The following is a 57,671-nucleotide window of genomic DNA, read 5'->3' as shown; positions in this document are numbered from 1 at the left end:
TTACCTTTCAGGTGGTGATGCTAATTAACTTATTATGCGCTATTTTTCGCTAAAAAGTGTAAAAAACTAATATATCAGTAAAAATCATTGTAGCAACTCACTTTCTATCGGTAAATGTGAATTAACTAAAAGTAATGCTTTTCACCTGTTCATGTTTATCCGTCTTAGCGACCGCGTTTAATGCTCTTGTAATTTAATTGTTGTTATTGGCAATTAGAGCAGTAACCATGAGCTTCAACAATTTGGTGCTTTATTTTAAACCCACTTGCATCCGCCATTGATCTGATGGCCAGATCAAGGTTTTCAGATTGAATCTCTTCTACATTGCCACACTCATCACAAATAAGTAGCTGAACTGGGTGATTGCACTCACTGAAGTGATCACACATAACAAATGCATTAATGGATTCAATTTTATGAACGAATCCTTGCTGATTCAGAAAGTCTAATGCACGGTATATTGTTGCAGGCTTTGCAGAAGGATCGATCGCTTGCAGTTCTGATAAAAGATCATATGCGCCAACGGCACTCTTGTGTTTAGCAAGTAGAATGAATACTTGTTCGCGTAATGCGGTAAAACGAGCACCTCGTTTGTCGCAAACTTGTTTTGCTTGTGCAACTTGTTGTTCGATATTCATTTGGACACTTTATTTGTTTAGTTATCGTCAGTTTAACATACCTAAATCAAGGGTCTAGCTTTTGTAGCGACTTGTGTTATGTGCCAATTGCGCTATGAACAATGTAGTAAATAGTCGCTTTTTAGTTATCTTATAAGTGGTATAATCACACTATTATATCTGGCTTGTCTTTTGACGAACAAACAAAAGACCATGCAAAATTAACAAGGTAAAGAATACTTTGAGTGAACAAGCTATCTCTCACAAACTGTCAGTTGCACCTATGCTCGATTGGACTGATTTTGTTTTTAACTAATTGAAATTAAAAGATAAAATATTTTTATTTTTGAAATGGGATCACCAGTGGGATCACGGAAAGGTCAAAATGTGCAGAAAAGAGGGTGCAAACTCCATCAAATTGACGAAGCCGCACCGCAATTAAATATAAAAGCAGCACTAACAATACTGATACGTTTTCCATAACGATCTAGCCTCATTCGTGCGTTGATCTATGTACTTCACTAATTCACTCAGATGAACCACGTAAGGCGATTTCTGAGATAGTCCGACCCTAAAGCAAGGGAAAGGCAATTCATTGCACTTAGCCTTTCTTTTAGCCGTATTCACAGCAACCCCCAAATATGGTTCAGCCAATTCTTCAACTGGGATCAGTGTTCGATTACCGAACTGAGCCAAAAGAAGGTGGTGAGTCATAGTTAAAGTAGTATCGTGCTTATTTTTCATAGTTGGCCTCAGCATTGAAGTGAGGCTAGGTGTGTTAAGTAAAACTCAACACGTGAAAGCCAAGTCCTTATACTTTCAAATAAGACTCTGTTCTTTTTGAGCGTTATTAGCTTTACAGTATCTAATAACGTGTAGGTTTCTTCTTGCTCTAACCTTATGGCAAAACCAAAGAGCTAAAGCGTGACATTTGAAGTTACCCACTTCTCAAAGAACATAGCCGACAACTAAATCCTACCAATACAATCTAAAACAGTCTATTCGTTAGTTCTCAAACGCTGATCTAGCAGTGACTAGAGGTTCTTATTAGATCGGTATAATAAAAAATAATCTAACGACAAGCCTTGTGGAAAAAGGGTTGGGAGGTGAAAAATCCCTAGATGTCAAGAAAAACATAAAATAAAGCTTGCCTTGGTCGTTTTATTTTGATATCCTATGAGAACACTAAATCTTGCGGAGAAAATTTAAAGCTAAGTGTTGCAAATGGAGTGCAGCGATTTTAGCAAGGTCAACGGAAAATGACTTAATTGTAGCGAAACCTTTCGCAATATATGGCTAATCTACGGGCATCGCCGCTTCGTGTTAGCCGCCAAAGATAGTCGAACTGACCAGTGCGTGTCACTCGACAAAAGACAAAAGCAGCCCCGTGAGGGCAGCTCTAAAAAATGATTGTAAGTGCCACTTGAACAGGAGTGACGTTTAACAGAAATAAACAGTAAATAAACGCTGATGACAGGCTTAATAGGCTGTCGGAACGATATCTTGGGATCTGTGTATTCTCGCTTTGTGTGAAGAGAAACATAAACAAGTTTCGTTTATTGCTATCACGTTTGTTGAGTTTCAGTGTGTTTATCACTGAAAGGTGCTGTGGTATTTCGTTAAAACGCCATTTTTGGACTATCGATCTTTTTTGCTTTGGCGACTAATTTACAGGAGAAATGCTATGCCACTATTAACATCTACTCATACTAATCACACCATTCACTCGTCTGTGCCTAGCACTTACGGGCTTTTGTCGTGCCTATCATTTAACCTCTTTTTAGGTCTTTGTTTCTTCTTTCTTATGACGCACTTTCCTTAGTGCTCTCCACCTGAGTTCTGAACAGAACGCTAACGCTTAAATAAATCAAAACATTTGAAATTTAAACACTCTATCGGGTGGGGCTTTTTACACCCTAAAAAACTTAAATCTATAAGGAAAACAATATGAAACATTTAAACAAAGATCATCAAGACATTAAAAACTCAACCATCTATACACCGAAAGAGGTGACGGATTTTCTAGCGAAAGAGATCTACTCAAAGTTGAATGTCAGTAAGGTTTTTGACCCTGCTATTGGGACGGGAAACCTTGTTAAGGGCTTCAAAGAGAATGGGGCTTATGTCGTAGGTAACGATGTTGACGCCGTACCGAACTGTGCCGATGAGTTTTACAACGAAGACTTCGAGCACTTTAACCAACCGATTGATGGTGTGGATTTAGTTGTGATGAATCCTCCGTTCAATGGACACCCAAAACGCAAGCTCTATCCAGAGATATTCATCGACAAAGTGTTTGAGCTATTTGGTTCAGCAATGCCTTTAATCGCCATTGTGCCGACTGGATGGCGCACTAACCAAGCTGTTGGAAGCAAGCGTTGGCGCAAGATCCGTGACACGCAAAAAATCAGTTCGATTGTCACGCTACCGCTGGATGTTTTTGATGGCATTAAGTTTCACACAGAAATTGTGATTTTTAATGTCGATGGATTAAAGCCGCATTACTTTTTAGATATTTAACAAGCAATTAAGAGGAAATTGATATGACAAATTTAAACAAAAAACGCACGCAAACTAACCAGAAGGAAAGCACTATGAAATATGAAATGTATGAAACGAAACTGGACACCAACTTGAAAAAGGCGAGTGGAAGAAGAGCACTGAAACGAGTTTTTGGTAAGGGGTCTATCGCTTACTCTGACTTCGCAGACTTAATCGCTATGGATATGCTGCACTCTTCAACTGATTTTGACAATGTGATTGAAAATCTAACGGTTCTAGGCTTGGAAAAACGCTGGATTGAAAGTAGTTCGCCAGTTGTTTTTTTAGAAAATCGTGAGTTAGCCCAGACCCTCTTTGAGGCAAAAATTGATGTATCAGGGGCAGTAGCCCTAGAGCCTCCTTTCAAACAATTTGCCGTAGCCTTTCCAACAGAAACGCTGGTGAATGGGTATGAAATTAAAAGTTGCTTGGTCTCAATAATGACCTGTAGGGAGATTTTTGAAACTCATCATTATATTGGCGATGTAGAGGATTTATGCGATGAAAATCGAGATCTGGATGACGTTTGTTTTGTCGTCAATTTTAAAGATAGCGCTGGACGTGGGGCAATAGCAATACGAACCTTACCTGATTTAGATGATTCTTCGTTTGTTACTGGTGAAAGTGCCGATGTGATAGACACAGTGCTGAAAATAGCTTTCACGTTGTGTATTTACAATTCAGCGACAGAGGGAGAAAAGCTGGTTCAAGGATACCCTGATTCGGCTGTGAAACTGCCAAAAGGCAAAACCAAAATGAGTTATCAAGGTGCAACGTTGAAAGCGACTACCGCTAAAAAGTCTGCTTCTGGTGCGGCCTCACCTCGAAAAATTAAACATCGTATTCCGTACTTTCGAAATCTAAAAGCTCCACGATTTTACCAAGGCAAACATAAAGATGCGTTGCCAGGTTCTCGCTGGGTATGGGTTCGAGAAGTAGACATTAACAACAGTATGAATACCTTGCTTCACTGATAAGCAAGGTGCTGAAAATAAACAACTTAATTCAAAAGTCTGAAATATGACAAATCAATGCACATAAAATAGGAGAAAACATATGAGTGTATTAAATATAGCAAAAAACCTAACCGCCCTAAGCCCAAACTATGAAAATGATAGAAGGCTACTTCTTACATCTTTGAGGTACTGTTCTGAGGTCGGTATGTTCCCTCAACACGAAGCAGAGATCGAAGCAGTTCAAGGCTTTTTTATGCTTGAGCAAGATCTTGATGTAGAAGAAATCGAGTATTGCGCTGAAGAGCTTAATGATCTTGCTGATTATATTCAGTTGCTGGTTGAAGGAAATAAAATTGATGATTTGACTTGCCTTGGTCAAACTATCACGGCAATAACGAGTTTACGAGCGGCATCTAACTTGTTGATCTTTATACTCGATTATTATGATGGTGATGTCACTATTCACTAATCATTACCTTAACGGAAATACACGCTACTGGGAGGAAAAAACAAAGTAGACTTCAAATGGATGAGAACACGACAAGAAAGCCCGATTTGGGCTTTTTGTGTTTTTAATCTTTCACTAAAGAGACAATCGAGATCCATTTCTCGGTTTTTGCATTGTGAGATTATCTGGCTCAATATCCAATATCGAATCACAGAACAGCTCTTGCTTCACCTCTAGTTCTTGCAGCTTATGCTCTATAGATTTTGCGGCTGGGCCATACACATTGACTTTCTTTTCATCGGTGTAAATTTCTAACCCTTTAGCTAAATGGTTAAAACCAACGATTCGTTGATTTTTAAGCGGAATCAATAAACCAAATGAGCGTGATTGTGTGTCAATGAACTGGCTGAGTTCGTCACTATAGGCACTGTTAAGCGCCACTCGTTGGGCTAGCTGGTTAGGAACAGAATAAGCAGCTTGTTGTTGTAGCTTTAACTTGTGCTCTGCGACTTTATCACTGATGTACTGTTGCGCCTCTTTCGCCTGTTTACATACGCTGAGTAGCACTTTTTTATTATCTGAAAATTGGCTCGACCATCCTTCTAAGTAGCGAGCGTGGGAATGAAACGTTTCTAAGCCCTCATCTAAGCACATAAACATTGTTGCTGTCTCAGCGATTAATTCTTCTTTTGAGTATGATGCACTGCCAAATGTGCCTGAGATATCTCGCCCCAAATGCTTCGAAGTCGAGTGAGAAATTTCGTGCAAAATCACTGCAAAATAGGCTTTATCAGAGCGGAACTTATGCCTAGGAGGGATCACAATCTCGTGTTTGCTAGGCGAATAATAAGCTCTATCCTCGTTCTTCTCTATTACGGGTACTCCCATCGCATCAATGATGAGCTGGGCTTTCTCAACAAACTCCTGATCTCGCATTTCTTCACTCATTTGCTGTGATTCAAGTTCGGCCTGTTTGGCAAAATAACTGCGCTCGTCAATGTATGACTGAGGAAGAAGGTGTTTGATGCGCTCAATAGGAAATACTTTGTAGGGTTTAAGCCCTTTGCGTTTGAGGTAGCCCTTATCGTGCATCTCCTTAAAACTCATTCCTTGAGTTTCATTCTCAAATTTAGCCTTGCTGATCACCTCACCGTCTTTCTTGTAAGTTTCAAGGTATTTTACGACTTGAGCATCCAGTTTTAGCCCTTTCAGTGGTTTATCAGGATCAAATGTTTCTGACTTAGGGGGGAGTTGATCTTTGTGCTGTTCTAATAGTGCAGCGGCTTGCTTGAATGTGGCGTAAATTGGCACTTTGGTAGCGGATTCTTCCTGAGCTTGTAGCAACATTATGATGTTAACCCCGTTGTAGTTATTGTCGTGAAAGTTTCGGGGAAGAGCGTTTAATGCGGATCGATAAAAGCTCACATTGATGTCATTTTCTAAAGATGGTTTTTCGCCTTTCGGTTTTGAAAAGTAATCGAATAGACGGTTTAGTATTTCGTTCTGTTGGTCTGTTTTTGCTGTAGTGCGTCCTGCACTCGATCTTGGCTTTTTCATAAGTAACTCCTTTTCTTCGGCCGTTTACTTATGTCGTATCACTGATTTTGAATTATCCAAGTTATTGAAAATATAGCGTTAATTTTATCCCTAGATTTCGGCTTTTTGAGGAAATAGTAGAAGCGAAATTTCTAGTGCCAATTTAGTTAAAAGTGATGTCTATCAACTTGATATGAGTGTGATTTCAATAGAAAAATCAGGGTGTTTCTGATAGTATTTGGCCCAAAATTTAACCAATAAAATATTCTTAACAGAATCCTATAGGGTGTGCGTAAGTGGCTAAACAGTCTCCAAAAAAAGCAGCAGCAAAAAAGAAAGAAAAATCATTTGAAGAAACACTCTGGGATGCGGCAAATAAGCTGCGTGGTAGTGTTGAATCGTCAGAGTACAAACACATCGTATTGAGTCTGATTTTCCTCAAATTCATCAGCGATACATTTGAGAAACAGCGCCAAAAGCTGATTGATTCAGGGCTGGAAAAGCACGTTGATATGGTTCCAGCCTACACCAAAGACAATGTGTTTTATCTACCAGAAAACAGTCGTTGGAGCTTTGTTCAGCAAAACGCTAAACAAGAAGATATTGCTCTAAAGATCGATACCGCTTTAAGCACCATCGAGAAAACTAACAAAGCACTACAGGGTGCATTGCCTGATAACTACTTCTCTCGTCTTGGTTTGGATGTCAGCAAGCTATCTGCATTGATTGATGTGATTAACAACATCGACACCCTAGCGAATCCGCACGAAGATGTAGTAGGTCGAGTCTACGAATATTTCTTGTCTAAATTTGCGATTGCAGAGGGTAAGGGTAAGGGTGAGTTCTACACACCAAAGAGCATCGTTAACCTAATCGCAGAGCTGATTGAACCATACAAAGGTAAAATCTATGACCCTTGTTGTGGTTCAGGTGGTATGTTTGTTCAGTCAATGAAGTTCATTGAGAACCACAAGGGCAACAAGAAAGACATTTCTGTGTATGGTCAAGAGTACACAGGCGCAACCTACAAACTAGCGAAAATGAACCTCGCTATTCGTGGTATCTCTGCCAACCTTGGTACAGCAGCAAAAGATACCTTTGCCAGTGACCAGCACGAAACTCTAAAAGCTGATTTTATTATGGCAAACCCTCCATTTAACCAAAAAGACTGGCGAGCTTCTGATGAGCTGGTTGATGATCATCGTTGGGATGGTTACGAAACGCCACAAACAGGCAATGCCAACTATGGTTGGATTCTGCATATGGTGTCTAAGCTATCTGAAAACGGTGTGGCTGGATTTATTCTAGCTAACGGTGCGTTATCAGGTGATGGGACAGAAAAGGCTATTCGTCAGAAACTTGTCGAGAATGGTTTAGTAGAAGCGATCATCATTTTGCCGATGAAAATGTTCTATACCACCGATATCAGTGTGACACTTTGGGTTATTAATAAGAACAAGAAAGAGCGAACTGTTCCACACGAAGATCTGACTCGTCATTACCGTAACCGTGAAGACAAAGTTCTGTTTATGGATTTACGTAAACACGGTGAACCATTCGAGAAAAAATACGTTCAATTCTCTCCAGAGAAAATCTCTGAAATTGCTGAAACGCTTCACACTTGGCAAGAAGTACGTGCCGAGACGGAATACAAAGATATTGCTGAGTATTGTTACTCTGCGACTAAAGAAGAGATCGCAGCAAAAGACTACTCATTAGTGCCAAGTAAATATATCGAGTTTAAAAATCACGATGAAGATGTCGATTTTGACCAGAAAATGAGTCAAATGCGAGACGACTTTACAACGCTATTGAAGCAAGAAGAAACGTCTAAATCGGAACTTTTGTCTGTATTTAAAGAGTTGGGTTATGAGATCACACTATAAGCGTATTGGTGATTACGTCACCCTAGTCAAGCTAAAAAATTCTGATGGAGCTATCTCTTCACTTAAAGGCATAAACATAAACAAACACTTTATGCCATCGGTTGCCAACGTGAATGGTACTGACCTTAGTACCTACCGAGTGGTTAAGAAAAATCAATTTGCATTTAACCCAATGCACGTTGGCCGAGATGAAGTGTTGCCCATTTCAATGCTTGAAGATGATGAACCAATCATTGTATCGCCAGCATATGTGGTTTTTGAGGTCAAGGATAAAGAAGAGCTTTTACCTGCATATCTGATGATGTGGTGCAGGCGCTCAGAGTTCGACCGAAACGCTTGGTTTATGACTGACAATAGTGTCCGTGGTGGTTTTAGTTGGACTGACTTCTGCGATATGGAACTACCAATCCCATCTATCGAAAAGCAGCGTGAAATCGTGCGTGAATACAATGTGGTGAATGACCGCATTGCACTTAACGAGCAACTTACTCAAAAGCTAGAAGATACCGCTCAAGCTCTTTACAAACAGTGGTTTGTTGATTTTGAGTTCCCGATCTCGAAAGAATACGCAGAATCCATCGGTAAGCCTGAGTTAGAAGGGAAGCCTTACAAGTCTTCAGGTGGTGAGATGGTATTTTGCGAGGAAAGTTTAAGCGAGATTCCTGTTAGCTGGAGTGTTTATGCGATGGATGATGTAGCTGACGTAATAGATTCAATGCACAAGACACCAACCTACTCATCTTCGGGAAAGTCAATGGTGAGAGTAACTGACGTTGATGGTAGCTACCTTGATTTAACGGGGACACTTAAAGTTGATAATAAAGTATTTAGTGAGTTTACTTCGAAGTATGCCCCAAAAAGAGGAGACGTAGTTCTAACAAGAGTTGGTACTTATGGGGTTTGTTCATATGTTGGTACTGATACGCCTTTTTGCCTAGGACAAAATACTGTCGTTATAAATCCAATAAAGTTAGATGGGTCGCTGCTATTTTTTATGCTTAAAAGTGGTGCCATTAAAGAGCAAATTGAAGAAGGTGTAACTGGTTCTACACAGAAAACGATTAGTTTGAAGTTAATTAGGCAATTGAGGCTAGTTCTCCCTAGTAACTTCGAGAGTTTTTCATATTTACAGAACCCATTTTCAGCTATTACGAGTAAAGGTGAACTCTTAGTTGAAGAAAACTCCAAGTTGCGACAGATGAAGGAAGTTCTTCTTTCTAGTTTAAGTAAGGCATAGAGACAAAACCAATGAAATTCACAGAAGAACGGCTAGAACAAGCCATTATTGAAATGCTAGGGAAAGAAGGCTATCCACATACTCGTGGTGAGGCGATTGAGCGAGCACCTGAAGATGTGCTGATTAAGTCCGATCTTCGTGAATTTCTAGCTAAACGTTATCAAGCGGAAGGTATTACAGCCTATGAGATAGAGCAAATTATCCATAAGCTTGAGTATCTTCCAGCTTCTGATCTCTACGATACCAACAAAGCCATAATGAAGTTTGTCTCTGATGGTTTTCTCCTCAAGCGTGAAGATGCAAGCCAGAAAGATTTATACATTCAGCTTATTAACTTTGAGAGTGTTGTTGCTGCTCTTGAATCAGAGGCTAGTGACCAGCAAAAAGTAGCAGAATCGAGTTTGAGTTACTTACCAAAGCAAGACGGTAATATCTATCGCATTGTTAACCAAATGGAAATACAAGGCTATGAGCTGCGTATCCCTGATGGGATTCTTTACATCAATGGCTTACCTCTTGTGGTGTTTGAATTTAAGAGTGCCATTCGTGAAGAAGCAACTATCTATGATGCGTATAAACAGCTAACCACTCGTTATGATCGAGATATCCCTGAGCTATTCAAATACAACGCTCTATGCGTGATCAGTGATGGTGTGAACAGCAAAATGGGGTCGTACTTTGCCCCATACGAGTTCTTTTACTCTTGGCGTAAAATTACGGGTGAAGAAAAGCTAGACAAAGATGGTATTGATTCACTGTTTACGATGATCAGTGGCTTGTTCAATAAGAAACGACTTACTGATGTGATTCGTCACTTTATCTACCTACCTGATACTTCGAGCAAACAAGAGAAGATTGTTTGTCGTTATCCTCAGTATTACGCAGCAACAAAGCTTTTTGCCAATATCAAACAGCATATGAAGTGCTTTGATGAGCACGGAAAGTTGATGAGCGGTGATGGTAAGGGTGGTACGTATTTCGGTGCGACTGGTTGTGGTAAGAGCTACACAATGTTGTTCTTATCTCGACTACTGATGAAAGATGTCGAGTTGGGCAGCCCAACTCTTATTCTCATCACTGATCGTACCGATCTGGATGATCAGCTTTCAGGTCAATTTACTAATGCAAAAGGTTACGTGGGCGATCAAAACATCATTAGCGTTGAGAGCCGTGCTGAACTTCGTGAACACCTGAAAGGGCGTAAAAGTGGCGGTGTATTCCTGACTACCATCCATAAATTTACTGAAGATTTAGAGCTGCTGACGGAGCGAACCAACGTCATTTGTATTTCGGATGAAGCGCACCGCAGCCAAACCAATTTAGAACAGAAAATTACCGTTACTGAAGACGGAGTGAAAAAGACTTACGGCTTTGCCAAGTATCTTCACGACTCTTTACCACACGCTACTTATGTCGGCTTTACTGGCACACCGATTGACGCAACGCTGGATGTATTTGGTGCGGTTGTCGATAGCTACACAATGACAGAATCGGTTTACGATGAAATTACTGTTCGTATTGTGTATGAAGGTCGAGCTGCAAAAGTGTTACTTGATGGTCGCCAGCTTGATGAAGTCGAAAAATACTATAAAGAGTGTGAAGACGCTGGAACAAACGAATATCAAATAGATAAAAGCAAAACGGCTATGGCGAGTATGTCTACCATACTAGGCGACCCAGATCGTATCAAAGCCATAGCGAGAGACTTTGTTGAGCATTATGAGAATCGTATTGAAGAAGGCACGACTCAAAAAGGCAAAGCAATGTTCGTTTGTAGTAGTCGTGAAATCGCTTATCAGTTCTATAAAGAACTGCTTGAGCTTCGCCCTGAGTGGGATGAAGTAAAAGTCTGTGAAGACGGTGCAACTCTATCAGAAAGTGATAAGAAGAAAGTGAAGCCGATGGAACGAGTCAAGATGATTATGACTCGTAACAAAGACGATGATAAAGCTCTCTGGAACAAACTCGGCAATAAAGAGTACCGTAAAGAGCTGGATCGTCAGTTTAAAAATGGTAAATCGAACTTCAAAATCGCTATTGTGGTAGATATGTGGCTAACAGGCTTTGATGTGCCGTTCCTCGATACCATCTACATTGATAAGCCTTTGCAAAAACATAATCTGATCCAAACTATTTCGAGAGTAAACCGTAAATTTGAAGGTAAAGAGAATGGTTTGGTAGTCGATTACATCGGCATAAAAAAACAGATGAACCTTGCACTTTCCCAATACACAGCAGGGCAAGATCAGAACTTAGAAGACATTAAACAGTCGGTCATTATCGTTAAGGATCACCTGAGCCTGTTGGATGGGCTGTTCCATAAGTTCGACTCTAAGCCTTACTTCAGTGGTACGCCATTAGAGCAGTTACATTGCTTGAATGCCTCGGCTGATTTTGCACTTAGAACCAAGAAGTTTGAAAAGACGTTTATGGATCTGACCAAACGCCTTAAATCAGCCTATGACATTTGTGTGGGTAGTAGTGAGCTGACCAAAGAGCATAAGGACAAGATTCACTATTATCTAGCGGTTCGAACCATCGTATTTAAGATCACTACGGGTGGTGCGCCAGATGTTGACCAAATGAACCGCAAGGTGCGTGATTTGGTCAAAGACGCACTAATGAGTGATGGTGTTGAAGAGATCTTTAAACTGGGCGAGAAAGACGGTGGCGAGATTGATATTTTTGATGATGATTATCTTGCTAAGTTGGAGATGGTGAAACAGCCAAACACCAAACTTCAACTGCTTCAGCAAATGCTTGCAAAAGCGATTGGTGAGTTTAAAAAGACCAATAAAGTGAAAGGTGTCGATTTCACTAAGAAAATGAATATGTTGGTTGAAAAGTACAATGAGCGTGATGAAAAGGATGTACTTCGTTCGGAAGTCATTAATGATTTTTCTGATGAAATTATCAACCTTTACAATGAACTACGTGCTGAAATGGCCTCGTTTGGTGAAATGGGGATAGATTTTGAAGAAAAAGCCTTTTACGACATTCTCATTTCACTGGCTCACAAGTATGACTTTACCTATCCCGAAGAGAAGCTGCTTGACCTATCTAAAGAGGTGAAGAAGGTCATTGATGATAAAGCGAAATACACCGATTGGAACAAGCGAGACGATATCAAAGCTGAGTTGCACTTTGACCTGATCATTTTGCTCGATGAGTGGGGCTACCCACCGATTGATCGTGATGAAGTATATAAAGAGATTTTTGAGCAGGCTGAGAACTTTAAGCGCAATGCGGCATAGGTAAAGAATTATGACAATCCCCAAGCACAATGAGATTCGATTTGTAGTTTTAACTCACTTACTTGATGGTGAAGTAAAGAAACTCAAAGAGCTGGTTAAACCGTTGGCGCAACATTTCCAACTCTCTGATGAAGAGATTGAGCAAATGTATGATTCTGGTAATGGTCCCGTTTTTTTAGATCGGATCTCGTGGGCAATGAGCTTTTTAAATTTAGCAGGGTATATCGATAAGCCTAAGCGTGGTATGTATCAAATCAATGATGCTGGTCGATTGGTATTGCAACGAGAAGACGCTCAAATATACCTCTATAAAGCACATACAAAGAGAAAATCAAAGCCTTTGGCGGTAGATGAATCGGCTGATATTGAAGCGGAAGATAAAACGCCACTTCAGCTCTTTTCTGAATCATTCGATGAAATTAAAAAATCCATCTACGATGAGATTTTAGAGACGGTTCTGAGAAAATCACCACGAGAGTTTGAACATCTTGTCGTGTCTCTGCTTGAACGAATGGGTTATGGTGGACAAGTTAAAAACGCTGGTGAAGTGACTCAAGCCTCTAACGATGGTGGAATTGACGGGATTATCAAAGAAGATTTGTTGGGGTTAGGGCGAATCCACATCCAAGCAAAACGTTATGATATTGGTAATACGGTTGGTCGAGACGAGATTCAGAAGTTTGTTGGTGCGTTAGCTGTCGCACAATCGAACAAAGGGATTTTCATTACCACTTCATCTTATACGAAAGGTGCTCAAGAATACGCTAATAACTTGAATGGCACTACCGCACTGGTTTTGATCGATGGTCAGCAACTCGCTCAATACATTTATGATTTTAACTTGGGAATGCAAGTTGAAAAGGTCATTGAAATTAAAAAGTTAGACAGTGAGTTTTGGGACTTGATGCAAGACGCATAACTCAATAATTTTCACTCAGAGGCAGAAAAATCTCTGATTTTTCATTTCTGTGAATCTCTGATTCATCAGCCTTATGCTCATATAGCGATAGTAGCTCTTTAAATGGCGTTTTTAGCCTGATTTAGCATTGTTGTAGCTAATGGATGGGCTAATCCTAAAAGTTAGCTTAAAACACCTTTCTATGCACTTTTGTTATATTAAAGAAAGATTTTATTATCATTCCATTATTGAATTACCCCAGATGTAAGGGGGTGAACAATTAGGGGGGAGCAATAGAGCGTATTGGTGTGTGTAATAATCTTTGGTGTGTACAACTAGGAAGGTGTGTACAATAAGGTTTTTGCTCTTGCAATTTGTTTTTTTTGAGGTTTACTGATTGAAGAACGAAAAAAAAGAACTCGGCAAAAGTTCTTTAGTTTCGGAAAATCTCGATGCAGCGAGATATAATCATTGTTAGCATATTTTTACTTTTTATCAATAGCTTAACCATAAATTATATTTTTTCTCACGAGATAGCATAATCAACCAAGGAGAAAAAATATGCTATCAAACAACCTTTTTTTAAGATTACCTCGTGATTGTGTGGTCAACAACTCTGACGCTCAATCCGCACTTTACCCAGAAAATTTAACCCCATTTCAAATGAAATTGGTGTTGTCCTTTCTTGCTCAAGCTGGAATGAAAGACGATATCGTTAATCACGTTGAAATCTTCCTTAAAGATTTTAAATCAGAAGAGTCTCTATTTGGTTGGGTGAAGCTTTCAAAGAGTAAAATCGAGCAAGCTGTTATAAATATTCAGCATCCCTTTATTGCCAAAATTTCCTGTGATGATGATCGTATCAACGTCACTTTTAGTCGCCAGTTCCTAAACCTCCAAGCAAAAGAACTGCTAGATCCAAAAGCGGTAAATGTGGGGTTAAGTGCGCTTATGTCATACAAGCAAGTCTCATCTATCAAACTGCATATTCAAACGTTGGCGTATTACCCATATAGAGCTAATTTTTACTTCTTAGTCGATTTTCTGGGCGTGTCTACTAATCAAGCTCGAAAAGAGCAGATCCGTTCTATCAAGAACAAAATCCGTACAGTCGGTATCGTTAAAGATTTTGATTATCAGCATCCACCTCAAATTTCTGCGCCTCGTAGAGAAGGGGATTACGATTTTTCCATCTATCGCCTGAAAGACGGTCAATTTCAAAGCGAGAAAATGAATAAGAGAAAACCGGGTAAGAGGACATAGATAGTTTAGCGTGTTTGGTCTTGTGGCTTTGCTGTGATTTTTCGTCCAAGTGACAGATTAATTTTTATATCGGTTCTTTGCCTCTTGTCTATCAAACTCCTTTTTATAACGTCTAAGCTGATCTTGTTGTAGAGCTAGTTCAACCTCATCCATTAAGAGTTTTCCAGCGTCTTCACGTTCTTGAGTAAGGGACAGATGAAGCTCGACAGGTTGGATCAGATCTCGGTTAAGGTTGGATTTTTTGAACGTCAATAAGCCGTTAAACCATTGCTCAAATTTTTCTTCAAACCACTGAGTCAGGTTCGCTTTAGTACGTTGTAATAGTGCCTTTTGCTGCTTGGCTTTTTTGTTCCAGTTGATAGCCGTTTTTCGCTCCTGAATGGCTTTATCTTTCCAGCGTTGCTCTTGATGTTTAAGGTCGCTTACCGCTTCTATTAGCTCGGTTTTATCGTCATTGAGTTGATTGACTCCGTTATGAACTCGATGCCTAATCTTGAGGTTTGAATATTCGTGTGCGTCTTGTTTTACTTCTTGCGGTGTGCGTTTCACTGCATTGATGTTGTAGCCCAGTTTTTGTAATTGGGTATTACAGTATTTAAACATAATGTTTTGATAAAGTTGGCCGAACTGCTCTACTTCGTCAGGGCTTAACTTACTCCACTTTTTACCACTAAAGAGATCAGGCTTGTTATACAGCTTACGTACTAAGTTTAACTCGTGATCAGGTAAGTCAAACTGTCTAGTTGTGTTGTTATAACCACTCAAACGATGGTGAGCGTGTGGATTTTCTGCTTTTTCGTCTAGATGGACGGCGGTGTAATAAGCATCATAGTCACTGTAAAATTTGTTGTGGAATAGCTCGATTAACTTGTTCCAATCTTCAGCGGAGATGCTAACACCGTGCTTATCAGGAATTTTAAAAATTTTTTCTGAAGATATGACTTTCAATGACATAGAGCCATTGTCGTTGACTGTTAGGAGTTTATTGCACTCTTCTAACTTGTGAATGGTTTTTTTCTTGTTGTTGTAGCGTTTGATCTTGCCAAAGCTAGACAGCCTTTTAAGCTCTGTCTTAGCGTGAATTTTATCAATTCCCACCTTTGCCAGTAGCTCATTGAAAAAGTCCCTTTCTAGCGGATTTGAGGCATTCTCCACCCACTTTTTTAGTTTGGACTTGCTCTTAGAACGAGCAAGGTTTAGCTCTCCAACATATTTGTCAGACATTCCGCCTTTGACCTGCTTGAGTTTGTTCTGTTGGTCGGCTTCGATCTCTGCTAATAGGTCGGTCAATTGTGAAGGTTCGACAGGCTCACCTTGTCGATATATCACATTGTTATGGCTTAGTTCTAGGCTGTAATTACGCTCTTCTGGCGCTAATTCATCCAATCTAAAGTTATGCTTATCAAATCCTGTTTTGTTCTTGTGGAAGCCGTATGTATGTGCGGTACGGCATAATAATCTTATCTGCTTCACTGCTGTTTTTTCTCCTTTTTATTTACTCAACTTTTCAAAAGTTGACCAGCATCTATACAAACTTTACTCAAACGTAGAGCAGAGAAAGTGGGTATAGATACAAGCTGGTTGTATGAATGCTTACTTTTAGTAGTCCACAGATATTAAGATTTGCAAATTTTAAGCGGTTAAGGTGCTGAATAGATTGCGGTTTTTATCTTTAGTTATGGCGATTTTATGGTTGAAACGGGTTCATCTTTTAGCCATAAAATTGTCTACCACTTTTGTTATTAGTATTAGGGTACTGATGATCTTTTTACTACTAACCTATTGTCATTGCTTGTTTTTGTGGTAGTTCAATAAGTATGGATAGGAGAAATTATGAGTGGAAAGAAACAAGAAAGCCGATTGGAATCCGCAGCAAAAAATGAGCTGAAAAAAACACAAGAGTTGGCGAACTCTGACTTCATCAAAGGTCAGCTTAAAGAGCTTATGAGCAACAAGCTACGCAAAGACATAGTTCTGCGTGATGATTTAATCAAAAGCGGTTCTGCACCGTCTGAAAAGCTGATCAGCCGAATAGAGGGAAGACAGGAAGCGTTGGATGAGTTAGTCGCTGAGACTTCGACTACTCAAACAGAGCTGCTAGGCACTTACGACATTTTAAAAGCTCTGATTAGTGAGCTAAGAAAGTACGCCCCCGAAAAAGCGGATAAATTTGAAGGCGCACTGGTTCTAAAGATTCAGCAAAGTGGTTCAACAACTATCAAGAAGCAACGTCTATGATGTCACTTTTGTTAGCATATACAGTTCACCATTAATCGTATCTACAACATCAAACTCATCTTTTTTAAGTTGCTTTAGGTGGCTACGGAAGCCTCTTTTGTAGCGGCTGTATGGAGTCGTAAGGTTAGTCATATCTTTGCGCTGACATAATAATAAGTATTCCTCTGATGCGATCCGCTTTGCCTCTGATTGAAGCATATGAACTTCAAGCCAATCGACTTTTTCTGAAGATAGCCAGTTAATGATTTCAAGGATTTTGTCTATTTGTTGATTGATATGAGCAATCGCTGATTGTGTATCTGTGACGGTTTTATGCTTCCATATCGGTGAGTTATGAGCGATATCATTTCTTAATTCACGCAAAGCCGAAATTTCAACTTGGATAGTGGCGTTGGTTTGTCCTTTTGGCAAATGTGGAAAGACCATTGGTATACACTGGGGCCACAATGCCTTTTTATCCCCGTTAATAGAAAAACATTCTCTTAGTAGATTATCCCAAAAACCAAAGTCCATCTTTGCTACAAGTAAATCGTGCATAGTTAGCCCTTTGGGTGGAGTTTGTGTTTTACGGGCAAGCTTCTTTTTTACATCTGCTATTTGAGACTTGTGCCAATTAATGTTTCCCTGATCACGCTTGCCGACCTTCCAGCTCTTTCTGGTTTTTGTGTTGATTTTATCGTACCAGTCAGGGCTAATTGCGTTCGTTGCGCTGATGTGGATAGAGTTGCGAAGTGCTACTTCCAGAGCACTAAGCAGAGGATGTATACTGGCTGCAACTTTTACCGACCAAATATACGCACCGTGTAGCTCTACTGGAGTAGTTGTTTTAAACACCTTCTCGTACATAGAGAGCCGTTGATGAGGCAGGACATTAGTTAGGGCGGTGTAGGTGATAGTATTTGGCATTTGATTCTTCTGGTTTTAGTTGACAGTCTTTGGGCTGTTGCTTAGTATATTCATATCAGCTTGTAGATGACCACTGATTCAAGCCACTACATTAGCAACCGTTCTACGGAGAGAAGCCTCAATCTTATGATTGGGGCTTTTCACTTTCTGGCTGTTGTATATTATCTTCTTTCAGGTACTTAGCGTATCCTTCTCTACCGAACTCTTTAATATCAATCTTGGCGTAGATGTTGTGCAAGATGTTGATGTTCTTATGTCCAGTAATACGAGCTACGATGTTAATTGGTAGTCCCATTTCTGCGAGCCTTGATGCCGCTTCACGTCTAAGATCGTGATAACGTAAATTTTCAATACCTAATTCTTTACGTACACGTTGCCAACCAGCCGTTATCGATCTCGAATTGTACGGAAAAATCAATTTTGGATTTTCAGGGTCTTTAGGTTGTCGAGCGATGATCTCATAAGCTCCACCAAGCAATGGTATTTCAGAATCGTTACCTTGCTTTTGACGAGGATCTTTCCTGTTACGAATGACGATGGTTTTGTTTTGATGGTCTAAGTCAGTCCATTTTAGATTAGTTATTTCAGAAACTCGCATTGCTGTGAGTAGTGAAATTTGAAGAATATCACCAAAAGGAATCTTTGCCGCACGGTGCTGAGAGCGTTTGATTAAACGTTCTTCCATTAGCTTTAACTCTTCACGAGTCGGTCTACGATCTCTGACTTTCGATCTACCGATTAACTTCTGATTGATAAGAACAGGAATTGCCTCATCGTGATATGAAGTATCAGCATTGACTTTGAAAACCCCTTTGGCGGTATCCATTACTGATTTCAAGTAAGTAACATCGTGGTATATGGTTTGTGGTGATGGAGTGGTAGGTTCGTTGTAGCGTTCTTCGCAATGTTTGACTAAATCACTGTATCTCAAGTTACTAGCGAGAATAGTTGAGATTTCGTAATTAAGTAGTGAATTGAGAACGTAATATTTAGTTCTGCCAATGTCCTTTGATAGCCTAGGATGCTCCAAGTACATTCGAATGAGATCACCAACTGTAGCTTCGATCAGTTCATTTTCAGGTCGATAAACACCAGCCCTAACTCTTTCGTATTTCTCTTCCATCTCCTTTTGGATTTTGACAGCCCAATTTTTTGCAAGGGTCTTTGTCTTGAAAGTCTTTGAAATACGGTCAACAACCTTCTTTTGATGGATTTGTTGGACTCTGGCTCGATATGAAACCGTGCCTGATTTATTTGCTCGTTTTTCAATAATCACTGATGCCATGTATAATCCTGTGTATCGAATGCTGTTGTGGGATCACTTGTGGGATCACCAAGTGGTCAAAATGTACCAAAATAGCCCATATTTTACAATTTGAGATGTTAATGAATCTCAAATTTACATATTTAAGATGTTGATTTTGAAAGATAAAATAAATAATTTTAAAAATAACCGTTTTTCCGTTGCCCCGATGCTCGATTGGACAGATCGCCATTGCCGTTATTTTTATCGTTTGATGAGCAAGCAGACCGTCCTATATACAGAAATGGTTACTACCGGGGCAATCATTTTTGGTAAAGGAGATTACTTAAGCTACAACGAAGAGGAGCACCCTGTTGTGTTGCAGCTAGGGGGTAGTGATCCCGAGGCTATGGCTAAATGTGCAAAAATCGCTCAAGATAGAGGCTATGATGAAATTAATATCAATGTAGGTTGCCCATCTGATCGAGTACAAAATGGTAAATTTGGCGCTTGTTTAATGGCTGAGCCTGAATTGGTTTCTCAGTGTGTTGAATCGATGAAGGCAAAAGTTGATATTCCTGTTACCGTGAAATCTCGCATTGGTATCGATGACCAGGACAGTTATGAGTTTCTTCATCGGTTTATTGATACGGTGAAGGATGCTGGTTGCGAGCACTTTATTGTGCATGCTCGAAAAGCCTGGTTGTCTGGTTTAAGCCCGAAACAAAACCGAGAAATTCCTCCATTAGATTATGAGAGAGTGTATCAAATCAAAAAAGATTTTAATGATCTGGAGATATCAATTAATGGTGGAATTACAACGTTTGAACAAACACATGAGCATCTCAAGCACCTTGACGGTGTAATGATTGGTAGGGAAGTTTATCAAAACCCTTATATGTTAGCTCAAGCGGATCAGCAAATTTATGGAGATGAGGATGCTGTGATTAAGTCGCGCGAGCAAATTATTTCAGAAATGGCGCGATATATTGATAAACATGTTGCTCAAGGTGGTAAACCCTGGCACGTAGCGAGGCATATGTTAGGGCTTTGTAATGGACTTGCAGGGGCAAAGCAATTTAGACGATATCTAAGTGAAAATGCTTCTCAACCAGAAGCAAATGGTGATTTGCTCAAAAAAGCTTTCGATAAAGTTGTTCAATTACAGAAATAAAACCAAGAAAGCATCAATATTTTTACTAAATAGTGGTTTTTTTAACCACTATTTTTTTGCCTTTTAAACTCTTTCATATCGAACAAAAAACAACCATTAAGTTATTTGTCCTTAATAAACAATGGTTTGTTTGTTTTTTGTACAGCTGGCACAACCTTTGTAATACCTATTGCGTCTTAATTAAAGAACCTATATGGAGAGTCGCAATGAAAACATTAATTACTTTAGCTTTAACAAGCATGATCGCATTACCAGCATTTGCTAACACTGAAACTGATAATGTGAAGGATGTAACAGACGCATATATCACGCAACACAACCATGATGTTCAACAATCTATGCAAACGAAAGTTAAGAAAGATATCCTATTAGCAATTCGTAATTTTACGATACCGAAGCAAGAGCAGTTACAAACATTGGTTGCTCAAAATCGTCTTAAAGTCGAAGAAGTTACCGAGCAGGCTGATATCGAGTAGGTCCGTTATGATTAGTATAATTAGTATATTTTTCATCACACTACTACCAGCAGTTATCTTACTGGTCAGTTCAATGTTAATCAGTTGGTATGAGGATAATGTTGTACCTTTACCAACAAACCCTTAAAGCCTGATAGATATCTAACTATCAGGCTTTTTTTTAGCATTCCCTTAATTCTTTTCCCTTCCAAATCGCACTTTGCCTAATCGCTTCAATAGATTGTTACTAATAAATGATAACGCTGTTTTACGAGGCTAAATTTGCCTTCTAATAGATTCAATGGATTTAACTATTTTTTGATTTTTTTTGTTTTGTTAAATTAACCACTTTTTTACATTTTTGATTAAATAATAGCGTGACATATTATGTCGTGATTTGAGGGTTTATGTTCTAATTTTTAATAAACTCTTTAAAAACATGGGCTTATAAAATATTTATAAGTTGGCACAACCTTTGTAATACCTATAGCGTCTTAACTTATAAATACTCAATTGGAGAGAATAATGAAAACTTTAACAACTTTAATATTTACTACGATGATGACTTTACCAGCTTTTGCAACAACTGAAACTGAAAGTGTAAAAGAGGTAACTGATGCATACGTACAGCAACACAATATTAACGTTCAATCAAAAATGAAAGCTCAAGTAAACCAAGATATTTTAAACGCTGTTAGTCGCTTCAGAGTTCCACTGTTAACTTCTTCAGTTGATATGTTGGCGAAAACTAACCAGAACGTTGAAGTATTATCAGAGCAAACTGATATCGAGTAGGTGGTATTATGATTAGTGTCTTAAGTATATTTTTAATTACACTAGTGCCTGCCATCACAACGATTGCAATTTCATTTATTATTAGTTGGTATGAGGATGATGATGTACCCTTACCAACACCTCGATGAAGCCTGACAAGTTAATAACTTTCAGGCTTTTTTGTTTATATTACACTTCGTTAATCTTTATACTAATCTCTTTTAACTTCTATACCCTAAATCTCATTATTCAAACATCCGTAGTTGTTCTTCTTACGTAACTAAACGCATCTAAATTAGGAGAAACAACATGACGCGTATTGTATTTTTTATGATGACAGCCTGTTTGAGCTTACCAAGTTTCGCATTGGTTTCTTATGCGACTCCAAAAGAAACTACTGCCAACTATGTTCACCGTAGCGCAGAGGATGTTAAATCTGATGTCGCTGAACAACTCGAAAACAGTATTCTTGAAGCGGTTAAAGCCGTCGAGCAGCAAAAAGCAAAAAAGTACTCTCAAAAAAAAATGGTTGGTCCTCGTGAATCAAAAGGTACTCAATAGTACTCATCATTGATTTTGGAAATCTAAATGCTCGCAATCAGGGGTTAACACATTGTGTTAACCCTTTTTTGATCGACGGTCACTTGTTTATTGTTATCAAAATTTAAGGGGTGGTTAATTTAACCATAATTTAGTTTTTTTCGTGTTAAATTGGTTTGACATATTATGTCTTTGGTTTGGTTGGGAGCAGGGGTTTGTTGATATTGTTATTAAAATCAACTACTTATGTTTGATTTGCGAGTTGGCACAACGATTGAATTGTATATATTAACAAGCACAAAAATAACGTGCTTGATCATATTAGATTAAACAACAAAGAGGATAGGAACATGGGAATGTTTACACGATTTGCAGATATTATTAATGCCAACATCAATAGCTTATTGGATAAAGCTGAAAATCCAGAAAAGATGTTGAAACTAATTATTCAAGAGATGGAAGAAACGTTAGTTGATGTACGAGCAAGTGCAGCTAAAAACATCGCAGAGAAAAAGTCATTAGCTCGCGAGTTAGCCCATGCAAAGCGTCAAGTAGAAAACTGGCAGCAAAAAGCGCAATTGGCGGTAGAGAAAGAGCGTGATGACCTAGCCAAGCAGGCACTTGTTGAAAAGCAAAAGGTTAGTCAAACACTGGAAACGCTAGAAAATCAAATGCAGGTAGTTGATGAAGTGTTAGTGGACATTCAGTCAGATGCTGCACGTTTACAAGAGAAGCTTAATGAAGCTAAACGTAAGCAAGAAAGCTTCTTGGTGCGCCAACAGTCTGCTCAGGTCCGATTGAAAGCACGTGAGAAAGCAACAGTCCATAACATTGATGAAGCGTTACAGAAGTTTGACCGCTACCAGCAGAAGATTGATGACATTGAAGCACAAGTCGAGGCTTATGACTTAACAAAATCAAACGATTTGGCAAGTCAGATTCAAGCCCTAGAAAATCAGGAACAGATCGACAACGAGCTTGAAGAATTAAAAGCGAAAGTTGCTAACGGGTAAAGGAGCGCATTATGGTGCCGGAATATTTAATGACACTGTCAATTGTATGTGGTTCACCATTAGTAATGTATTTATTTGTTGCAGTGGCTATTCAAGGATATGAAAAACACTGCAACAGCCTTTAAGGAGATGATCATGGAATATCGAAAATCATATCGAATCAAAAAAGTATTAACAAAAGATTTAGTCAATAAGAAAATTTCAGGTGTATGTGGTGGTGTTGCGAAACATTACCGGGTGCCTAGATGGTTAGTAAGAGTTGCGACAGTGTGTGTGTTTTTTATGTTTCCAGTTGCAACCTGTATCGCCTATATCGGCGCAACCGTCTTAATTCCAAATCGATAATAGTAGGAGTCAAAAATGTCTTTTTTTAAATCATTCTTATTAGCTATTTTAGCCACGATATTTTTGACCTACGCACTTGGTATGAGCTTTTTGGAATTCTTTGATTTAGATGTGATGATTAACGATGAACATTTAGCACCACTAAAAGCGATTAGTGTATCGGCGATAGTGGTACTTGTATTGATGTTAGTTGCGTTGGCAATTGTTCTAAGTGTATTTGGTGGTTTTATTTTTATTGCTGTGATGGTTATCGGCAGCATTGCAATGGCGGTAATCGGTGTGTTTTGGCCAGTACTATTAGTTGCCTTGGCGATCTACTTTATCGCAAGAGAGAAGAAACCAGAAACGCAGGGCTATTATCAATAATCATGGTAATCGAGCTTATCAGACGTCGAGTTAAGGAGTGACCCGGCGTTTCTGATAGGCTTTGTTATTTTGCTAAGTGCTGCAAGATAGCCTTACTTTCAGGTGTATCAAGAAGTTTTTCAAATTCGATAATTTCTTCATACATAATATCGCTCACCGCTTGCTGACATCCATTTGCTATAAGTTCTCTGGACATCTGCAAAGCTTTTGGTGGAATTTGGACTAATCGTTGAGCGAGTAATTGAGCTGCTTCGATGAGCTCTTCTGGTGGTACTACTCGGTTGATTAACCCAAGACTTTCAGCAGTAGTTGCATCAAATTTGTCTCCTAGCACTAAAAGTTCAAAGGCTTTTATCCGGCCAACAAGTTTAGGCAGTAGGTAACTTGAAGCGGCTTCTGGGCATAGTCCAAGCTGAGCAAAAGGTAACATGAACTTGGCATTGGTTGCGGCAATCGCCATATCGCAATGCAGCAACAACGTGGTTCCAATGCCAACGGCATTGCCTGCTACAGCAGCGATCAATGGCTTATTAAATTGCCCAAGCTTTTGGATGAATTGATAACCACCACGCGCTGCAAGAGAATCGGTACTTTTTAGAAAGTCATTAAGGTCGTTGCCTGCACTAAAGCAAGAATCGTTACCTTGAATCACGACAACACGAATGTTTTCGTCTCGTTCAGCTTGATCAAACAAGTCAACAAGCGACAAGTACATCTCGTTTAACAGTGCATTTTGCTTGTCAAAACGGTTAATGGTGATGGTTAGCACATGATTATTTATATTACTTAGAATTAAATCATTCATTTTATTAAAAGCTTATATACAATAGATGAAAGTAACTTAGTTGTTTTACAAAGGGATGTATAGGATAAAAATGAACAAATTACTGACTTTTTTATGTCAATTTACAGTTTTTTGCGCACTGTTCTCTTCAACGTTTGCTCATGCTGGCGAAGTAGAGGTCTCTCATCAATATATGCGCGAGTTAATTCCCGGAACGACGGTAACGTCGAGCTATATGAAAATCACAAATCATCATAATGTTGAGATTATCCTTGTTGGTGCTAAAGGGAGCTTTAGCCCTAATATAGAATTACATGAGCATACGATGGTCAATGGTATGATGCGAATGGGACAAGTAGAAAAAATTGTTATTCCTGCCCACGGTACTGTTACCCTTGAGCCTGCGGGGCTTCATATTATGGCTTTCGATGTGAATAAGCCGCTAAAACATGGTCAGCAAGAAACGTTGACTTTGTTATTTGACGAACATCCACCGATTGAAATCGCACTGCCGGTTGCCAGCATTAAGCAGGCAAGCTCTCACCATCACCACCACTAAGGACAAGTTATGACAGATAAACTTACCCCTAAAATGATCGCCTCGATAGTGGGTGGAATCTTTTTAATTAATTATTTTGTTGGCGTTTACTGGAGCTTTGAGCCTTCTTCGATCGATATTCAGCAAGAAGTTATTGCTGATGCGCAAAAAGAAAAAGTTAAACCTGTGGTTGGCTACACAACAACAACTGCATTAATTCGCGTTGCAGAAACATTGCTTGATAAACCAGGTGGTTATTTAGCCAATGATGCTATGCCGCCTTCTGTCTTTTTAGACAATATTCCAGCGTGGGAATTTGGCGCGTTGGAAATGGTACGAGATATGTCACTAGTTATGCGTCAAGAGTTTAGCCGCTCTCAGTCACAGTCGACCGAAAACCCTTATCTACAAAAAGCTCAGCCACGTTTTAATATTGACCATAGAAGTTGGGCTATTCCGAGTGCAGAGGGAGAATATAGCAAAGCTATTGAAGAGTTATATTTGTATCGTACAGCACTTACAGATACGCAAACGCAAGGTGCGCAATTTTATGCCCGCGCTGATAATCTTCGCGACTGGCTAAAAGAAGTTGAAAAGCGCCTTGGTAGTTATTCACAACGATTGAGTGCAAGTGTTGGTAGAGACCAATTGAATATTGACCTTGCTGGTGATAGTGTTGCGCAACAGTCAACTTATGGCGCGCCATCAATGCAAGTTAAAACCAGTTGGTGGAAGATAGATGATGTATTTTATGAGGCTCGCGGTGCAAGCTGGGCGTTATTGCACTTCTTGAAAGCGATAGAGATTGACTTTAATGACGTGTTAGAGAAAAAAAATGCAAAAGTGAGCGTACAACAAATTATTCGCGAACTTGAAGCTAGCCAGCAGTCAGTATGGAGTCCAATGATATTAAATGGTGATGGTTTTGGTATGTTAGCAAACCATTCATTAGTCATGGCAAATTATATATCACGCGCCAATGCAGCGCTGATTGATCTTAACACTTTACTTAGTCAAGGGTAGTAAACATGAAAAAAGCACTCCTAGCAGCCAGTTGTGCTGCAATGTTGTCAGCTAGTGCTCATGCTGATTTTTTAGGTATTTATATTGGTGGTTCTGTATGGGACCAAGAAGCATCAGGCGTTTTCGGTGAAAAAGACAATTTGGTCGATTTCAATTTAGAAGATGATAAAAAGAACAGTTATTACATCGCATTTGAGCACCCTGTACCTTTGATACCTAATGTTAAAGTTGCTGTATCAGATCTTGATACGCAGGGGCAAACTGTTTTGGCCGAAGACTTTACCTTTCAAGGGGAAACTTTCCCTGCTGGTTCGTCTGTCGAGGGTACACTTGATCTGAGCTATGTTGATTATACTTTCTATTACGAAATACTCGATAATGGACTAGTGAGCTTAGACTTAGGCTTAACAGGTCGTGATGTTGACGGCTTTGCAGGTGTTGAAGGCACGGTTGATGTCGTAACACTTACAGCTGATGAAGACTTTTCAGGTATTGTGCCGATGTTGTACGGTGCAGCAGAAATAGGCTTACCTTTCACAGGTTTAAGTTTATTTGGTGAAGCAAACCTTTTAGCCTTTGATGATCATTCTTTTTATGATGCGCAAGTTGGTGTGGCATACGAGTTAATTGATAATTTAGCCGTTGATATGAGTATCTTCGTTGGTTACAGACAGGTTGTTCTAGATATTGAAGACGTCGATGATGTGTACGCAGATGTCGATTTTAAAGGTGTTTTTGCCGGTGCAGAAATTCATTTTTAACTATCACGTTAGCAATAAAAAAGGCGCTTAAAGCGCCTTTTTTATTGCTCGGTCATTTGTTCTAACTCTTTGCCTTTTGTTTCTTTTACGAAGTAATAAACAAAGAATATTGAGATGAACGCAAAAAATGTATAAATACTGTAAGCAAATGCAAGTCCCAACCCGGTCAGTAATAATGGGAAGCTCATTGAGATAATGAAATTGGTGAACCATTGCACAAGGCCACTTATCGCTAATGCTGAGCCTCGAATTTGATTAGGAAACATCTCCCCTAACATGACCCACATGACGGGTCCCCATGACATATTAAAGAAAAATACATAAGCGTTTGCACTCACTAGTGCCAACGCACCATTTTCACCGATATCTAAATTACCTTGCGCGTCGAGCGATGAATTGGCAAAAACGATAACGAGGAGTGCTAAGGTAATTGACATACCAATAGATCCTATGAGTAAAAAGGGCTTTCGACCAATTTTGTCGATGAAATAAACGGTAATTAGGCAAGCAAGAATGCTGACACCGCCGCTAATAATATTAATAAGTAGTGCGTCTGACTCGGAAAAACCTACGGCTTGCCAAAGCACGGCTCCGTAATAAAAAACAACATTAATTCCTACCAGTTGCTGAAAAGCTGCTAACCCCATGCCGACCCATACAATCGGCTTTATACGACCGTTTTCATTGAGTACATCAGATAGTTTTGGCTGATGTCTATCTTGACCAAGAGACAAGCTGATTTCAGTTAACTTATCATGACAACGTGCTTGTCCATAGAGTTTAGCCAGTACATCCTTAGCGTCTTGTTCTCTTTGATTTATAACTAAGAAACGAGGACTTTCAGGAATAAAAAAGAGTAAACATAGAAATAAGGTTGCAGGAATGAGTTCCATCCAAAACATCCAGCGCCAAGCTTCTGCATCTAACCAAATGATGCTTGTTGAGCTGCCGGCGAAATCTGCTAAAAAGTAGTTGGAAATAAATGCTGAAAATAACCCTGCAATAATCGCGATTTGTTGAATTGTTGTCAGTGCACCACGATATTTCGCTGGTGCTATTTCACTAATGTATGCAGGTGTTATTACAGATGCTCCGCCTACAGCCAAACCACCAATAATACGGAAAAAGATAAAACTCTCTGAAGACCCTGCAATCCCAGAACCCCAAGCGCTTAGGATAAAAAGTACAGCCGTCATTATGAGTATCTTTTTTCGGCCAAATTTGTCGGCGAGTTGACCAGCGAAAAAAGCACCAAAGGCGCAACCAAGCAACATACTTGCAACGTTAAAGCCGGTACCAATATCGCTGGCATTAAATGCTTTGATTAATCCGTCGACGGTGCCATTTATAACACCGGAATCAAAGCCAAATAGAAAACCACCGATTGTCGCAATAATGCTGACAAGTAGCACAAAAAGCGTATTACTTTGCTCCGAAGGAGCGCTGCTAAGTGTTTGTGTTGTCAAAAACTTTCCCCAATTTTTTATATTGTTATTTTTCTCTAGCTTAACGCTAGGTTATTTATTCGCCTAGTCATTACATACGTTTGCAATGATTAAGACAAATAACACTTTTCCTTAGCGATGTCGTTTTACAATCTCAATGAATGGCTTGAGTGTCGGTGTGGACTTATCATATGCAAAGACAACTTGACGCTGGAAGTCAAACCCTTCTATCGGTTTGAAAACGATATCTTTTTTTTCTAATACTTCTGGGTATGCCGGTACCAGGGCAGCGCCAAGGCCTGCGCTCACCAAGCCTAATGCATAGTCTATTGTTCTAATTTTTGCTCGTATATCTAAGTTAATTTGTTTGGTGATACAAAGCTGTGTTAGCGCATCACCTGCGCCGCAAGGAGCTCTAGAAATAAAGGTCAACTGATCTAAATCAGTCATCTGTATGCTGGGTTTTAAGGCTAATATATGATTGTACGGTAAAGCGAGTAAATAGCTCTCTTGCCATAACTTGATATGCTGCTCTTGAGGTGACAGCTCGTCGGTTGTAATTATGCGAGCATTACAATCTTGGTTGGGCGCAACCAAACTGAGCGCTAAATCGTCAGAGATGGCGGTAAAGTCTTTAAGTAATGCACTCATCCGCTGAACGCCAAGCCCTCGCGTAACACCCAGTTTAAATTCAATGTGTTGCTTAGTCTGGCTAAAGAGGTTTTTTACTGCATCTGCTTGCCCGAGCAGTTGTTTTGCTAATGGGTAAAGCTGATTTGCACTCATTAATGGCATTACACCTCTTGGGTGTCGACTAAAAAGCGTAGTATTTAAACTTTGTTCCAATTGCAAGATGGCTGAAGATATTGAAGGTTGGGCAACAAAGCACGTTTTGGCGGCTTTGGTTAAACTTTTTTGTTCATATACTGCGATAAAATATTGTAACGCTTTTAAATCCATAACTTTATTAAACCTTTTGTTAATTTGAGCTTTTACTCAATTAAACCAATACCTTAAAAAGATTTCTTGATATAGGTAAAAACTATAGCAAATAAAGAAAATATATATTACCACTTGAGCTATGTTTTCTTTATTATCGAATAAATAAGATTAACTTTTGATGAGTATTGATATGTCAGCTAACAACAAACGCCCCGCATTTAATTGGCAAGATCCACTATTGCTCGACCAAGTATTAACGGAAGAAGAGCGGATAATTCGTGATAGTGCGCGTGACTATTGCCAAGAGAAGCTTATGACTCGTGTGCTTCAAGCAAATCGAGAAGAGCATTTTGATGTTGAAATAATGCAAGAAATGGGGGAGATGGGGTTGCTTGGCGCCACACTACCAGAGCAGTACGGTTGTGCGAATGTAAATCACGTCGCCTATGGGTTGATTGCCAGAGAAGTTGAGCGTGTTGATAGTGGTTATCGAAGTGCGATGAGTGTTCAATCTTCACTTGTTATGCACCCAATACATGCATACGGTAGTGAAGAACAGAGGCAAAAATACTTACCAAAACTTGCGACTGGAGAGTGGGTTGGTTGTTTCGGTTTGACTGAACCTAACTCTGGTTCTGATCCTGCAAGTATGAGCACTCGTGCCGTTGAGGTTGATGGTGGTTACTCACTTACAGGTAGCAAAATGTGGATTACTAATTCGCCAATTGCCGATGTGTTTGTCGTCTGGGCAAAAGTTGAAGATGTTATTCGTGGCTTTATTCTTGAAAAAGGAATGTCAGGGCTGTCAGCGCCAAAAATAGATGGCAAGTTTTCATTGCGCGCATCGATCACTGGCGAAATTGTCATGGACAATGTCTTTGTTCCTGAAGAGAACATGTTGCCGAATGCAAAAGGCTTGTCAGGTCCTTTTGGTTGCTTAAATAAGGCGCGATACGGGATTGCCTGGGGTGCTTTAGGTGCTGCTGAATTTTGTTGGCATGCTGCACGCCAATACAGCCTCGATCGAGAACAATTTGGTCGACCTTTGGCTGCAACACAGTTAATGCAAAAGAAATTAGCCGATATGCAAACTGAAATTACCACCGGCCTTATGGCATGCCTTCAAGCTGGCAGAATGTTGGACCAAGGTTTGCTGGCGCCTGAAGCTATTTCACTAATCAAACGAAATTCTTGTGGTAAAGCCTTAGAAATTGCCCGCCAAGCTCGAGATATGCATGGTGGTAATGGTATTAGTGACGAGTTTCATGTGATCCGCCATGTAATGAATTTAGAAGCCGTTAACACGTATGAAGGCACACATGATGTGCATGCGTTAATTCTTGGGCGTGCACAAACAGGGTTACAAGCCTTTTTCTAATTCATTCATGTTTATTTTAGATACTACACCTTAACTAAAACAAAAAAGAGCATCGTTCTCACCATAAAAGGGTTGTTATGTCAGATAGAAATCAGTTGGTTAAAGATAATTTTATTCGATTTGTTAAAACGGGAAACTTCCCTGAACCATTAAGTTCAACCACGATAGAACAGTCAGGGTTAAGTCGTGAACAAGTGTTAGATTTATTCGAAAGCCAACTGATCAGTCGACATTTAGATTTGCATTCGCGAGTAATGCAAAAAAATAAGCAAAGCTTTTATACCATAGGCAGTGCAGGTCATGAGGCTAATGCGGCCTACGGACTCGCTTTTCGCCCAGATGATATGGCGTTTTTACACTATAGAAGCGGTGCTTTTATGGTTCAGCGCGCCAAAGATGCGGGAGTAGACATTATTTATGATATGTTGCTCTCGTTTGCGGCGTCGAGTGACGATCCAATTTCTGGTGGTCGACATAAAGTACTAGGCAGTAAAAAACTCAATATACCCCCACAAACAAGCACAATAGCGTCTCATTTGCCAAAAGCGGTCGGTACAGCATTTAGTATTCCTTTGGCAAATCGTATCGAACAGGCAGGTGAGCTATCAGAAACTAGCGTTGTATTGTGTAATTTTGGTGATGCGTCAGCAAATCATTCTACGGCACAAGGGGCATTAAATAGCGCAGCTTGGATCTCCTTCCAGTCGGTTCCACTACCGTTGGTATTTATTTGTGAAGATAACGGCATTGGTATATCAACAGCAACCCCAAGAGGTTGGATTGAAGCCAATTACAAAAATCGTTGTGGCTTAAAATACTTTAGTTGTGATGGGTTAAGTCTCTTAGACACTTATAAAGTTACGAAAGAAGCCGTTGATTATGCTAGGGAGCACCAAAAGCCCGTATTTTTGCATGTTAAGTTGATTCGTTTACTTGGGCATGCGGGTTCTGATTCAGAGTTTGTTTATCGTCGTCTTGAGGATATTGAAGCAACAGAATTTCAAGATCCATTACTCCATAGTGCAAGAATGTTGCTAGAGTCGGGAGTGATGACTAAGCAGCAACTTGTCGATAAATATCAGCAAATTGAAACACTAGTCGAAACCACGGCCGAATCAGCAATAACACGTCCCAAGCTAAATGATGCCGATGAGGTAATGGCGAGCGTTATTCCACCCAAAAGTGAGTTGACCATGCCAAAGCCGGTGGACAAAGATATCCGTAGCCAGTTGTTTGTCCATGAACGTCACAATCTTTCGAAGAAACAGCACCTTGCCAAGCTCCTTAATTGGACTCTAATCGATTTGATGGCGCAATATTCTTCTATCGTTATGTGTGGTGAGGATATTGGTAAAAAAGGTGGTGTCTATAATGTGACGCACAAGCTCTATGATTTGTATGGCTCGAATCGAGTAGTTAACACGCCGCTGGATGAACAAACGATATTGGGTGGAGCAATAGGTCTTGCACATAACGGGTTGTTGCCCATTCCAGAGATTCAGTTTCTTGCATACGTACATAACGCCGAGGACCAAATTCGCGGTGAAGCAGCAACACTTTCATTCTTCTCCAATGGTCAGTTTACCAACCCTATGGTGATTCGCGTCGCTGGTCTCGCTTATCAGCGAGGCTTTGGAGGCCATTTTCACAATGATAATTCCTTTGCGGTATTTCGAGATATTCCAGGTGTCGTCATCGCATGCCCGTCCAATGGTGAGGATGCGGTTGAGCTGTTAAGGAATTGTGTGAGGCTTGCTCACGAAGAGCAACGTGTCGTTGTCTTTTTGGAGCCTATTGCCTTGTACATGACAAAGGATTTACATGAAGAAAATGATGGTCTCTGGACGTTTGATTATCATGCTATCAAACAAAACATCAAAACCAATGCATCTTCTCAGTTAACTGTTAAAGCGCATGGTAAGAGCAAGGATGTATGCATTTTAAGTTATGGCAATGGTTACTATTTATCGCGTCAAGCTCAAAAGATATTGAAAGAGCAAGGAGTTAATGCTCGTGTTATCGATTTGCGTTATTTAGCACCGCTCGATGAGCAAGGTATCTTAAAAGAAGTTAAGCAATGTAAGAACGTTTTCATTGTCGATGAATGTCGTCAAACGGGATCAATTTCTGAAGCCTTGTTTACGTTGATTGCTGAATCAGGTTATGACATGTCGAATGTTGGTCGTTTATGTGCTCATGACAGCTTTATCCCTCTAGGTGGTGCAGCATATCATGTTTTACCAAGCACGGAGCAAATCGTTGAACAAGTTACTGCACTTGTTCAACAGTAATACTTTCACTTAGCCCGGACGACCATCCGGGCGGTAGCTGAATAGGATTTTTGCAAAGTAAAAAACAAAATGGCCAAACGCCGCAGTCCATAGCAACCCCGATAATACATGCCATTCAGCCATATACTCTGGCTGTAGTAATGGCATTACGCCTCTTACAAACGCTGCAAATAAAATATAAATAAAAGGCATTGTCATGTTTGGCCCTTGATAGATATTCCTGCCAGTGTGACCCAATGAAACACGTGTGATCATGGACAAGCAAACACCTGCTAGTGTTCCTATTGCAAAAAAGTGCATCATGGTTTTAACCACAAATGGGGTTGGTTCAAAAATCGCGAGACATAACAGTGTGAGCGGCAAACAAAGGTAACTTAACTGTAGAGACCAAAGCATGGGCTCTTTCAGTGATGCTTTGAGCTGCCAACGTGACATACGAGCAAACGTACTAATCGCTGCGATTAACAATACGGCTCTTGAGAATGACGTGCTAAGTTGGTCTGTCATCACAATAATCACCAACATAGCTAAACTTGAAAAGGCAATGGTATCAAGCCACATGATTGGCTCTTTGCGTGTGACGTTTAGTTTTGCTGAGGTGAAAAAAGGGATTACTCTGCCACCAATAAAGCTGATCAACAACGCAATCATAAACAGCATGGCTAACCAAATTTTACTTGCAAGGTGATAGTCTTGCGTTGCTAGCGCCCAGTAACTCATACCATTGAGCATCAATGCACCGCTTAAACCTATCGGCAACGCAATATTACGCCATTGTTTTACGCTGACGATACATTGAAAAAGTTTGAAAATTATCGCGCCTAAGAAAACGAAATCAAATAGAGCCGCAAGCTCGAGTGGAAAGGGGATAGGTAGAATCAACGATAGCCTTGCCGCCGCCCAGCAACCAAATACTAATGCCAGGGAGTTGCCCGTGTAGGTTGTTTTTCCTGTCCAGTTTTTTACGGCAGTTAATAGGAAACCGGCGATAATTGCGATGGTGAAACCGAATAACAACTCATGCGGGTGCCACCAGAGCGATGGAATATTGATCCAAGCATATTCAGGGGCATATAAAGTAATTAACCAGCTAGGGATGGCAACTGTGGCAAATAGCGCGCCGAAAAAAAAGAAAGGGCGAAAACCAAGTTGCCAAATTGGAGCAGACGTTGGTTTATCATTTGGATCATCTATGTTGAGCATGCCTGTAACCGGTAGATAAATCGATAGAGATATTGTCTCGCTTATAAATGTTAATTGCTAATGATAAAACGCATAAAATTGTTAATCTGAATCAAGCTTTAATGCATTAATCGTTATATAACCAACGTAATTATTTTATTCAATCTGGTTCGTTATCGGTTAGACTAGCCAAAAGCTAAAATTTTTACATAGAACACTTGTGAAGTATCAACATAAATTTATTTTAGATAGACAGTATTACACTGAAGTTTACGAACAAACTGCCGAGAAAAAAATAGGATGGCAGGCGTATAAAAAAGCCATTATTTTGTTCTTGGTTGGCTTATTTGTCTCCGCGTTTGCGACAAATGCTAAATTTATTCATCTTAGCTACTTTGTGGTGGGTCTAGGGGTAGTAGAAGCGCTAAGCGTTCGATTTGGCCAAACATGGTGGGTCTGGCGACAATTAATGTCGAGAGCAGCGAATAACCCAGCAGAGCTTACGGTTGACGATGAAGGTATCTCGATAAATTCAGCTTATATTCAACAAACATTGAACTGGCCAGAGATTACAAGCGTAACTCAATCAACAAAAGGCTTCGTTTTTGTTAAAGATGGTGCTCGTCATTATCTGTCAAAATCGACATTAACACCTGAATCGATAAGCTTTATCGAAAGTCAATTTTCAACAGAAGAATAATATAGCGATTTTTCTCGATGCTTGATTCGCCATCAAAAACTACAGATGTTTCTGTGAATGCGCGCACAAACCCCATGCGTATCACAAACCCTAAATTTCTATTATTTTTGATAGTGTTTTGGGGGATTTTGATTACGTTAGCTCCCGAAACCATTACAAACCTACTTGATTACGCCATCTTCAGTTTACTCGGTGTTTTAGGCGCTATTTTTGCGAACTCTACAGGTGCAGGCGGCGGTGTCGTATTTATTCCAATGTTTAATCAATTACAATTCACTGAAATTCAGGCTATTGCAACTAGCTTTGCTATTCAGTGTTTTGGCATGACGGCAGGCGGACTGACTTGGTACTATCATTATAAACTTGAATGCAAACCCTACGGGCTGTGGCCTGGATTCTTTCCTGTTATACAGGTTTCTGCGCTTTCATCAATTATTGGTTTGTGGAGCGTCTACGGCCTAGCGTTAGCGCCGCCTGCTAGCTTACATTACAGCTTTAGTTGGTTTTCACTGTTACTGGGTATTTGCATCATTACCATAGCGTTAGTGATTAAACCTCAGCCGGTTCATCGACATCTAAAAATTGTCGACTGGTTCATGATCGTCGTTATTTCTACCTTTGGTGGTGCTGTGACGGCATGGCTTAGCGTTGGAATCGGTGAACTCATCGCAATTTACCTGATTATCCGTCGATTTGATGTCAATATGGCGGTTGCCGTTGCGGTCATCGTTTCGGTGTTAACGGTGTGGGCTGGAATTTGGCAACATACGTTGGTTAATTTTAACGTGTATTGGCAGGTTGTTTTGTTTGCTGGGCCGGGCGCTATTTTGGGTGGTGTGCTAGCAAAGGCTATTGTTGCAAAATTATCAGCGAAAAGATTAAAAATATTTTTTGCGTTCTGGTTAATCGTGATTGGTGTTGTTGGTATCATTACTGGCTAAATGAGAATGATTCTCAAAAAGCTTGACAGCTACTAGTTGCTACTTTACTCTTGCGCCATAAATAACGAAGAAATAATAAAAGATATTCGTTAAATCCTAAATTCTATCATTTGTGGGACTATCATGTTGAAAAAGCTAATTATTGCAGCATCTATGCTCGTATCAGTTTTTGCTAGCGCACTAAGCATTGCTGAAGAAGTTAATGTCTATTCATACCGACAACCATTTTTGGTTGAGCCAATGTTTAATAAATTTACTGAGCAAACTGGCATTAAAGTTAATGTCGTTTTTGCGAAAAAAGGTATGGCAGAGCGTCTAGCACGAGAAGGTCAATACAGTCCGGCTGATATTCTATTAACAACGGATATTTCGCGTTTAATTGAGTTGCAAGACAAGAAATTATTGCAAGCAGTTGATTCAGACGTTATCAACAGTGCGATTCCAGCAAATTTACGTGATAACAAAGACCAGTGGTTTTCATTAACAACTCGCGTAAGAAACATCTATTCAGCAAAACGTTTGGGTGATGTAGCGCTTAGCTACGAAGACTTAGCATTACCTAAATTCAAAGGTCGTATTTGTACTCGTTCTGGCAAGCATCCATATAACGTAGCGCTTGTTGCGTCAATGATTGCACATCACGGTGAAGCGAAAACGCAAGCATGGTTAGAAGGTGTTAAAGCAAACTTAGCGCGTAAGCCACAAGGTAATGATCGCGGTCAAGTGCAAGCGATTCACCAGAACTTATGTGACCTCGCTATCGGTAACAGCTACTACTTTGGTAAAATGATTAACGACGAGAAGCAAAAAGTTTGGGCGGATGCGGTAAACATCAACTTCCCTAACCAAAAAGATCGTGGTGCACACATTAATGTTTCAGGTATGGCGATGGCAAAATACTCACCAAACCAAAAAAATGCGTTAGCGTTAATGGAGTTTTTAGTCTCTGAAGAAGCTCAGCAAATGTATGCTGAAGTGAATATGGAATATCCAGTACGTGAAGGTGTTAAGCGTTCTGACTTAGTCGCCTCATGGGGTGACTTTAAATCAGATGATTTATCTTTAACAACGATTGCCGAAAATCGTAAAGCTGCATTAATGTTATTAGATAAAGTACAATTCGATCTGTGATAAAACCTTTATTTGGCATGCCGATGCGTGCCAAACAACTCATTATATTTACATTAATTTGTATACTAACACTGGCCTTACTTGTGCCAGTGTTAGTAATGTTTTACCAAGGCGCCTTTGCGCCTTTTTCGCTTTTTAGTCACTTATGGGAAACGGTACTTCCTCAATACCTTGCTAACACATTATGGTTAGGTTTTAATGTCGTTGTTCTATCGTTACTTTTTGGTGGAGTAACTGCGCTTTCATTGCATTTTCTTCCAATAAAGGGTGCGCAATATTTACGTTGGTTATTGTTATTGCCGTTAGCGATGCCTGCATATTTAATCGCCTATCTATATACCGACCTGTTTGATTACGCTGGCCCAGTTCAGCGATTTTTGCGAGAAGCATTTGGTTGGCAATCACCAAATGACTACTGGTTTTTTGACATACGAACGCTTGGTGGCGCATCAGTTATTATTTCTCTGGTGCTATTTCCATATGTGTATATGCTCACACGCACCGCGTTAGAAAATATCGACCCTAAACTACTTCAAGCCAATCAAAGTCTTGGCAAGACACCGTGGCATGGTATCAAGCGCATCGTTCTGCCGTTAATTCGTCCTGCGTTAGCCGTATCTGCTACATTGGTGTTAATGGAGACATTAGCTGATTTTGCGACGGTACAATATTTTGCTGTCAATACGTTAACAACGGCTATCTATGACACTTGGTTAGGGTACAGCGATTTAGCAACGGCGAATGCGTTGGCGAGTATTTTGTTACTGATGGTGTTTATTGTTGTTGTATTGGAGCAAAAGAGTCGAGCAGCACTGAATAATCAAAGTCAAAATATTGCGATGTCACAAGCCTTGTTTCGTTCATCAAGTTGGTTAACTTGGTTTGCAGGGGCATTTTGTTGGTTGTTAGTTATTGCTGGTTTTCTGTTGCCCCTGAGTTTATTAGTGGTGATGGCATGGCAATACAGTAATGTCGAGCAGCTTGCTCAACTCGTCGACATTGGCGGCAACTCTGTTTATGTTGCTGCAATGGCTGCAACAGCTGCTTTAGTTCTGGCTATTGTTTTTAGTTTCTACAAAAAATTTGCCCAACATCATTTGAAGTTTGTTGGCATCGCATTCTCTAGTTTAGGTTATGCAATTCCCGGAACGGTATTAGCGATGGCATTATTGTCAACATTTGGACCGATTGATTTTTGGTTAAATGATATGGCTGTACAGTTTGGTTTTTCTCGTCCAGGGCTCATATTGTCGGGCACTGTATTTGCTATCGTTTTTGCGTTTGTTGTTCGCTTTATGGCAATCGCAAACGGCACGCTTTCGAGTGGTTTAGATCAAGTACCTGATAATTTATCAAAAGCAGCACGCAGTTTGGGCAGCTCGCAACTTGGGATGTACTGGCGGGTACATTTGCCCTTGCTAAAGTCGTCTTTGTTTGTTGCTTGGCTTCTTGTCTTTGTCGAGTCGATGAAGGAATTGCCTGCCGTTTTATTACTGCGCCCGTTTAATTTTGAAACACTCAGTACGTTTATTTATCAGCTGATCTCTGATGAGCAACTCGAACAAGGTGCTTTAGGGGCGATATTAATCGTCGTTTTTGGTTTAATACCTATCATCTGGCTTAACCGTAAACAAGAGGTATAACGGTGCAATCTAAAATTATTATTGATGTAAATGCGCTAGACGTCTCAATCGACAGTAAAACAATATTAAGTCAGGTCTCATTTTCGTTAGAAGCTGGCCAAATTCTTGGATTAGTCGGCCCTAGTGGTTGTGGAAAAACAACACTCTTAAATACGTTAGCGGGTTTTTTATCACCAACAAACGGCGAGATATCGATTGCTGACTTGCCGACGATAAACGCATCAAATGCTTTAGCGCCAGAAAAACGCCATATCGGTGTAATATTCCAAGATTACGCGTTATTTCCTCACATGACTGTTGCGCAAAATATTGCATACGGCATCGGGCAATTTAGCCAAGTGATGCAACAAGAGAAAGTGACCAAACTTGTCCGTTTGTTAAAATTGGATGGCTTCGAAGACAGATATCCTCATCAATTATCTGGTGGTCAACAACAACGGGTTGCAATTGCTCGTGCCTTAGCACCGGAACCTAAATTGCTGTTACTTGATGAGCCATTTTCAAATATTGATGCGAGATTAAGAAATGAATTGATGATTGAACTGCGTCAATTATTAAAATCACTTAACATGACGGCTATTTTTGTCACTCACAATAAAGATGAAGTGTTCACCTTTGCAGACAAAGTTGCGGTGATGCACCAAGGTAATATTTTGCAATTTGGGCAGCCAATAGAGGTTTGTCAGCAACCTAATTCGTGGCAAGTGGCTGATTTTTTACAATTAGGTTCTTGGTTAACAGCGACTTTATACCAAGATCAGCTTGATACACCTCTTGGTTTACTCTCAATTAATGGCAGCGAGCTTGCTAACAACAATCAAATGCAGTTATTGATCAAGCCACAGCATCTTGAAATAGCCGCAGATGAACATGGTGAGTCGGTTATTCACCATATTAATGTGACTGAGCATGGCTATCATTATTTAGTTACACCTCACGCTTCAGAGCACCAATATCAGTTAAGTGTATATAGTGATCAGGCACTTAATGTCGGTCAGCGAGTTCAGTTGAGTATTCTGCCGCACGACTATATTTTGTTTCAGCAAAGCTAAATCAAAATTTCTATTACGTCTTATAACTCGAGTGCTGTTCAAGTTTTACAATAGCTAAGATTGACTAAATATGCTGTTGATTAAGCTAATAAATTTGATAACATACGCGCAATATTAAATGGATGCTCGGTTAAATGGATGTAACACTTGAATAAGATTTTATCTTTATTCTCTTTTGGTTTTCTCTCATGTTCAGTGCAATGCGGAACATGGGTTAACAATGTCAAAATTGAAGCTTTATACCCCACTACAGCTGGTCTTGTTTTTATTGTTGATGCGCCTAATTTGTCACTTAGTAATTGTGATGGCGGCCGCAGGTATATAATCCCTATGTCACACCCAAATTATGATGTGTTATCGAGCTCTTTATTGCTCGCATTCTCTATGGATAAAGATACCAATATCAATGTAGACGATGTTGAATCACCTATTTGCCAGCCCACTATCAATCGAATTTATGTAAAGAAACGACGATGAAAAAGCTTATTTTTTGGGTCTCACTTTTGTTCTTTTGTAGTTACGCTGAATCAAAAAGTCTTAACGAAGTGAGAACAGTATCAAGAATATTTAGTGAAGCGGGCAACACTGCAGGCTTTTATACAGTGGAAGGCTTGGCTGATTGCAAATGGCAAATAATGAGGATTGATTTGGCTACAGAAGCTGGTAGAGCAATGTTTTCTCAAGTATTAACAGCAAAAAGTGCAGGCTTCAAAATAGTTAGAATTGATTACAGTATTAGCGCTGATGGCACATGCAAAGCGTTAGGCTTACATATTGAATAAAGAGATAAAATGAATAAAAAAGCATACATTATAGCCATAGTTTTATTGGCATTTATGTCAAGCAGTCTACATGCAGCAAGCGCGACAGGTAATGTTGCCACAATTAATTTATACGGCGGTAATTGGGGAAATAGTTGGGCCGGTAGCATACTGTTTAAGTTAGACACAATGCCGGCTAACGTTACCTGGTTTTACATTGAAAAGGATGATATTTCTTTTTCATCATTTTTATCTGTATTACTTGCTTCAAAACAAACAAATAGTGAGTTAATCATTCATTATGATGCTCAAAACATTAACTCAATTGGTTACTCTGGGACTATGGCAATATCTGCGCCGTAACTGATAAAAGGGAACTTGTATGAATAAATTGAAATTATTTACAGTAGCTGGCTGTCTCGCTTTTAGTCAAAGCGTGTTGGCTGGCAGTTTAGTTTGCTCTGGCACTGTGGAAGATATTGCTTACCATAGCAATAATAAACTCATGGTTCGATTAAGTAGCATGAATTATGGGGTTTTTATCTGTGATTTATCGACTGAGTGGGTCATCACGGGAGCTGAAGGTAGGATAACTGCACCCGAAACCTGCCAGTCTATTCTGTCTATGTTACTGACCGCTAGATCAACTAATCAACAGATAAACAGGTTACATCTCGACGGAGACACAGTTCCTGAAACATGTGGCGAGTTTACGCCATGGTCATCCGTATTTTTGCGTTATTTACATTTTTAATGTTCTAAAAATTATCGCCTTATAGCTAGAAAAATTTGATGAATACACCCATTGACCGTAATAAGTATGGTCAGTGGTCTTAATTATTACAATTAATCGAAATATTATTTTCATGTTTAATGCAACGTAAGTGGCATAAATAAGAAATAACAAGGGATTGAATTATGCTTTCGTTGAAGAGAAGAATAACTATTTTACTAGGTTTATTGAGTTATTCTTTTATTTCCAATGCCGACACTACGTGGGTTCCTATTCAAGTTGGAGCTATTACAACATTCGTGCCTTATGTGCCACCTAATGGATTAGAGGCGCCAAGTGAGCCAACTGTCGTTTCTAATGGTAGCACTAAAACACTAACCTGGAATGGTGTCGAACATGCTAGTAAGTACGAAGTTCAAGGTTTAAACCAGTCAGGTGTTTGGGAAACCATCGTTGTTACATCTGATACTAGCATTGTAATGGATGGCAGATTTAGTGGGTTTTCTTCGGTTAGAGTTACAGCCTGTGGCTATAATTCATGCCAAAATACAGGAGCTTGGTCGCCAACGCTGTCAATCATGAAAAAGATCATCTTTATTCATACTGATTTATTGGGTACTCCAATAGCCGAATCAGATCAACATGGAAACAATTAATTAGCCACAAGGTTTTGATTATCTTGGGCTACAAAGCATCACGTAAAAAAGCTGCGGTGAAGTAATAAAGTCAATGGCATCTTCACACGCAGCATATAAGCATAACGTTATAATCTCTATTAATAATTATTGTCTACCTTAACCGTCCCAAAGCGAACATTAGACGGTGAAGAAACTTGTTTAAATGTTAATTCTTCACTTACTCGACCAGTAAAAACATTAACAAAAGATTCATTACCATCCGCATCATTTTGTTTTTCTTGACTAAAGTAGTCAAAGTTTTCAGAAAGTGACGCGATAACTTTTTGAGGAAAAGACAAGAACAATGCTTGCAACGCCTCGAAGTTACTTTTTACTTTTGCTTTCAAACTATCGTCGATATACGCTTTGATTTTCTCGTTACTATCGAGTTGATCTGTTCCTTTTACGGTAACAAAGTGCAATGCTGAGAGTTGATCTAGCGTTATGTTATTAATGCCCAAAATACGATTTGTAGCTTTGATAAATGCGAGATCAGCAGGCTTCGCTTCAGGAGGAACTATATTTGCCTGACTAATAGACTCCGCAACTAAAGAATCAACCTTAGCTGATGTGCATACTGACGCATAGTCATACAGTAGTCTTGCTGCCTCCTGAAAGTTTGCAATACTTTGACTTTTCGCATATTCCTCTTGCGTATCTAGTGCTCTTTCAACAAGTTCGAGCACTTTGGGAGCATCAGGCCCTAGTAAGTAATAGTTTTGAAATAATTCTGAACTACTCACAACAAATGCGGTGCCAAGCGCAAACTTTTCAAAAGACTCAGAAGAAGCGCCATTAACCCCCATAAAGCCGGTTAATAATAGCGTTGTTAATAAGAACTGATCTTTAGAGTACGAAGCATTCCGACTATCATCAACTATGTCATTTAACGAACTTAAGCATTGATAACGTGTGAGCAGGACACCTTCATTTAAAAATTCGCTAAACTCTTTGTCTCCAGCATTACTGCCAATCGCTGCTACATAGGAGTTATAAAAATCTGTACCCTTCAGCTTAGTTACATCGTTTGGTACTTCTCTCTTTAGGTGTTTTTCAGAAATAAACCGGTGTGCATCATAGTTTTTGGTTGTACAGCCTGTTAATCCAGCAGCTAAAATAATAGTACTTATTGCAAAAATACGCATAAAAAGTCCATTTTTTTTGGTTGTTTTTTGTACAGGTTAAATCAAAAAATAAGTGAAATCAAAAAACACCCAAGAATAGCGATCAGATTGCGCCAAAAAGTAGCGTGCATCTGTTGACTGTTCGCCAATAAAGCGTTGTAATTACTTCTGTTTATTAAAGTATCAACAAGGATGTGTTTTGGTTAATCAAAAGATTAGCTGGCAGCTTGCATTGTCTTGGATTCTGTTATTAATAGTTTCAGGCTATGCACATGCAGCCTCGGTCCCATCTGCGCCTAGCAATATAAAAGTTTACGGTAAGTCAGCGCCATTTTATGTAAAAGCAAACTCTAACTACTATATTTCATGGTCTGCGTCACCAACCCCAGGTGTTACCTATGAATTAGTTGGCGAAAGAAGCGGTTTATTACAAGGCGGTTTCACGTCGACTAGATCACCGTCTCCTCGCAATAAACCAGCAGGCGTATATTACTACAAGGTTAGAGCATGTAATTCGGCGGGCTGCAGTGCGTACAGTCCTACAAGTTCAGCCGTCACCGTCTTTGAAGAACCAGGCATACCACCATCAATTTCTGCACCGAGTAAAGCGACAGCAAACCAGAGCTATACGGTATCTTGGGGAAAAGCCTCAGGCTATGTTCAACGATATGAATTAGTAGGCGAATTAAGCAGTACTATAGCAACTACATCGTCAGCGAAACGCAGTGCTACTCGCAATAAGCCACCTGGCACCTATTATTATAAAGTAAGAGCCTGTAATGATTATGGATGTAGTAATTACTCGAGTAAAACATCAGGAACTACTGTTGGTGCTGCGCCTGGCGTGCCGTCATCAATTACTGCGCCAACTACTGCGACAGAGAACAAAGATTATACTGTTTCTTGGGGCGCGTCTTCTGGTTCAGTAAAGCGATATGAGCTCGTTGGAGAATCAAGTAGTACGATAGCTACAACGACATCGAGTAAACGCAGTGCAATCCGCAATAAACCCCGAGGTAAGTATTATTATAAAGTAAGAGCCTGTAATGACTTTGGTTGTAGTAATTACACCTCGACAACATCAGGCACCACAGTAGGTGCGGCAAATATTCCTCCTGACCCGAATGCGGGTCCAAGTATGCGTGTGCAGGAAGCGAGAGATATTACGGTATATGGTAGTGCCACTGATAGTGATGGTGAGGTCACATCCTATGCGTGGTATCAAATATCCGGACCTGCTTTGCTAGATTGGAAAGACAAAGACAAGCCAGTAACAAGTTTTAAAACACCTGAAATAAATGAAGACACCTCAATTAGACTTCGTTTATGGGTGACAGATAATGAGGGAGCACAGTACTCGGATGACATGATTGTTTATTTAAATGATCGTGCAGATGTGACCATTACATTCCCGCCACATAATGATTATAAATTTGCCACAGACGAGGAAATCAGATTTTCTGGCACAAATATTAGAGATAATGGCGACAATGTCGTTGATGTTAGAACCAATATTTATGAGCTATCGCCATACCAAGCGCTATTTAACTGGCAATCTGCTACCTTTAATGCAGCAGCTGGAGAAGCAAACTTTACCTATAACGAGAGTGTTAGATAAACATTAATACCGGGCGTCAAATATTCGTTGTTTGTAAACCCTAGAGACGACGATCAGATTACCACGGGGACTTCTACTGAACCTACACCTGGTTGGTTTAGATACAGAACCTTTTATATCAATGATAAACCGCTCATTGTAGGCCAACAGGAAGTGATACTGGCAGCAGGAACAGAACAAGTCATCACATCTGATAGCATTGTAATAACTGACAGTGACGATTCAGTTCATACCGTAGAAGTACTTGAGGGTGAAAATTACACTGTCGTTTCGGAAAATACGCTGCTTACTAACGAGTCATTTTTAGGCGAGTTAATCGTTAACATAAGTGTCAATGACGGAACGGAGAGCAGTGAGGTTTATCCACTTATTGTTTCGGTAAAAGAGAAGCCCGTCGTTGAAATTCAGTCACCTGCAACTAATAGCATAATCCCACACACTGAAAGCTTGATCAGCCAAGTGCTTGCCTCAGATCCTGACGGAGAAATTTCACGCGTTGAATTTAAATTAAATGATGGCGAGTGGATTACCGATCATGAAGCACCTTATTCGGTAGATTTTGGCCCAATGCCGGTTGGGAGTTATACGCTTTATGCAAGAGCAATAGATAACGAAAACATTGCTAGTGATATTGCCATCAATGATTTTGAGATAAAAGCCAAAGTCGCTTCGCCTATATTCACGCCAGAGGGCGGTGAATTTGAAGGTAGTATCAATGTCACTATCGTAACAGAAACAGTTGAAGCAACTATGTTATATCGAGTTGGAGAGCAAGGCGAGTTTTCTACATTCCCACAGGAAGGCATTGACATTTCAAGTAGCTCAACAATCTATGCTTACGCAGTAAAAGAAGGGTTAATTGATAGTGAAATAGTCACATCAATATATAAAAAACCAAGCAATATTACCGTATTTCAAATCGATAATAACAATCTTTATTTTGAATTGAATGGCCAATATTTTCACTTAGCAAACATTAATAACTCATGGATTTTATACGAAATTCAAGAAGCTGAGTGGAATAGTCTAAAAGATAGCTTTGTCGAGTCATTATATTCAATTGAATTAGGTGAATTTGGTGGAGGAGCAGCTAATGATTTTATGTTACTTGACGCAAACGCGTTGCTCGCTGTCACCTATGTAAATAAAGGTAATGGTTATCAATTAAAAGGAAGTGGCAGGTCAGTTATTTTTATCCATACCGATTTGTTAGGCTCGCCTGTGGAAGAAACGGAACACAACAATGATTAGAATTAATATTAAAAAACGTAATGATATGGAAAGTCACCGTAAAACAATGAATATTAGAAAAGCCGTAATAATGGGCTTAACAACACTATGTTTAGGTACGTTAGCAAATGCCACGGATCTCTCTCCAACGTCTGAAGAGGACATTTATGTACCACCACGATCATATACTTATAATTATAATGAGTTAAATAACGTAGAAACAGATATCCCAACGCTTACAACGGAGTTACTCGGCGATAAAATTGACGAGGAAACGGGGACGTTGAGATTCTCGCAAACAGATGTCTCGATACCTGGTAATTTTGCTATTGATGTTGAAATTACCCGAACAATGTCAACACCAAACAACTGGTACAACGCGTCATTAGAGGCCGGCAACTGGAGCTTAGACATACCCCATATTCGCTCTAATTATGTAAAAAGTTTAGATAACACGTTTTCTGGGGCAACAGCCAATACCCCAATTCCTGCTTGGGCACGCAATCAAGGATGTTCAGCTACATTAAATTCTAATCCAAATTTCCATAAAGCGTTTGAGCCGAAAAACGGTGAACCAGGTACATTTCAAATTAAAAATTATAGTTTGAAAGCTAACGAATATTGGCATGGTGACATCATTTCAATTCCAAAAGTTGGGGAAAGTAGACTGTTGCAGTTTGGAAACTCAAAGAAAACTCGCGACAACTGGAAAGTGGATTGTGTTGATCACAATGGCGTAGACGCATTCAAAGTAACGCTGCCTAACGGGACTGTTTATTTATTTAGTGAATTGAAAGAAGTTATATCGCCAAAACGAATTTATATGGGGTTGGACCCCGACTTTTGTCATCGAATCGTATGTAATTTTCCACCTCCACCAATTGAGTCTGAATTAGGATTCAATGCTTTAGATAGAGATGAACGTACAGGCATGCATAATGTCCGCGTATTCATGCAAGTTACGTTAATTACCGACCGGTTTGGTAATACCGTTGAGTATGACTACGATTCAGATGGTAACCTCGACGCAATTAGAGCGTCTGATGGCCGTTTTATCGACGTTACCTTTGAGGAAGGTAAGCTAAAATCGGTAACTGCAAATAATAGAACATGGACGTACGACTACTATCCTACATCTAGTGCTGTTTCATATCCTCGACTGGAGTCTGTTACCCGCCCAGACAACAAACAGTGGGAGTTTTCGTATAAAGGTAAATTCTGGAGCAATGCATTAATTGGCGAAATGATGCCAATAGACCCTGTAAACCCCACATACTGTCAAGCTTTATTGGGCGGCGAGTTTATTGAAATTACGCACCCATATGGTGCCGTAGGTACATTTTCGATTACAGAGCGCTGTATTTATCAATCGGAAGTGCCGAAAATAGAGACTTTTAATGTTTATGGCCAAGGCCAGCCGTATCAAAATTACGAGTTACCTATCGCAAGTAAGCAATACGCACTATGGAAGAAAGAGCTAACATTAAACAGTGCGACAGAATACGTTTGGGAGTATGACTACGGACGTGTCCCTGGTTATTATCACGGTGATGATCGAACATCATCAACGACTCATAGAATATTAAAGGTTGATTCAGGGATAGATATAACGTTTCTTGACCATGCAATCGACAACTTAAATTCAACCGCCATTATTAACCCAGATAACGAAGTTGAGCTATCTTTCTTCGATAATCGTTACGGTCACTCACAAGGTAACAAGCTATACACGGCAATATATGATTCAAATAATGTCTTGATGTCTTACACAAAATATCATTATGACTCAAGCGACATAAATTATGGCGTTAGTAATCTTTGGACAGCTTCTGCACTTACCGCAAACATAAAATCGGTACCCAGTGAATTTGCAGGTCAGACATCGTTTGATTTAGCAATTGCTAGTACAAAATTTCAGCGAAAAACACAGCAGAGCACATTTTTAAAGTATGGTGATATAGCGACAGAGTATAGGGAAGCTTTCAGCAATTTTAATGATTATGAACAACATCAGACAATTGCTCAAAGCGGTCCTTCAGGCCACCGCACCATTACGTTAGGTTTTGAAAGTGATGAATCCGCTTGGATTTTAAATCAACCTACTACAGTAGATGTTAGCGTTGGCACCGGCGCGGATAAACGTTTGTCTGAAAAAACATACTATCCAAAAACAGAAGAAAATTTAGCTAAACGTTTTAATCTTAAAGAGGAAAAATGGTTTGGTTCTACGCGTAAACTGTTTAAGTCTTATCATACTGTTAATGGCATGAAGGGTCGGGTTAATGAAGTTGAACTATACAGTGACAATACCACGAAAAGAAACATCGTATTTAACGACTACAAACGAGGTAAACCTCAAGAGATAGTTGTACCAAATCGTTACACCTCTGGCACTGTTTCAATGACGAAAGAAATTGATGATAACGGTTGGATAGAGTCAACAACAGATTTTAACGGACATTCGACGCACTATCGTTATAACAATATGGGGCATATAACCTCTGTTACCTACCCTGTAGATGATATTGATTGGGCTGACTTATTATTTACCTATGATTACCCCGCAACTGGCGGCATGGTTCGAACGCAATCGCAGTGTCGATTAAACTTGGACGGAAAAACATGTATTGATCCAGCTCGTTACACAGAAACTAACACCTACGATCAATTATTGCGATTAGTCGCGGTGGCAAAGGCTGACAGTGAAAATACTTATTATATGAATATGTCGTATGACTCAAACAATCATATGGTATTTGAGTCATTTCCGAGCCTAATCCCAAATGAAACCAAAGGTAAGCGCACAGAGTACGACGCGCTAGAGCGAGTAAAAAACATTGCCGTTTCTGGTAATGGAGCAACACAATACACCTACCTTGACAACAACCAAGTGACGGAGAATAACCCGAGAGGTTATGACACTACGACGCAATATAGAGCGTTTGGTATGGTTAATTTTGACTACCCGGAACTAATCAGTTCACCAGAAAATATTGATACTGCGATAGAGTATGATGAGTTTTTTAACGTTACAACGATAAGACAATACGACCTAGAAGATTCACAAACTGAATATCGATATTATGATCAACACAATAATTTGTGTCTTGTTAAACGTTCTGATACCGGAAATATGCTTTACTCGTACAGTTTATTGGGTGAATTGAAATGGCAAGCACAACCAGAAGCCGTTATCACAGGCAATGAATGTGAGTCAACTTTCCTCGATAAGCACAAAATAACATACAACTACGATAACCGTGGGACAATTCATCAAATATTGTATGGTGATAACACACCAACTCGCACTTTTGAGTATGACGACAATGGCAATATAACATCGATTAGCTCGACCCAATATAACCAAAGTTACAATTACAATGCGTTAAATTTGCTCATTGACGAGTCTTTAAATGTTGACGGTAAACAATTTGATCTTATTTATGGTTACGATGAGTTAGGCAATGTAGATAGCATAAAGTACCCTGGTGATACTCCTGCTGTATTTTTTGCACCGAATGGTTTCGGTCAGCCGACTCAAGCAATAAGACAATATGATAATTTATTACCTGATGTCTTCGTTCAAGGAGGCGTTGATAAAGCCACCTATCATGAAAATGGGATGGTACATACCTTTATTTATGGTAATGGTGTAGCACATGAAACAACATTAAATGAGCGATTATTACCAGAAAGAATTAGCGATACTTTAGAGGCAACGTCCCACGTTGACTTAACTTATGCCTATGATAATAATTTCAATATCACGTCAGTCATAAATCCTAGAGAGGCAGCAGTATATAGTTTAACGAGTTTAAGCTATGACGGCCTAGATCGTTTAACATCAACCGTTGGTGGCGCAGGAATTGGCTCTAGTAGTATTAGCTATGATGCATTAGGCAATATCAAAACGTACGTCAACGACAGTGCTTTTAAGCCGCACAACTTAACATACCATTACGATAGTAACTATCGTTTAGAAACAGTAGTTAATACGAACGACTCAACTGATGTCATCAGAGATTTTTCTGCAAGTAATAGCTATGACGTTCGTGGTAATGTCCTTAAAAATGGTGAACGTGAGTTTAAGTATAACTTAGCTAATCAGATGACAGTGTCGGGTGGCAGCGAGTTTTTCTATGATGGTTACGATCGCAGAATTAAAACGGTAAAAGATAATAACCAGGTCGAATACAGCATGTATAGCCAATCAGGCAAACTCTTGTATCGAGAGACTTCTGCTGGTGGTATAAATTATATTTTCCTTGGCGATAAGTTAGTAGCGAAAGAAGGTACAGGAGTTGTTAAAAGTAACGACGGTATCATGAATTACAAGCCTTTTGGAGAAAGCATAGAAGAGCCAAAAGACGATGTAGGATATACAGGCCACAAGTTTGATAAAGACTTAGGGCTTAGTTATATGCAGGCTCGATACTATGATCCCGTCATAGGGCGTTTCTATTCGAATGATCCAGTTGATTCGATAACTCACCTTTCGACACCAAACCACATTTACGGTTTTAATAGGTATGCGTATGCTAATAATAACCCTTATAAATTTACTGACCCGACAGGAATGAATTCAGAATGCTGGCTTTGTAAAACTAATTATAATATGGAAGCTTTAGCTACCAAAGGTGCTCCTACGCGCCAAAGTGTAACTGGCGTTATGGCTGAGCAAGTACAAGGTGGTAGGCAAGCCGTTAGTAACAGAGTTAACAATGCTGTTAATAGGGGAATAGACCCAACAACCGTTTCCGGATCAACAAAAGATTATGTTTCGACAACGGGTAAAGAGCTAGCTAAAGGCATCAGCTATGTCGGCATGGCGGTTGGTACTGCTGGAGCTAACGCTCTTGTAACAACTGCATTCGCAGGTATTACATATTCTTTAGATTCATCTCCTGAGAATTTAATATCTTTTGTATTAGGCCCATTGGGTAAAATGGTTGGATTTGTAGATGAAGGTTTGAATACAGGCAATACTTTAAGAGAAACAGTAGAAAATGTAGGGACTTTAATGAACGGAATTCAGGTCATGCAAGATTCGGGTGTTGCAGATGTTATTAATGAAGAAAAACAATAAAAGGTAATATTGAATGAGTACAGAAAATAAAGATTCTCCCTTTTCTTTTATATTTGCAATAATGTGGCTAACATTATTTATTTTTCCTTTAAATTCTCAATGGTCATACTTTCTTGTTTCAATAATTATATTTTTAAGTGTGATTAAATTAATTATGCCTTTTAAAAAGTTAGATTCTCATGTAAATAATTTTTGGTGGTGGTTTATTACGGCCATAATTGTTAATTCAGCAGTGGGAGTTTATTTGTCTACTATAGAAAAAGGGGAATTTACAATAGCTATTGCATTTATAGTCTTATACGCAATTTCTTTTCCTTTTTTGAAGAAAAGTATCAAATTCTTAAATAATAAATAGCTTTGCTGAAAAAATAATAAGAGAAAAAATAAAAGGGGTCGGTGACACATGCGTCTTATTCGCATTGAGTAGCTGGCTCTTTTTTTGATTGTTTTACTATACTCAAGGCTTTTACACTTATCGAAAGGATTCGATATGCCAAGAAAGCCACGGATGTTTGTGGCGGGAACTCCCTGTCATGTTATACAAAGAGGAAATAATCGTTCAGTTTGTTTCTTTGAAGCGCAAAATTATCAATTCTACCTACATTGTTTAAATGAAGCTTGCAGGCGATATGACGTTGCATTGCATGCTTATGTTTTGATGACTAACCACATTCACCTACTAATGACGCCTTCTGAACAAACGGGTGTTTCGCGGGTAATGCAATCCATTGGTCGACGATATGTGCAATACATCAATAGTCGGTATAACAGAACAGGCACTTTGTTTGAAGGTCGCTTTAAGGCGAGTTTAGTTCAACAGGATGCGTATTTTCTTATGTGCATGCGTTATATCGAGTTAAATCCAGTAAGAGCAAATATGGTATTGACTCCGGCTCAATATACTTGGTCTAGTTTTCATGAGAATACAGGCATGGCGACAAGACATCTAGTTAGGCCACACTATGTCTATTTGGCACTAGCTTCTGAACATACTAGTGTTGAACAAAGCTATTTATCATTGTTTGAAAATGAAATGACTATTAAACAAGTGTCAGAAATTACCAATGCATGGCAGTTTAATATGCCATATGGCAGTAAACGTTTTTTGAACGAGATCGAGCTTACGCTGAATCGCCGAATAGGATTTGCCAAAAAAGGTCGACCAGCAAATTAAATCATAGGGTCGTTGTGAATAATTCTTATTTGTCACCGACCCCTTTTCTTATTGTTGCGATAACCGGTATGTGGTAAGTTATTGTCTTTATTGATAGTTGTTTTACATGGAGCGTAAATTGTCTAGAATTTTTATTTTCTTTTTTTCGTTATTATCCTTTCAGTCTTTTTCTGCAATAGTTTGTGAAGTCGATGTAAAAAGAGTTCTTATATACAAAGATGGTCATGTAAATGTATTACATAGTGGCCGAAATGACTTTATGTTCATATGTAATTTACAAGAAGCACGACAAGATGTGAGTGTAAGTACGTGTGCTATGTGGACTAGCATGTTGCAAAACATTCAATATGAAAACCGTAAAGCCATTTTTTATTACCAAGGTTCGGGAAGCTGTTCTGACCTACCTACATATGGCAATGCCCCTGTTCCTTTTTATATAGGCACAGTTTAATTTTCGAATTGATGGATAAATTGAAATGACGAAGTATTTGATTATTATTTTTACACTAGTAGCGAGCTTAAAAGTTAACGCGATAGCAATTGTTGGTGAAATTGAAAGAATATATCCAACTCGAGAAACTGTTTATTTTAGGTTAAAAGATGACGACTGTATTTCTGGAAACCAGTATTACTATTTTCAAATGGGCGAACAAAATAGCACGGCAAAATATGCCTCGCATAATTGGTATGCGTTGATGTTAGCGGCAGCGAATACAAAATCAAAAATATCGGTAAGTGTGCCAAGCTGTGATTCGGAAGGCCATATTCAAGTTAGCTATATTTTTCAGGACTTTTAAACCATGTTTCGATTAATTTTTTTGTTATCTCTGGTAAGTCTAGAAGCTCTAGCTAGCTGGACAGCAACACGTGGCGGTGTTGTTGAAGTTACCAGCCATAATGGTTATGTGTTAATTGATACTGCAATAACTGATGGGCCCTGTGATAAGAAAGGCGGGTTTTATTGGAAGTCTAGCTTTGTTGATAGTGACGATCTTCTGTCACTTTCACTATCTTCAATGGCAACAGGTTATACTGTTGCTGTTGTTTTTGATAAAGACCTACCAAATTGTAAATATGGTAGGGCTGAGATCACGCATATGTCTTTAAAAAAGGGTTAACACTATTCGCGCTTGTGTTAGCTATTTTTCATTCAAAGAATGTAGCTCATACCAGTAACTGCAACTGTTAACACTTCAATGGTAGTTTTAAGAAGCTGACGTCATTATCTTTTTCTAACATTGGCAATTCCTCTAAACTAAATTTTCCCACGGGGTAACAATTTTTCGCTTCAATCTTGCTCTGAGATCGTTATACTTGCCCACCGCTTCATGCGAATCAATTAATTTTTGGGGAAAATTTGGGTCACAGATCCACAAAACCCCACAAATTCATAAACTTCCTTGAATCCCTTAATTTTGCTGATGATCATTAATAATTTTTTCCCCAATCTTTGCTTGACATAGGTTTGCTTCTCTCACTAAACTGTAGCAATGTGGGAAAAAGTGGGAAAATGTGGATCGTAAAAGATCGGACGAAAAATCATCATTATGTTTAGAGGCACCAGCGCAATAACGCTCGACAGCAAAAGCAGGATCACGATACCAACCAAGTATCGCGAAGAGCTTGTGGCTGATTGCCAAGGAAAAATGGTGTGTACCGTCGATATACAACATCCATGTTTATTACTTTATCCACTTCCTGAATGGGAAGAAATTGAATTAAAACTGTGCAACTTATCTAGCATGAACCCGCAAGAAAGATTACTTCAGCAAGTATTGTTGGGTAATGCTTCTGATTGTGAGATGGATAAAAGCGGTCGTTTATTGATTAACGGCCCATTGCGCAAACATGCAAGTTTAGAAAAAAGCGTCATGTTAGTTGGTCAGTTAAAGAAATTTGAAATTTGGAGTGAGTCTGCTTGGCAAGCGCAAATGCAAGAAGGCATTAGCAAAATCCAATCAGGTGAAATTGAACTCACTGAACGCTTACTCGATTTATCACTGTAAATTAGGCTTATGTCGACAGAATTTAAACACATATCCGTACTTCTAGATGAAGCGGTAGATGCGCTAGCGATCAAAGATGATGGTTGCTATATCGACTGTACTTTTGGTCGAGGCGGTCATTCCGGCCTAATTTTATCTCGCCTTGGTGACAACGGTCGTTTAATTGCTATTGATCGCGATCCAACCGCCATTGAAGCGGCTAAAAAGTATGCCGATGATTCTCGCTTTACCATTGAACACGAAGGTTTTTCAGCGCTTGAAGCAATTGCGGAAAAACATAATATCACCAAAAAAATTGACGGTGTTTTACTTGATTTAGGTGTTTCATCACCTCAGTTAGACGATCCTGAGCGTGGCTTTAGCTTTATGAAAGACGGTCCGCTCGATATGCGCATGGATACCTCAAAAGGCCAAACGGCAGAAGAGTGGTTGGCAAAAGCTGATGTTGAAGATATCAGCTGGGTATTAAAAACCTTTGGTGAAGAAAAGCTCGGTTGGCGTATTGCCAATGCCATTGTTGATGCGCGAGAAGAAGCGCCAATTACCCGTACGGGTCAGCTAGCGAAAATTATCGCTACGGCGGCACCGCAAAAAGAAATTAAAAAGCACCCTGCGACAAGAAGCTTTCAAGCCATTCGCATGTATATCAACTCTGAGCTAGAGCAAATTGAAAATGTACTTAACGCTTCATTAGCGGTGCTTGCCCAAGATGGTCGATTAGTCGTGATTAGCTTTCATTCATTAGAAGACCGTCTAGTTAAGCAATTTATGAAAAAGCATTCGCAAGGCAAACAGGCTCCACGTGGTATGCCTATTTTGGAAGCGGAATTACAAAAAGGGAAGAAACTGGAATTAGTTGGCCGTAAAGCAAAACCTAGCAAATCGGAAGTTGAGCGAAATGTTCGTTCAAGAAGTTCTGTATTGCGTGTTGCAAAAAGGTTAGCTGATTAGCTATGGCGGGTAAAAAGGTGGTGCTTGTCAAAGAGATTTGGCATGACATTCAACACCATATTTTTACATACGGATTATTACTTTTGGTTGTGTTGTCTGCGTTTTCGGTGATTTACACCACGCATTTGAACCGCTTAACCACCAGTAAATTAGAAGTGTTGCTCACAGAGCGAGACGAATTAGATATTGAATGGCGTAATTTGCTTTTAGAGCAGAACTCTCTGGCGGAACACAGTGCCATTGAGAGTAAAGCGTCAAAGTTATTAAATATGGAAAGGCCAAGTGCCTCATCGGAAGTCATTATAAGATTACCATGAACAAGGTAGCAGCAAAGCGAAATAAACAGCTTAAACCAAACACCGCACCATGGCGTTTTTACGTCGTGGCGGCTGTGATTGTGCTTGTTTATATCGTTTTGGCCGCTCGTAGTGCTTATATTCAAGTCATCGAACCTGACATGCTCAAAAAGCAAGGTGATCGTCGCTCTAAGCGTATTGCTGAATTAAATGTTCAACGTGGTTCTATTGTCGACAGAAATGGTGATGAACTGGCAGTCAGTGTGCCAGTTGAAACGGTTTGGGCTGATCCGAAAATCGTGATGGAAAATAACGCGCTTGCTATGGAAAAGCACTGGCAAGCGTTAGCTGATGTGCTGGGTAAAGACGTCAACTCATTAACGGCTCGTATCGTAAAAAATCCAAATAAACGATTCTTATATGTTGAGCGCCAAGTTTCACCCGCAATGGCAGACTATATCAAGCAATTAAAAATTCCTGGTATTCATCTGCGCAAAGAGTCAAAACGTTTTTACCCTACAGGCGAAATTAGCGCTCATATCGTTGGCTTTACCAATGTTGATGATAAAGGCATTGAAGGCATCGAGCGTTTATATGATGAGAAGCTAACAGGTACCAGTGGTTCAAAGCGTTTTCGTAAAGACGCTAAAGGCCGTAAAGTTGAAATCTTATCGGTGGAAGAAGCTACGCCTCCACAAAATGTTGAGTTAAGTATTGATCAGCGTATTCAAGCGATTGCTTATAAAGAATTAAAAGGTGCGGTAAGAGCATTTAAAGCCACTTCTGGCTCAGTTGTTGTTGTTAATGTTCACAGCGGTGAGATTTTGGCAATGGCTAATAGCCCATCCTTTAATCCAAACAATAGAAAAAATACGGCAATTCATCGTTTTAGAAATAGAGCGATTACCGATGTGTACGAACCTGGGTCCACCATGAAACCACTGTCCATGTTGACAGCATTGGAGTTTGGCACCGCCGAACAATCCACGGTGATAGATACCAGTCCCGGTTGGATGAGATTAGGAGGAAGACGGGTCAGTGATCCCATTAATCGAGGTAATCTCTCGCTCCAAGACATCTTAGTAACATCATCAAATATGGGTACCACAAAGTTAGCTTTGTCGGTACCCAAAGAGTTTTTATTAGACCGCTTTTTTGATGCAGGGTTTGGCGAAGATACCGGTACAGGTTTAGTGGGTGAAACCATGGGGATGATGTCGTCTCGCTCACGCTGGTCACAGTATGAATTAGCGACCTTGTCTTGGGGCTATGGCTTGGCGATCAGCCCGCTTCAATTAGCGCGTTTTTACGCAACACTTGCTAATGGTGGCGTAAAGATCCCATTAAGAATTTTAAAAAGCGATGCGGTGCCGCAAGGTGAGCGTATTTTTGGTGAAGAACAGGCGCGATTAATTGTGTCATTGCTTGAAGGCGTTGTCACTGAAGGTGGAGCAAACCGAGCCGCCGTTGATGGTTACCGCGTTGGTGGTAAAACCGGTACTGCGATTAAAGCTGTACCAGGTGGTTACGGTAATGATTATGTTGGTTTATTTGCTGGTGTAGCACCTATTTCGAATCCAGAGTTAGCTGTGGTTGTTGTGATTAATGAACCAGGTGGTGATTTGTATCACGGTGGTGAAATTGCAGCGCCAGTATTTTCGCGCGTAATGAAAGGCGCGCTTCAAGTATTAAACGTTGAACCAGATGCACATACTCGAATTGTCGAAGCAAAAGAAGCGAAGCAAAGTGGAGGAGCTGGAAATGCCTAAACCACTTTACGACATTCAAAATGCGCTTGCACAATTCAATATTGATGCTGTTGAGTTGCATCATATTCAACAAACTGGCGCACTCGTTAACGATACACGTGTCATCAAGCCCAATGATATTTTTTGTGCCGTGATTGGTCATGCACAGGACGGTCGTCAATACATTGAACAAGCTATTGAGCTTGGTGCTCAATTGATTATTTCAGAGTGTCAAAGTGAGCAATTACACGGCCACGTGATCGAAAAACCGGTAGCTGAAAATAAAGGCATAATTGTTCAGTTTTATCAACTCAATGATAAGTTATTTGAACTCTGCCAGCATTATTATCAAGCGCCGCAGGATGCTTTACACATTGTTGGTATTACCGGAACGAATGGTAAAACAAGTACTAGTCAACTTATCGCACAGTTAATCAATACAGTTTCAACATCAAATTGTGGCGTGATCGGAACCAATGGTGCTGGTGTGCTTCCTGAGCTTTCCCCAATACTTAATACCACACCTGGCGCAACTGAGTTGACTGGCTTGCTTGCTGGTTTTGCAAATCAAGGTATAAAACATATTGCAATGGAAGTGTCTTCACATGCACTTGAACAAAAGCGTGTAAAGCCTGATTTATTCGATGTTGCAGTTTTCACGAATTTATCTCGTGACCATCTCGATTATCACGAGACCATGGAAGCTTATGGCAACGCTAAATTGGCGATTTTTAGTGATAACCCAGCACAAACAGCTGTGGTTAAC

General features: G+C 39.7%; 55 protein-coding genes (1 of these 55 only partly in view). 44 read left to right on the top strand and 11 right to left on the bottom strand.

The genetic code is table 11. From position 1 onward, the window contains the following. Positions 1-203: 203 nt before the first annotated feature. Positions 204-638 carry a transcriptional repressor gene (locus tag QQK05_RS11110; RefSeq protein WP_284298547.1) on the bottom strand — a complete coding sequence of 145 codons (435 nt, stop codon included), beginning with the start codon at positions 636-638 and terminating at the stop codon, positions 204-206. Positions 639-1,073: 435 nt separating this feature from the next. Beyond that, positions 1,074-1,331, bottom strand: coding sequence for a pyocin activator PrtN family protein (locus QQK05_RS18700; protein ID WP_224056062.1), 258 nt, complete (start codon positions 1,329-1,331; stop codon positions 1,074-1,076). Between the two features lie 1,233 nt (positions 1,332-2,564). On the opposite strand from QQK05_RS18700, the gene QQK05_RS11105 reads away from it, so the two are divergent. The 3 genes from QQK05_RS11105 (at position 2,565) to QQK05_RS11095 (ending at position 4,583) form a co-directional block, all read left to right on the top strand. Next, the gene (locus tag QQK05_RS11105; RefSeq protein ID WP_284298545.1) at positions 2,565-3,137 is read left to right on the top strand and encodes a hypothetical protein; all 573 of its coding nucleotides are present in this window, start codon (positions 2,565-2,567) and stop codon (positions 3,135-3,137) included. 23 nt (positions 3,138-3,160) lie between these two features. Beyond that, a complete protein-coding gene (locus QQK05_RS11100; RefSeq protein WP_284298543.1) occupies positions 3,161-4,132 on the top strand; it encodes a hypothetical protein in 972 nt (323 codons plus the stop codon). A gap of 82 nt (positions 4,133-4,214) precedes the next feature. Beyond that, the gene (locus tag QQK05_RS11095) at positions 4,215-4,583 is read left to right on the top strand and encodes a hypothetical protein (RefSeq protein WP_284298541.1); all 369 of its coding nucleotides are present in this window, start codon (positions 4,215-4,217) and stop codon (positions 4,581-4,583) included. A gap of 114 nt (positions 4,584-4,697) precedes the next feature. Here the strand turns inward: QQK05_RS11095 and QQK05_RS11090 are convergent, their stop codons facing one another. Continuing rightward, positions 4,698-6,119 carry a zincin-like metallopeptidase domain-containing protein gene (locus QQK05_RS11090; protein ID WP_284298539.1) on the bottom strand — a complete coding sequence of 474 codons (1,422 nt, stop codon included), beginning with the start codon at positions 6,117-6,119 and terminating at the stop codon, positions 4,698-4,700. A gap of 275 nt (positions 6,120-6,394) precedes the next feature. Between QQK05_RS11090 and QQK05_RS11085 the strand changes: the two genes are divergently transcribed. The 5 genes from QQK05_RS11085 to QQK05_RS11065 all read left to right on the top strand — a co-directional run bounded on the left by QQK05_RS11085 (position 6,395) and on the right by QQK05_RS11065 (position 14,636). Continuing rightward, on the top strand, positions 6,395-7,984 hold the full coding sequence (locus tag QQK05_RS11085; protein ID WP_284298537.1) for a type I restriction-modification system subunit M: 1,590 nt from the start codon (positions 6,395-6,397) through the stop codon (positions 7,982-7,984). After that, entirely contained in the window at positions 7,968-9,221 is a 1,254-nt protein-coding gene (locus tag QQK05_RS11080) for a restriction endonuclease subunit S (protein ID WP_284298535.1), read from the top strand. Before QQK05_RS11085 ends, QQK05_RS11080 begins: the two co-directional genes overlap by 17 nt. A gap of 11 nt (positions 9,222-9,232) precedes the next feature. Beyond that, positions 9,233-12,475: a type I restriction endonuclease subunit R gene (locus QQK05_RS11075; RefSeq protein WP_284298533.1), complete on the top strand. Its 3,243-nt coding sequence runs from the start codon at positions 9,233-9,235 to the stop codon at positions 12,473-12,475. Positions 12,476-12,485: 10 nt separating this feature from the next. After that, the gene (locus QQK05_RS11070; protein WP_238852763.1) at positions 12,486-13,394 is read left to right on the top strand and encodes a restriction endonuclease; all 909 of its coding nucleotides are present in this window, start codon (positions 12,486-12,488) and stop codon (positions 13,392-13,394) included. A gap of 540 nt (positions 13,395-13,934) precedes the next feature. Beyond that, complete coding sequence (locus QQK05_RS11065; RefSeq protein ID WP_284298528.1) at positions 13,935-14,636, top strand: hypothetical protein; 702 nt, start codon at positions 13,935-13,937, stop codon at positions 14,634-14,636. Between the two features lie 57 nt (positions 14,637-14,693). Here the strand turns inward: QQK05_RS11065 and QQK05_RS11060 are convergent, their stop codons facing one another. Then, positions 14,694-16,109 (bottom strand): hypothetical protein, encoded by a 1,416-nt coding sequence (locus QQK05_RS11060; protein ID WP_284298526.1) that lies wholly within the window; start codon positions 16,107-16,109, stop codon positions 14,694-14,696. 360 nt (positions 16,110-16,469) lie between these two features. On the opposite strand from QQK05_RS11060, the gene QQK05_RS11055 reads away from it, so the two are divergent. Continuing rightward, positions 16,470-16,874: a hypothetical protein gene (locus QQK05_RS11055; protein ID WP_274887447.1), complete on the top strand. Its 405-nt coding sequence runs from the start codon at positions 16,470-16,472 to the stop codon at positions 16,872-16,874. On the opposite strand, the gene QQK05_RS11050 is transcribed toward QQK05_RS11055, so the two are convergent. Then, positions 16,869-17,780, bottom strand: a complete 912-nt coding sequence (locus tag QQK05_RS11050; RefSeq protein ID WP_274887446.1) for an Abi family protein — start codon at positions 17,778-17,780, stop codon at positions 16,869-16,871. The two genes, QQK05_RS11055 and QQK05_RS11050, sit on opposite strands and share 6 nt — an antisense overlap. 124 nt (positions 17,781-17,904) lie before the next feature. Then, a complete protein-coding gene (locus QQK05_RS11045) occupies positions 17,905-19,065 on the bottom strand; it encodes a site-specific integrase (protein ID WP_274887444.1) in 1,161 nt (386 codons plus the stop codon). 127 nt (positions 19,066-19,192) lie between these two features. On the opposite strand from QQK05_RS11045, the gene dusA reads away from it, so the two are divergent. The 7 genes from dusA to QQK05_RS11010 all read left to right on the top strand — a co-directional run bounded on the left by dusA (position 19,193) and on the right by QQK05_RS11010 (position 23,690). Continuing rightward, positions 19,193-20,197, top strand: a complete 1,005-nt coding sequence (gene dusA / locus QQK05_RS11040; RefSeq protein ID WP_284298521.1) for a tRNA dihydrouridine(20/20a) synthase DusA — start codon at positions 19,193-19,195, stop codon at positions 20,195-20,197. Positions 20,198-20,403: 206 nt separating this feature from the next. Further along, positions 20,404-20,673: a hypothetical protein gene (locus QQK05_RS11035; protein WP_284298519.1), complete on the top strand. Its 270-nt coding sequence runs from the start codon at positions 20,404-20,406 to the stop codon at positions 20,671-20,673. 504 nt (positions 20,674-21,177) lie between these two features. Beyond that, complete coding sequence (locus QQK05_RS11030) at positions 21,178-21,447, top strand: hypothetical protein (RefSeq protein ID WP_284298517.1); 270 nt, start codon at positions 21,178-21,180, stop codon at positions 21,445-21,447. A 288-nt stretch (positions 21,448-21,735) separates the two neighbouring features. Further along, entirely contained in the window at positions 21,736-21,987 is a 252-nt protein-coding gene (locus tag QQK05_RS11025; protein ID WP_284298515.1) for a hypothetical protein, read from the top strand. A gap of 335 nt (positions 21,988-22,322) precedes the next feature. After that, positions 22,323-22,979, top strand: a complete 657-nt coding sequence (gene pspA / locus QQK05_RS11020; RefSeq protein ID WP_322790566.1) for a phage shock protein PspA — start codon at positions 22,323-22,325, stop codon at positions 22,977-22,979. A 135-nt stretch (positions 22,980-23,114) separates the two neighbouring features. After that, positions 23,115-23,324: a PspC domain-containing protein gene (locus QQK05_RS11015; protein WP_284298511.1), complete on the top strand. Its 210-nt coding sequence runs from the start codon at positions 23,115-23,117 to the stop codon at positions 23,322-23,324. Between the two features lie 15 nt (positions 23,325-23,339). Continuing rightward, positions 23,340-23,690: a hypothetical protein gene (locus QQK05_RS11010; RefSeq protein ID WP_284298509.1), complete on the top strand. Its 351-nt coding sequence runs from the start codon at positions 23,340-23,342 to the stop codon at positions 23,688-23,690. A 64-nt stretch (positions 23,691-23,754) separates the two neighbouring features. Here the strand turns inward: QQK05_RS11010 and QQK05_RS11005 are convergent, their stop codons facing one another. Next, complete coding sequence (locus QQK05_RS11005) at positions 23,755-24,495, bottom strand: enoyl-CoA hydratase (RefSeq protein WP_284298507.1); 741 nt, start codon at positions 24,493-24,495, stop codon at positions 23,755-23,757. Between the two features lie 70 nt (positions 24,496-24,565). Here QQK05_RS11005 and QQK05_RS11000 point away from each other — a divergent pair, with 70 nt between their 5' ends. From QQK05_RS11000 to QQK05_RS10990, 3 genes are read left to right on the top strand one after another with little or no spacing between them, the layout of a single operon-like run. Continuing rightward, the gene (locus QQK05_RS11000; RefSeq protein ID WP_284298505.1) at positions 24,566-25,033 is read left to right on the top strand and encodes a copper chaperone PCu(A)C; all 468 of its coding nucleotides are present in this window, start codon (positions 24,566-24,568) and stop codon (positions 25,031-25,033) included. Between the two features lie 9 nt (positions 25,034-25,042). After that, complete coding sequence (locus QQK05_RS10995; RefSeq protein WP_284298503.1) at positions 25,043-26,035, top strand: DUF2333 family protein; 993 nt, start codon at positions 25,043-25,045, stop codon at positions 26,033-26,035. Positions 26,036-26,040: 5 nt separating this feature from the next. After that, positions 26,041-26,796 carry a TIGR04219 family outer membrane beta-barrel protein gene (locus tag QQK05_RS10990; RefSeq protein ID WP_284298501.1) on the top strand — a complete coding sequence of 252 codons (756 nt, stop codon included), beginning with the start codon at positions 26,041-26,043 and terminating at the stop codon, positions 26,794-26,796. A gap of 41 nt (positions 26,797-26,837) precedes the next feature. Here QQK05_RS10990 and QQK05_RS10985 read toward each other — a convergent pair whose 3' ends face one another. Further along, a complete protein-coding gene (locus QQK05_RS10985) occupies positions 26,838-28,262 on the bottom strand; it encodes a sugar porter family MFS transporter (protein WP_284298499.1) in 1,425 nt (474 codons plus the stop codon). Positions 28,263-28,373: 111 nt separating this feature from the next. Beyond that, the gene (locus QQK05_RS10980) at positions 28,374-29,201 is read right to left on the bottom strand and encodes a LysR family transcriptional regulator (RefSeq protein ID WP_284298497.1); all 828 of its coding nucleotides are present in this window, start codon (positions 29,199-29,201) and stop codon (positions 28,374-28,376) included. A gap of 172 nt (positions 29,202-29,373) precedes the next feature. Here QQK05_RS10980 and QQK05_RS10975 point away from each other — a divergent pair, with 172 nt between their 5' ends. Next, the gene (locus QQK05_RS10975; RefSeq protein ID WP_284298496.1) at positions 29,374-30,561 is read left to right on the top strand and encodes an acyl-CoA dehydrogenase; all 1,188 of its coding nucleotides are present in this window, start codon (positions 29,374-29,376) and stop codon (positions 30,559-30,561) included. 77 nt (positions 30,562-30,638) lie between these two features. Beyond that, positions 30,639-32,852, top strand: a complete 2,214-nt coding sequence (locus QQK05_RS10970) for a dehydrogenase E1 component subunit alpha/beta (RefSeq protein WP_284298495.1) — start codon at positions 30,639-30,641, stop codon at positions 32,850-32,852. A gap of 9 nt (positions 32,853-32,861) precedes the next feature. Here QQK05_RS10970 and QQK05_RS10965 read toward each other — a convergent pair whose 3' ends face one another. Continuing rightward, positions 32,862-34,055 carry an NnrS family protein gene (locus QQK05_RS10965; RefSeq protein ID WP_284298494.1) on the bottom strand — a complete coding sequence of 398 codons (1,194 nt, stop codon included), beginning with the start codon at positions 34,053-34,055 and terminating at the stop codon, positions 32,862-32,864. Positions 34,056-34,254: 199 nt separating this feature from the next. On the opposite strand from QQK05_RS10965, the gene QQK05_RS10960 reads away from it, so the two are divergent. From QQK05_RS10960 to QQK05_RS10915, 10 genes are all read left to right on the top strand, one after another. Next, positions 34,255-34,734 (top strand): YcxB family protein, encoded by a 480-nt coding sequence (locus tag QQK05_RS10960; RefSeq protein ID WP_284298493.1) that lies wholly within the window; start codon positions 34,255-34,257, stop codon positions 34,732-34,734. Between the two features lie 17 nt (positions 34,735-34,751). Then, the gene (locus QQK05_RS10955; protein ID WP_284298492.1) at positions 34,752-35,675 is read left to right on the top strand and encodes a sulfite exporter TauE/SafE family protein; all 924 of its coding nucleotides are present in this window, start codon (positions 34,752-34,754) and stop codon (positions 35,673-35,675) included. A gap of 126 nt (positions 35,676-35,801) precedes the next feature. Further along, positions 35,802-36,806: a Fe(3+) ABC transporter substrate-binding protein gene (locus tag QQK05_RS10950; protein ID WP_407704889.1), complete on the top strand. Its 1,005-nt coding sequence runs from the start codon at positions 35,802-35,804 to the stop codon at positions 36,804-36,806. Beyond that, positions 36,803-38,449, top strand: coding sequence for an ABC transporter permease (locus QQK05_RS10945; protein WP_284298491.1), 1,647 nt, complete (start codon positions 36,803-36,805; stop codon positions 38,447-38,449). Before QQK05_RS10950 ends, QQK05_RS10945 begins: the two co-directional genes overlap by 4 nt. A 2-nt stretch (positions 38,450-38,451) precedes the next feature. Then, positions 38,452-39,501 carry an ABC transporter ATP-binding protein gene (locus QQK05_RS10940; RefSeq protein WP_284298490.1) on the top strand — a complete coding sequence of 350 codons (1,050 nt, stop codon included), beginning with the start codon at positions 38,452-38,454 and terminating at the stop codon, positions 39,499-39,501. 147 nt (positions 39,502-39,648) lie between these two features. Further along, a complete protein-coding gene (locus QQK05_RS10935; protein WP_284298489.1) occupies positions 39,649-39,978 on the top strand; it encodes a hypothetical protein in 330 nt (109 codons plus the stop codon). Continuing rightward, complete coding sequence (locus tag QQK05_RS10930) at positions 39,975-40,283, top strand: hypothetical protein (protein WP_284298488.1); 309 nt, start codon at positions 39,975-39,977, stop codon at positions 40,281-40,283. The genes QQK05_RS10935 and QQK05_RS10930 overlap by 4 nt, the downstream gene beginning before the upstream one ends. A gap of 9 nt (positions 40,284-40,292) precedes the next feature. Next, positions 40,293-40,625 carry a hypothetical protein gene (locus QQK05_RS10925; protein WP_284298487.1) on the top strand — a complete coding sequence of 111 codons (333 nt, stop codon included), beginning with the start codon at positions 40,293-40,295 and terminating at the stop codon, positions 40,623-40,625. 19 nt (positions 40,626-40,644) lie between these two features. Beyond that, on the top strand, positions 40,645-41,016 hold the full coding sequence (locus tag QQK05_RS10920; protein WP_284298486.1) for a hypothetical protein: 372 nt from the start codon (positions 40,645-40,647) through the stop codon (positions 41,014-41,016). Between the two features lie 164 nt (positions 41,017-41,180). Further along, the gene (locus QQK05_RS10915) at positions 41,181-41,651 is read left to right on the top strand and encodes a hypothetical protein (protein WP_284298485.1); all 471 of its coding nucleotides are present in this window, start codon (positions 41,181-41,183) and stop codon (positions 41,649-41,651) included. A 119-nt stretch (positions 41,652-41,770) separates the two neighbouring features. On the opposite strand, the gene QQK05_RS10910 is transcribed toward QQK05_RS10915, so the two are convergent. Further along, positions 41,771-42,817, bottom strand: a complete 1,047-nt coding sequence (locus QQK05_RS10910; RefSeq protein ID WP_284298484.1) for a hypothetical protein — start codon at positions 42,815-42,817, stop codon at positions 41,771-41,773. Positions 42,818-42,995: 178 nt separating this feature from the next. On the opposite strand from QQK05_RS10910, the gene QQK05_RS10905 reads away from it, so the two are divergent. The 13 genes from QQK05_RS10905 to QQK05_RS10845 form a co-directional block, all read left to right on the top strand. Continuing rightward, entirely contained in the window at positions 42,996-44,414 is a 1,419-nt protein-coding gene (locus QQK05_RS10905; protein ID WP_284298483.1) for a PKD domain-containing protein, read from the top strand. A gap of 27 nt (positions 44,415-44,441) precedes the next feature. Further along, positions 44,442-45,665: an Ig-like domain-containing protein gene (locus QQK05_RS10900; protein ID WP_284298482.1), complete on the top strand. Its 1,224-nt coding sequence runs from the start codon at positions 44,442-44,444 to the stop codon at positions 45,663-45,665. Beyond that, positions 45,658-50,730, top strand: coding sequence for an RHS repeat domain-containing protein (locus QQK05_RS10895; protein WP_284298481.1), 5,073 nt, complete (start codon positions 45,658-45,660; stop codon positions 50,728-50,730). The genes QQK05_RS10900 and QQK05_RS10895 overlap by 8 nt, the downstream gene beginning before the upstream one ends. Positions 50,731-50,743: 13 nt before the next feature. Next, entirely contained in the window at positions 50,744-51,085 is a 342-nt protein-coding gene (locus QQK05_RS10890; RefSeq protein WP_284298478.1) for a hypothetical protein, read from the top strand. A gap of 135 nt (positions 51,086-51,220) precedes the next feature. Further along, positions 51,221-51,904 carry a transposase gene (locus tag QQK05_RS10885; RefSeq protein WP_284298475.1) on the top strand — a complete coding sequence of 228 codons (684 nt, stop codon included), beginning with the start codon at positions 51,221-51,223 and terminating at the stop codon, positions 51,902-51,904. A 118-nt stretch (positions 51,905-52,022) separates the two neighbouring features. Next, positions 52,023-52,355 (top strand): hypothetical protein, encoded by a 333-nt coding sequence (locus QQK05_RS10880; protein WP_284298473.1) that lies wholly within the window; start codon positions 52,023-52,025, stop codon positions 52,353-52,355. 25 nt (positions 52,356-52,380) lie between these two features. Then, entirely contained in the window at positions 52,381-52,701 is a 321-nt protein-coding gene (locus tag QQK05_RS10875; RefSeq protein WP_284298472.1) for a hypothetical protein, read from the top strand. A 3-nt stretch (positions 52,702-52,704) separates the two neighbouring features. Next, positions 52,705-53,022: a hypothetical protein gene (locus QQK05_RS10870; RefSeq protein WP_284298470.1), complete on the top strand. Its 318-nt coding sequence runs from the start codon at positions 52,705-52,707 to the stop codon at positions 53,020-53,022. A 429-nt stretch (positions 53,023-53,451) separates the two neighbouring features. Continuing rightward, positions 53,452-53,910, top strand: coding sequence for a division/cell wall cluster transcriptional repressor MraZ (gene mraZ / locus QQK05_RS10865; RefSeq protein WP_284298468.1), 459 nt, complete (start codon positions 53,452-53,454; stop codon positions 53,908-53,910). 9 nt (positions 53,911-53,919) lie between these two features. Next, positions 53,920-54,861: a 16S rRNA (cytosine(1402)-N(4))-methyltransferase RsmH gene (gene rsmH, locus QQK05_RS10860; protein WP_284298466.1), complete on the top strand. Its 942-nt coding sequence runs from the start codon at positions 53,920-53,922 to the stop codon at positions 54,859-54,861. A 2-nt stretch (positions 54,862-54,863) separates the two neighbouring features. Continuing rightward, positions 54,864-55,178 (top strand): cell division protein FtsL, encoded by a 315-nt coding sequence (gene ftsL / locus QQK05_RS10855; protein ID WP_284298464.1) that lies wholly within the window; start codon positions 54,864-54,866, stop codon positions 55,176-55,178. Beyond that, positions 55,175-56,926: a peptidoglycan D,D-transpeptidase FtsI family protein gene (locus tag QQK05_RS10850; protein WP_284298462.1), complete on the top strand. Its 1,752-nt coding sequence runs from the start codon at positions 55,175-55,177 to the stop codon at positions 56,924-56,926. The genes ftsL and QQK05_RS10850 overlap by 4 nt, the downstream gene beginning before the upstream one ends. Then, positions 56,919-57,671, top strand: partial view of a UDP-N-acetylmuramoyl-L-alanyl-D-glutamate--2,6-diaminopimelate ligase gene (locus QQK05_RS10845; RefSeq protein ID WP_284298460.1) — the start only. It continues 789 nt past the right edge of the window; only the first 753 of its 1,542 coding nucleotides appear in the window; the start codon lies at positions 56,919-56,921; its stop codon lies beyond the right edge, outside the window. Before QQK05_RS10850 ends, QQK05_RS10845 begins: the two co-directional genes overlap by 8 nt.

This window comes from Thalassotalea loyana (assembly GCF_030161435.1).
GTDB lineage: Bacteria > Pseudomonadota > Gammaproteobacteria > Enterobacterales > Alteromonadaceae > Thalassotalea_G > Thalassotalea_G loyana.
Note: the sequence above shows the minus strand (reverse complement) of the source record. Positions and strands in the feature narration are given on the sequence as shown.

Excerpts from the sequence above, each read along its gene's own strand:
- QQK05_RS11110 (WP_284298547.1), bottom strand. The coding sequence starts at position 638 with ATGAATATCGAACAACAAGTTGCACAAGCAAAACAAGTTTGCGACAAA.
- QQK05_RS18700 (WP_224056062.1), bottom strand. The coding sequence starts at position 1,331 with ATGACTCACCACCTTCTTTTGGCTCAGTTCGGTAATCGAACACTGATC.
- QQK05_RS11105 (WP_284298545.1), top strand. The coding sequence starts at position 2,565 with ATGAAACATTTAAACAAAGATCATCAAGACATTAAAAACTCAACCATC.
- QQK05_RS11100 (WP_284298543.1), top strand. The coding sequence starts at position 3,161 with ATGACAAATTTAAACAAAAAACGCACGCAAACTAACCAGAAGGAAAGC.
- QQK05_RS11095 (WP_284298541.1), top strand. The coding sequence starts at position 4,215 with ATGAGTGTATTAAATATAGCAAAAAACCTAACCGCCCTAAGCCCAAAC.
- QQK05_RS11090 (WP_284298539.1), bottom strand. The coding sequence starts at position 6,119 with ATGAAAAAGCCAAGATCGAGTGCAGGACGCACTACAGCAAAAACAGAC.
- QQK05_RS11080 (WP_284298535.1), top strand. The coding sequence starts at position 7,968 with ATGAGATCACACTATAAGCGTATTGGTGATTACGTCACCCTAGTCAAG.
- QQK05_RS11075 (WP_284298533.1), top strand. The coding sequence starts at position 9,233 with ATGAAATTCACAGAAGAACGGCTAGAACAAGCCATTATTGAAATGCTA.
- QQK05_RS11070 (WP_238852763.1), top strand. The coding sequence starts at position 12,486 with ATGACAATCCCCAAGCACAATGAGATTCGATTTGTAGTTTTAACTCAC.
- QQK05_RS11065 (WP_284298528.1), top strand. The coding sequence starts at position 13,935 with ATGCTATCAAACAACCTTTTTTTAAGATTACCTCGTGATTGTGTGGTC.
- QQK05_RS11055 (WP_274887447.1), top strand. The coding sequence starts at position 16,470 with ATGAGTGGAAAGAAACAAGAAAGCCGATTGGAATCCGCAGCAAAAAAT.
- QQK05_RS11050 (WP_274887446.1), bottom strand. The coding sequence starts at position 17,780 with ATGCCAAATACTATCACCTACACCGCCCTAACTAATGTCCTGCCTCAT.
- QQK05_RS11045 (WP_274887444.1), bottom strand. The coding sequence starts at position 19,065 with ATGGCATCAGTGATTATTGAAAAACGAGCAAATAAATCAGGCACGGTT.
- dusA (WP_284298521.1), top strand. The coding sequence starts at position 19,193 with ATGTTGATTTTGAAAGATAAAATAAATAATTTTAAAAATAACCGTTTT.
- QQK05_RS11035 (WP_284298519.1), top strand. The coding sequence starts at position 20,404 with ATGAAAACATTAATTACTTTAGCTTTAACAAGCATGATCGCATTACCA.
- QQK05_RS11030 (WP_284298517.1), top strand. The coding sequence starts at position 21,178 with ATGAAAACTTTAACAACTTTAATATTTACTACGATGATGACTTTACCA.
- QQK05_RS11025 (WP_284298515.1), top strand. The coding sequence starts at position 21,736 with ATGACGCGTATTGTATTTTTTATGATGACAGCCTGTTTGAGCTTACCA.
- pspA (WP_322790566.1), top strand. The coding sequence starts at position 22,323 with ATGTTTACACGATTTGCAGATATTATTAATGCCAACATCAATAGCTTA.
- QQK05_RS11015 (WP_284298511.1), top strand. The coding sequence starts at position 23,115 with ATGGAATATCGAAAATCATATCGAATCAAAAAAGTATTAACAAAAGAT.
- QQK05_RS11010 (WP_284298509.1), top strand. The coding sequence starts at position 23,340 with ATGTCTTTTTTTAAATCATTCTTATTAGCTATTTTAGCCACGATATTT.
- QQK05_RS11005 (WP_284298507.1), bottom strand. The coding sequence starts at position 24,495 with ATGAATGATTTAATTCTAAGTAATATAAATAATCATGTGCTAACCATC.
- QQK05_RS11000 (WP_284298505.1), top strand. The coding sequence starts at position 24,566 with ATGAACAAATTACTGACTTTTTTATGTCAATTTACAGTTTTTTGCGCA.
- QQK05_RS10995 (WP_284298503.1), top strand. The coding sequence starts at position 25,043 with ATGACAGATAAACTTACCCCTAAAATGATCGCCTCGATAGTGGGTGGA.
- QQK05_RS10990 (WP_284298501.1), top strand. The coding sequence starts at position 26,041 with ATGAAAAAAGCACTCCTAGCAGCCAGTTGTGCTGCAATGTTGTCAGCT.
- QQK05_RS10980 (WP_284298497.1), bottom strand. The coding sequence starts at position 29,201 with ATGGATTTAAAAGCGTTACAATATTTTATCGCAGTATATGAACAAAAA.
- QQK05_RS10975 (WP_284298496.1), top strand. The coding sequence starts at position 29,374 with ATGTCAGCTAACAACAAACGCCCCGCATTTAATTGGCAAGATCCACTA.
- QQK05_RS10970 (WP_284298495.1), top strand. The coding sequence starts at position 30,639 with ATGTCAGATAGAAATCAGTTGGTTAAAGATAATTTTATTCGATTTGTT.
- QQK05_RS10965 (WP_284298494.1), bottom strand. The coding sequence starts at position 34,055 with ATGCTCAACATAGATGATCCAAATGATAAACCAACGTCTGCTCCAATT.
- QQK05_RS10955 (WP_284298492.1), top strand. The coding sequence starts at position 34,752 with ATGCTTGATTCGCCATCAAAAACTACAGATGTTTCTGTGAATGCGCGC.
- QQK05_RS10930 (WP_284298488.1), top strand. The coding sequence starts at position 39,975 with ATGAAAAAGCTTATTTTTTGGGTCTCACTTTTGTTCTTTTGTAGTTAC.
- QQK05_RS10925 (WP_284298487.1), top strand. The coding sequence starts at position 40,293 with ATGAATAAAAAAGCATACATTATAGCCATAGTTTTATTGGCATTTATG.
- QQK05_RS10920 (WP_284298486.1), top strand. The coding sequence starts at position 40,645 with ATGAATAAATTGAAATTATTTACAGTAGCTGGCTGTCTCGCTTTTAGT.
- QQK05_RS10915 (WP_284298485.1), top strand. The coding sequence starts at position 41,181 with ATGCTTTCGTTGAAGAGAAGAATAACTATTTTACTAGGTTTATTGAGT.
- QQK05_RS10910 (WP_284298484.1), bottom strand. The coding sequence starts at position 42,817 with ATGCGTATTTTTGCAATAAGTACTATTATTTTAGCTGCTGGATTAACA.
- QQK05_RS10895 (WP_284298481.1), top strand. The coding sequence starts at position 45,658 with ATGATTAGAATTAATATTAAAAAACGTAATGATATGGAAAGTCACCGT.
- QQK05_RS10890 (WP_284298478.1), top strand. The coding sequence starts at position 50,744 with ATGAGTACAGAAAATAAAGATTCTCCCTTTTCTTTTATATTTGCAATA.
- QQK05_RS10885 (WP_284298475.1), top strand. The coding sequence starts at position 51,221 with ATGCCAAGAAAGCCACGGATGTTTGTGGCGGGAACTCCCTGTCATGTT.
- QQK05_RS10875 (WP_284298472.1), top strand. The coding sequence starts at position 52,381 with ATGACGAAGTATTTGATTATTATTTTTACACTAGTAGCGAGCTTAAAA.
- QQK05_RS10870 (WP_284298470.1), top strand. The coding sequence starts at position 52,705 with ATGTTTCGATTAATTTTTTTGTTATCTCTGGTAAGTCTAGAAGCTCTA.
- mraZ (WP_284298468.1), top strand. The coding sequence starts at position 53,452 with ATGTTTAGAGGCACCAGCGCAATAACGCTCGACAGCAAAAGCAGGATC.
- rsmH (WP_284298466.1), top strand. The coding sequence starts at position 53,920 with ATGTCGACAGAATTTAAACACATATCCGTACTTCTAGATGAAGCGGTA.
- ftsL (WP_284298464.1), top strand. The coding sequence starts at position 54,864 with ATGGCGGGTAAAAAGGTGGTGCTTGTCAAAGAGATTTGGCATGACATT.
- QQK05_RS10850 (WP_284298462.1), top strand. The coding sequence starts at position 55,175 with ATGAACAAGGTAGCAGCAAAGCGAAATAAACAGCTTAAACCAAACACC.